This window comes from Nitrobacter winogradskyi Nb-255 (assembly GCF_000012725.1).
Classification (GTDB): domain Bacteria; phylum Pseudomonadota; class Alphaproteobacteria; order Rhizobiales; family Xanthobacteraceae; genus Nitrobacter; species Nitrobacter winogradskyi.
In genome coordinates, this window is record NC_007406.1 from 2,766,280 (window position 1) to 2,823,135 (window position 56,856).

A 56,856-nucleotide genomic window follows, 5' to 3' on the forward strand; every position below is an offset into this window, starting at 1 on the left:
AGGGGAGTGAGGACAGTTCGATTAATAATCCGTCGCTCAGCCCTTCCCAGCTCGGCTTCGTCGGCAAGCTCAGCAACCTGTTCGGCGGCAAGAAGACAGAGACTGCCCCGTTCAAGGGCGAGCCTGAACGTGAAAAACTGACGCAGCCGCCGGTGGGCTATCAGACCCCCTCGCCGAACTATGCTTACGGCACCGGACCGAAGGAAGCTCTCGGCAACACCTATATTGATGTCAACAGCGGCAAGGAACGCACCTACTAGTGTGGTGGTTCAGAAGTTCGCTTCATTTTCCCTGCGAGTCCTTCAAGCGAACTTCTGAACCTAAGCCACACTAGATTCATAGAGTTGCTAGTGTCCTTTCGAATCCGAAGTTCGCTAAGGCGGATGCTGAAAAATGAGACGAACTTCGAATTCAGGGACACTATAGCGTTTTCGAGCGAAGCGGATACCGGTTCGCGTGAAGAAAACGCGTCAAAACAAGATCATAGAGCCTCGCTTCTGATTCCATCAGAAGCGAAAAGGCTCTAGCCTGATCGCGTTTTCTTGCGACGAACAGGAATCCTTCGCCTGAAAATGCTCTAATAGACGATCGCGGGCAGCCATCGGATCGCGCGACCGGATGCGGAGTCCTGATTTTCGGCTTTGCGGGTCAGGAACGCGCCGCCGGACGGGTACGAACGGTCAAATTCAATCCGGCCGGAACGTTCTTTTGAATGGAATCTGAAGGTATACCTTCGTTTTCGGTTTGACGTATCCACGTCAACCCTGTCCACTTCACGAAAGCGCTCCAGCAAAGGATTGACGGTAACGTGCCCCCTCAGACAAATTGCCTCCGGTGCGCGCCATGATGGCGGCGCGACGAGTGGCCCTCTCCGGCTTCGCGGCGCTGGCCGTGTATCTTGCGGCCCTGTTCACCTCACCGCCGGCGCCGGCGCAGACCGTCACCTCCCCGCCTCCTGTCACGTTCACGCTGGCCAACGGGCTCGCGGTCGTGGTCATTCCCGATCACCGGACGCCGGTGGTCACCCAGATGATCTGGTACAAGGTCGGCTCGGCGGACGAAACGCCCGGCAAATCGGGACTCGCGCATTTCCTCGAGCACCTGATGTTCAAGGGCACCGCCAGGTATCCGGCCGGCGAGTTCTCCCAGACCGTGCTGCGCGTCGGCGGCGAGGAGAACGCCTTCACCAACTTCGATTACACTGGTTACTATCAGCGCGTGCCGCGCGATCAACTCGCATCCATGATGGCGTTCGAGGCCGACCGCATGACCGGCCTGGTGCTGAAGGACGAAAACGTGCTGCCCGAGCGCGACGTCGTGCTCGAGGAGTACAACATGCGCGTCGCCAACAATCCGGATGCGCGGCTCATCGAACAGATCATGGCCGCGCTGTATCTCAACCATCCCTACGGCCGCCCCGTGATCGGCTGGCGTCAGGAGATCGAAAAGCTCACCCGCGAAGATGCGCTGGCCTTCTACAAGCGATTCTACGCGCCGAACAATGCAACGCTGGTGATCGCAGGCGACGTGGACGCGCAGAAGATCCGTCCTGAAATCGAGAAGACGTTCGGACAGGTGCCGTCGCAGCCAGCCATTCCGAGCGCCCGTATCCGTCCGCAGGAGCCGCTCCCGGCCGCGCCGCGGACAGTCACGCTCGCGGACGCCCGCGTCGAGCAGCCGATGCTGCGGCGCTATTACCTCGCGCCCTCCGCGACCACCGCCGCCGCGGGCGAAAGTCCCGCGCTGGACGTGCTCGCGCAATTGATCGGCGACGGCAGCAACGCCTATCTCTACCGCGCGCTCGTCGTCGACAAGCAACTCGCCGTCAGCACCAACGCGACCTATCAGGGCACCGCTGTCGATGCGAGCTATTTCGCGATCGCGGTCGCGCCGAAGCCTGGCGCGAACTTTACTGAGATCGAGCAGGCCATCGACGCCGTGATCGAAAATCTCGTCAAGAACCCGATCCCCGCGGAGGACCTCGAACGCGTCAAGACCCAGTTGATCGCGCAGGCGGTCTACGCTCAGGACAGTCAAACGACACTGGCACGCTGGTACGGCGCGGGCGTCACGGTCGGATTGAGCGTCGATGAAATCAGGAATTGGCCGGACCGCATCCGTGCGGTGACCGCCGCGCAGGTTCAGGACGTCGCGCGGAAGTGGCTGGTCAAAACGCGCTCGGTCACCGGATATCTCATCAAGGACACGACGCCGACGCGCGAGGAGAAACGATCGTGAAACGCCCTGGGACCGGTGCGGCGCGCGGCCTGCTCGCCGCCGTATGTTTCGCGGTGATCAGCTTCGCCGCCGCCCCCTCTTTCGCCGCGACGAAAATCCAGCATCTGGTGACGCCGGGAGGTATCGAGGCCTGGCTCGTTCAGGACGCCACCGTGCCGCTGGTGGCCATGGAATACGCGTTCGCGGGCGGCGCGGCGCAGGACCCGCCGGACAAACCGGGCGTCGGCCACCTGGTCGCCAGCCTGCTGGACGAGGGCGCCGGCGATCTCTCTTCCAAGACCTTTCGCGAACGGATGGAGCGCCGGGCCATCGAGCTCAGCTTCACAATCCAGCGCGACCGGCTCCGCGGCTCGTTGCGAATGCTCAGGGAACACAGCGGCGAAGCGTTCGGCCTGCTGCGGCTCGCTCTGACCTCGCCGCGCTTCGACGCCGATGATGTCGAGCGCATCCGTTCGCAGATCCTGGCCCATCTGCGCCGCAACTCGACCAATCCGAACGCACTCGCCGGCCGCGAATTCCTCAAGCTCGCATTCGGCGATCATCCCTACGGTCATCCCTCGCACGGCACGCTCGAAAGCGTTCCGACGATCAGGATCGACGACCTCAAGGATTACGTGCGGCGGGTGGTGGCGCGAGACAAGCTGAAGATCACGGTCGTGGGCGATATCGAGCCGGCGGCGCTCGCGAAGATGCTGGATCAGACCTTCGGCAGCCTGCCGGCGAAGGGCGGTCTCACGCCCGTGCCCGACATCATCGCCGCGAAGCCGCCGCAAAAAGCGTTCGTTCCGCTCGACGTGCCGCAGACCGTGGTGATGTTCGGAGGCCCCGGCGTCAAGCGTCACGACCCGGATTTCATGGCGGCCTACATCAACAACCACATTCTCGGCGGCGGGTCGCTGTCATCGCGGCTGTATCGCGAGGTGCGCGAAAAACGTGGCCTCGCTTATTCCGTCTCGCAATCTCTGCTGTGGATGGATCATTCGGCGCTGTTCGCCGGCACCACCGGAACCCGCGCCAACCGGGCCGGCGAGAGCATTGACGCCATCAACAGCGAGATCCGGCGCTTTGCCGAGAACGGGCCGACCCAGAAAGAACTCGACGAAGCCAAATCCTATGTGAAGGGATCGCAGATGCTGGAGCTCGACACCTCATCGAAGCTCGCCACCGGCCTGTTGCAGTATCAGACGGACAATCTGCCGATCGACTACATCGAGAAGCGCAATGCCATCGTCGATGCCGTCACCCTCGACCAGGCGAAAGCCGTCGCGAAGCGGTTATGGGGACAGGGGCTTCTCACCGTGATCGTGGGTCGCTCGCCTCAGGCGGTGGCGCAACCCGCGGAGGCGCAGCCGACCGCGACTCCACCCGCACCTCAACCCGCCGCGCATTAGAGCATTTTCCGGCGAAGCATGTCCTCGGGCTTGACCCGAGGATGGATACCGGTTCGCCGCAAGAAAATGCGACCAGACAACCATTTCTAGAGCATGGTCCGATTCAACTTGATCGGATCATGCTCTAGCTAGATTTTTTGTTCAACCCGTTTTCTTCACGCGAACCGATATCCATCCTCGGGTCATCGCTAGAAAACGCTACAGACTCTGCACTTCCGCAAACCGGATGAGCCCTGGTGAGTGCCATGCTGTGGATCACCCGCACGATCGTCATCGATGAAAACGACATCGAGATCAGTTTCATCCGCGCCTCCGGTCCGGGCGGCCAGAACGTCAACAAGCTCTCGACCGCCGCGCAGCTGCGCTACGATACGCGCCGCCTGACGCTCGCCCCTGATATCGCCGCGCGGCTCGCCCAACTCGCGGGGCAGCGGATGACCAGGGACGGCGTGATCGTCATCCACGCCCAGCGCTTTCGCACCCAGGAGCGCAACCGCGCGGACGCCACCGACCGCCTGATCGAATTGCTGCGCCAGGCAGCGATCCGGCCGATCCCGCGCCGCGCCACCAAGCCGACCCTCGGATCGAAGCAACGCCGGCTTGAGAGCAAGAAGCGCCGCGGCGATGTGAAGGCAAGACGTGGACGGGCGGGCGAGGAGGATTAGCTAGGTATCGGCCAGTGTTGGAAATCTCTTCAGGCACGCCCCTCCCAATTCTTGTCATGGCCGCGACAAGCGCGGGCATGACGACGGCAAGGGTTTGGCCTGCACGGACAAAAGTATCAGTTCGGGACATCCGGTTTTGCCCCCATGCAATCGGCGCGGCGAACGCCTGGAGCCTTTTCGCTTCTGACGGAATCAGAAGCGAGGCTCTATAACCTTGATTTAACGCGTTTTCTTCACGCGAACCGGTATCCACTTCGCTCGAAAACGCTCTAAACTCGGCCGCAGCCAGAATCGAGCCGCGCCATGCCCGTCCGCCAGCTTCCCGAAACCGTCGTCAACCGCATCGCCGCGGGCGAAGTGGTCGAGCGTCCGGCAAGCGTCGTCAAGGAGCTGGTGGAAAACGCGATCGACGCCGGCGCGACCCGCATCGATGTCTTCACCGACGGCGGGGGACGGCGGCGGATCGGCGTCACCGACGACGGGGCCGGCATGGCGAAGGGCGACCTCGCGCTGGCGGTGGATCGCCATGCCACCTCGAAACTGGACGACGAGGATTTGCTGGGCATCCGCACGCTGGGCTTTCGCGGCGAGGCGCTGCCCTCGATCGGAGCGGTGGCCAGGCTCTGCATCACCACACGCGAGGCCCGCGAGCCGCATGCGTGGTCGCTCACGGTGGAAGGCGGGCGAAAATCCGAGATCATTCCGGCCGCGCTGACCAACGGCACGCGCGTGGAAGTCGGCGATCTTTTTTACGCAACGCCCGCGCGGCTGAAATTCCTCAAGACCGATCGCACCGAGGCCGAGGCGATCCGCGAGGTGGTGCGGCGGCTTGCGATGGCGCGGCCGGATATCGGCTTCACCCTCGCGGGCGAAGAGCGTGCGCCGGTGACATGGACGGCGGCGCTGCCCGGAGCGGCCGGACGTTTGACGCGACTGGGCGACATTCTCGGCGGAGATTTCCGCGCCGCCGCCATCCCGGTACGCGCCGAACGCGAGGGCGTGATCGTCGAGGGGTTCGCCGCCGCACCTTCGCTGACCCGCGCGAACGCGCTCGGCCAGTATCTGTTCGTCAACGGCCGTCCGGTGCGCGACAAGCTGATCCTCGGCGCGGTGCGCGCGGCCTATTCCGATTACCTGCCGCGCGACCGTCACCCGGTGGCGGCGTTGTTCGTCACAGCCGATCCACGGGAGGTCGACGCCAATGTCCATCCCGCGAAGACGGAAGTGCGGTTCCGGAACGCCGGGCTGGTGCGCGCGCTGATCGTGCATGCGCTGAAGGAGGGTCTCGCGCGCGAGGGACGACGCACCGCCGCGAACAGGGACGGCGCGGTGCTCACGGCTTTCCGCCCCGCGCCGTCCCCGCGTCCCGCCAACTGGGATTGGCGGGAATCGCCCGCCGCGCCTGCCGACGCGCGGCCATGGATCGGCGGACCGCCCGCGGCCGCCTTCGCCGAAGCCGGCCAGGCCGCGCTTGATGTTGGCGCGCCCAGCGCCGACGTGCGCTTTGACGCACATCCCCCTCTTGATCTGGTCGATCGGCCGCTCGGCGCGGCGCGTACCCAGATCCACGAAACCTACATCGTATCGCAAACCCGCGACGGCCTGATCGTCGTGGACCAACATGCCGCGCACGAACGCATCGTTTACGAGCGGTTGAAGACGGCGCTGGCGCGGGACGGCGTGCAACGGCAGATCCTGCTGATCCCCGATATCGTCGAACTGGATGAGGCAACCGTCGAAAAGCTGATCGACCGCGCGACGGAGCTGGAAAAATTCGGCCTCGCCATCGAGTCCTTCGGGCCCGGCGCGGTCGCCGTGCGCGAGACGCCGTCGCTGCTCGGCAAGATCAACGCGGCCGCGCTGCTGCGCGACCTCGCCGAACACATGACGGAATGGGAGGAGACGCTTCCGCTCGAACGACGGCTGATGCATGTCGCGGCCACGATGGCTTGTCATGGTTCGGTGCGCGCGGGACGAATTCTCAAGCCGGAAGAAATGAACGCGCTGCTACGCGAGATGGAAGCCACGCCCAATTCAGGTCAGTGCAATCACGGCCGCCCGACCTACGTGGAATTGAAGCTCGACGATATCGAAAAGCTTTTCGGGCGGCGGTGAAACCAGAGCCTTTCCGCTTCTGATTGAATCAGAAGCGGGCTCTATTATTTTGATTGGAGCGTTTTCTTCACGCGAACCGGTGTCCACTTCGCTCGAGAACGCTCTAACCCGCCCGCAGGAACACGAATTCGGTATCGTCATAGGCGCGTCGTTCGAGTTCGCGAAATCCATCCGGCGCGGCGAAGCCCGCAACCTTGGCTTCCTCGACAACGAGCAGCGCCCCGTCGGCCAGCCAGCCGCCGTCGCGCAGCGAGGCGAGCGCCTTGTCGGCGAGTTGCATCCGGTACGGAGGATCGAGAAACACCAGCGAGAACGGCGCGAGCGGATGCGCGGCCCCGAGATTAGTCGCATCGCGACGATAGACCTTCGTCACGCCACCGAGTCCCAATGCCTCAACGTTGTTGCGCAGCAGCGCGCGCGCCTCGGCGCCGTTATCGACGAACAGCGTGAACTTCGCCCCGCGCGACACCGCCTCGATGCCGAGCGCTCCGGTGCCCGCAAACAGGTCCAGCACGCGCGCATCCGCGACCGGATCGTCGTAGGCATGAACAAGGATGTTGAACAGCGACTCGCGCAGCCGATCGGCGGTCGGCCGAATCTGTTGCGTTGATGGCGACGCGAGATTGCGGCCTTTCAGCCGTCCGCCGACCACACGCATCGTCAATCCCGTGGCGTCAGGTCGCGCTTGCCGTGATAGCCGCGCTTCGGCCGGCGCGGCGGTCCATAGCCATTGGCCTCGGCTTCGTTGCGCGCCCGCGCCTCATCGCTACCGGTCCGCTGCACCACGACGCTGCGGCCCTGGCGATCCTCGATCAGCGCGCGCTTCGTTCTCGCCTTGTTGTCTTTCTTGGAGCGTAGCGGCGTGCCGTCACGGCCGAGGTTGGCGGCCCCGGCTTCGGCCGCGGCGCCCGATGGATCCATGTTGGCGAGCGTGGCGATTCTGTCGCCGAGTTGCTCCCGCAGCACGCGCGTCTTCACCTCCTCGACCTCGCCTTCCGCGATCTCGGCAAGCTGGAAGGGTCCATAGGAGATACGGATCAGCCGGTTCACCTCGAGCCCGAGATGCGCCATCACATTGCGCACCTCGCGGTTCTTGCCCTCGCGGATCGCAAAGGTCAGCCACACATTCGCACCTTGATCGCGCTCCAGCGTGGCGTCGATCGAGCCATACTTGACGCCGTCGACCTCGACGCCGTTCTTCAAGGCATCGAGTTGCGCCTGCGTCACCTCGCCATGGGCGCGGACCCGATAGCGCCGCAGCCAGCCGGTGTCGGGCAGTTCCAGCGCGCGGGCCAGCCCGCCGTCGTTGGTCAGGAGCAGCAGTCCTTCGGTGTTGAAGTCGAGCCGGCCGACGCTGATCACGCGCGGCAGACCTTCGGGCAGATGATCGAATACCGTCGGCCGCCCTTCGGGATCAGCGTGGGTCGTCATCAGTCCGCGCGGCTTGTGATACAGGAACAGCCGCGTGCGTTCCCGCTCGGGCAACGGCTGGCCATCAACCGTGACGACGTCGCGCGAGGTGACATCGAGCGCCGGCGAGTTGATGACGCGGCCGTTGACGGCGACGCGGCCTTGCGTGACCATTTCCTCCGCGTCGCGGCGCGAGGCGAGACCGGCGCGCGAGATCATTTTCGCGACGCGTTCACCGGCTTTCTTTGGTTTCGGCTCGGCCCGCGCGCCACGCCGCTCGCCGTCAGGCGCGCGTTCGCGATAGGCGCCGCGTCCCCCGAACGCCGGACGTTTTGCGAAAACCTTGCTGTCGTCCTCATTGTCACGACGCGGACGATCGTCACGATCATGGCGACGGGGACGATCATCACGATCAAACCGGCGCGGGCGCTCCTGCCAGGCATTGCTGGCACCACGAGAACGGTCGCCATCGGGACGATCCTGTCGCGGGCGATCGAAGCGAGGGCGATCATCGGAGCGACGGTCATAACGCGGACGATCGCCTTGCGGACGATCAAACTTGCGGGGACCGCGATCGGCGCCCGCAGCTCGCTCAACGCGATCCTCGCGTGACTTCGAAAATCGTGGACGCCCCGCACCGTCACGAGACGGTCGCGACCCGCGGCGATCATCGCGCGGGCCGGCGTCGCGCTTCTGCCACGGCTTTTCGTCGCCCCTGTTACGCCCCTCGCGGTCGCCGAACTCCTTGCGCGGTCCGCGCGAGCCACGCTCGGGTCCACCGCGTGAAAACGTTTTCTTGTCACCGAAGGGACGATCCCCGCGCGGCGTATACGGACGCTTCTCGCCACCACCCTCGCGCGGCGGACGCGCGCCATAAGGCCGGTCACCTTGCGGCCGCGCACGCTGCGGACGGTCGCCGTCTTTCCGAAAACCCTCGCCGCGTGGCGTGTAGGGACGCTTCTCGCCGCCGTCGTCGCGATTGAACCGAGGCCGCGCGGTCCCGCCATCTCGCTTGCCCGCGTAAGGTTTGCCCGCGCCAGCATGGGGCTTTCTGGCATAGGGCTTCTTGCCGGAAGGCTTCGCGCCATCGGACTTGCCGGCATAGGGCCGCTTATCACCATCACCTCTTTCGGACGTTCCGGTATCGGACTTGCCAGCCAAGCCGCGCCTGGCAAGCTTCTTTTCCGGACCGCGCGGCGCGCCCGACCTGCCCCTGGGTTTACCCTTGCCGCCGGAAGGCCGATCACGCCGCCCACGCGGGCGCGCATTGTCATCGTCATTATCGCGGGGCATGAATGATCTCGCTACGGGCACAAGGGCCGACTAGAGTCTTTGATGTTTTGACGCGTTTTTTTGACGCGAACCGGATTCCGTCCTCGGGTCAAGCCCGAGGACATGCTTCGCTCGAAAACGCTAGAGCGCGCCTCTTAACAGGGTTCGCGCCGGAGCGCGATCAGGAAAAGCGGATACCGCCTTTTCGCCCGATCGCGCTCCAGGATATTGATATCGCGCATGATCCGATCGCCGAACCGCTTCCATTCTGGCGGATCATGCGCCGGGATACGAGACATGACCACACCCTCTTTCATGGACATGGCGCTCGAAGCCGCCGAAAAGGCCGGTCAGGCGGGCGAAGTGCCGATCGGCTGCGTGATCGTGCGCGACGGAGAGATCATCGCCGCCGCGGGAAACCGCACCCTGACCGATCGCGATCCGACCGCTCATGCCGAGGTTCTGGCGCTCCGGGCAGCCGCGCACGTCCTCGGCAGCGAGCGGCTGACCGGCTGCGATCTTTATGTGACGCTCGAACCCTGCACGATGTGCGCGGCCGCGATCTCGTTCGCGCGGATCCGCAGGCTCTACTATGGAGCGAGCGACCCCAAAGGCGGCGCGGTGGAGTACGGCGTGCGATTCTTCGCCGCGCCGACCTGCCATCACCGGCCGGAGGTGTACTCGTCCGTCGGCGAAAGCCAGGCGGCGACGCTGCTGCGGGATTTCTTCAAGGCGCGACGATGAAATCCGCTTCTATTCGCCCTTCTCCCGCGCCACCGCGCGCAGGCCGATGTCACGACGGCAGAAGCCCTCGGGCCATGTGATGCGATCGACGGCCTCATACGCGCGGGCCTGCGCCTCCGCGACGGTATTGCCGAGCGCGCAGACGTTCAGGACGCGACCGCCACTCGCGAGAATGCGCCCGTCCTCCTCTTTCGTGCCAGCATGAAAAATCTCCACGCCCCCGGCCTTGGCGGCTTCGTCTATTCCGTCGATGCGCGTTCCCTTCGCGTAGCTGCCGGGATAGCCCTTCGCCGCCATCACCACGGTCAGCGCAGGATCGGGAAACCAGCGCATGCTGAAATGATTCAGCTGCCCGTCGCAGGCGGCGAACAGCGCCGGCACGATGTCGCCCCTCATCCGCAGCATCAGCACCTGGCATTCCGGATCGCCGAAGCGGACGTTGTATTCGATCAGCTTCGGCCCCTGTTCCGTGATCATCAGCCCGGCGAACAGCACGCCCTTGAAAGGCGCGCCCTTCTCACGCATGGCGCGCAATGTCGGAACGATGATCTCATCCATGGTGCGGCGGCACATTTCGTCAGTCATCACGGGCGCGGGCGAATAGGCGCCCATGCCGCCGGTGTTCGGGCCCTCGTCGCCGTCGAACGCCCGTTTATGGTCCTGCGCGGTCGCCAGCGGCATCGCGTGTTCGCCGTCGCATAGCGCGAAGAACGACGCTTCCTCGCCGCGAAGAAATTCCTCGACCACGACCTCAGCGCCCGCGGCACCGAAGCCGCCCTCGAACATCATGTCGACCGCCGCCAGCGCCTCGTCCAGCGTCATGGCCACCACGACGCCCTTGCCGGCCGCAAGCCCGTCGGCCTTGATGACGATCGGCGCGCCGTGCGCGTGGATATAGTCCTTCGCCGCTCCGGCGTCCCTGAAGCGTTCATATTCCGCTGTCGGAACGCCGTTGTCGCGGCACAGGTCCTTGGTGAAGCCTTTCGAGCTTTCGAGCTGCGCGGCGGCCTTGCCCGGCCCGAACGCCTTGATGCCCGCGGCCGCGAGATCATCGACAATGCCCGCGGCGAGCGGCGCTTCCGGACCGACCACCACCAGATCGACCTTGCTGGCTTTGCAGAACCCGATCACCGCGGCATGATCCGCGATGTCGAGCGCCACGCATTCGGCCTCGCGCGCGATCCCGGCATTGCCCGGCGCGCACCAGAGTTTCGTCACCAGCGGCGAGCCGGCGATTTTCCACGCCAGCGCATGTTCGCGGCCGCCGGAACCAAGCAAAAGAATGTTCATGTACGAGCGCCGATCCAGCCTTTCCGGTGGTTTCGGAGCGGTTTAGCATGGTAATGCGGACGAGCAACAGAAGTGAGGCTGATGCCCGCAAACCCAGCACAGCTTTTGGCGAACGCGCCGGAATATACCGTCTCCGAGTTGTCCTCGGCGTTGAAACGCACCGTGGAGAACGCCTACGGCCATGTGCGGGTGCGCGGCGAGATCTCCGGCTTTCGCGGGCCACACGCCTCGGGCCATTGCTATTTCGCGCTGAAGGACGAGAGCGCCAAGATCGAGGCGGTGATCTGGAAAGGCGTCCACGGCCGGATGCGGTTCAAGCCGCAGGAGGGCCTGGAGGTCATCGCCACCGGCAAGCTGACCACCTATCCGGGCTCGTCGAAATACCAGATCGTGATCGAGGCGATCGAGCCAGCCGGAATCGGCGCGCTGATGGCGCTGATGGAGGAACGCAAGAAGAAGCTCGCGGCACAGGGGCTGTTCGATGAAGCCCGCAAGCAGTTGCTTCCCTGGCTGCCCGAGGTCATCGGGGTGGTGACCTCCCCGACCGGCGCGGTGATCCGCGACATCCTGCACCGGCTGGAGGACCGGTTTCCTCGCCGCGTGCTGGTATGGCCGGTGCGGGTGCAAGGCGAAGGCTCGGCGGAACAGATTGCCGCAGCCATCGACGGATTCAATGCACTCCCGGACGGCGGCCCCATTCCGCGTCCCGACCTGCTGATCGTCGCACGTGGCGGCGGCTCGCTCGAAGACCTGTGGTCTTTCAACGAGGAAATCGTGGTCCGCGCCGCGGCCGGCAGCATGATCCCGCTGATCTCGGCGGTGGGGCACGAGACCGACGTAACGCTGATCGATTTCGCCGCCGATCAGCGGGCCCCGACACCGACCGCCGCCGCCGAAATGGCCGTGCCGGTCCGGTCTGATCTGGCGATCGAAATCTCAGACCTCGCCGCCCGCGCCCTGGTGGCGTGGAAGCGAGGTCATGACGACCGGCGCACCGAATTACGCTCCGCCGCCCGCGCGCTGCCGGGAGCCGGTGAACTGCTCGCGATCCCCCGCCAGAAGCTCGACAACGCCGCCGCCGCGTTGCCGCGCGCCTTGCGCGCAAGCACGCACCTTCATCACCGCCGTTTCACGCGGATTTCCGGCGGGCTCACGTTGCGCGTGCTGCACGCGCAGATTACGCATGCAAAACAGTCGGTCGCCGCCACCGGTGCAAGGCTCGCACACTGCACGCAGGTCATGCTGCGTCACCGCCGCGACCGCTTCGCGGGACTGGCCGTCAGGCTCAGGGCGTCGAGGGTAGCCAACGTACAGGCGCAGCGCGATCGAATCGCGCGTGACAACGAACGGACAAGGCGACTGGCCGAGCGCGCGCGACGGGCGCTCGTTACTTTGTTGCGGCGTCATGAGGCGCGCATCACCCATTCGGGCCAGTTGCTGGCGGCGCTTTCCTATCGCGGCGTGCTTGCGCGCGGCTTCGCACTGGTTCGCGACGACGCCGGACAGGCGGTGCGAAGCGCGACGGCGGCCGGTTCCGGCGCGCGCCTCACGCTGGAATTCGCCGACGGAAAGGTGAACGTCACCTCCGACACCGATCAAACCGCAGCGACATCATCAAACCCGCCGAGGTCAGGTCCCACGAGCGAGCCCAAACCGGTCTCCCGCAAGCGCGCCGCCAAGCCCGCCGGCCAGGGAAGTCTGTTCTGAATAAACCGGGTCCGGTATGCTATGATGAGGTCAAGATCCGAAAGGCGGCCGGATGGCGTTTCGTCAAGCCGATGGTTTAACCATAGCGTTTTCGAGCGAAGCGGGATCCGGTCCGCGTCGAGAAAACGCGTCGAGCAGCCCTGGAGAAAAGCAGTGCTGAATAAATTTCGTCAATCCGGACAGGGCGAGGCGAGCGCACAGTATCTCGATGGCGACTTCCGGGTGATCTCGCCGGGAACCTATGTCCGTTGCGCCGTCACCGACGCCCGCATTCCGCTCGATGAGCTGAAATACTGGAGCGTCGACTTGCAGGAGGCTTACGCTCTCCCGAGCGCGGTGTTGCAGCGCCATTACCCGGGTGCGTTCAAAAGCTCAGACTGAAATCGAGCGATTTTCGATCAGTCCAGCCGCCGTACCTTCGCGATCCCATCCATCAGGAACGACCGCAGCGCCGTTTCATCGTCGAACGCAAGGGTGACCGCGAAAGGCGCGACGGCCTGCGCGAATGCGGCAATGTTTTCATTGTTGCGCAGCCGCGCCAGATCTTTTTCCGTCGTCACCAACGTTAAACCATCCTTCTCGGCGGCGGACTGCAGCGCGGCCACGTCGCGTTGCGAAAACGGATGATGATCGGCGAACGCCCGCTCCGCCGCCACATCGACGCCGCAGGCGCGAAGACCGCGGAAGAATCGCGAGGGATCGCCGATTCCGGCAAAGGCCAGGACGCGCCTGCCGCGAAGAGCCGCAACCGAAGCCTCATCCGGGACAACCCGCGCCCGCAAGACAGGCCCTCCCCGCGCCTCGATGCTCGCCGCAATGTCGTCCGCGGCGGAACCAGGACCGACGATCACCAGCGCATCGGTGCGAGCGAGTTGCGGCGGCAGCGGCGCCCGCAACGGTCCCGCCGGAAAAATCCGCCGGTTGCCCAGGCCGCGATCTCCATCGATCACGATCAGCGAGATATCCCTCGCGAGCGTCGGATTCTGGAAGCCGTCATCCATCAGGATCACGCTGGCGCCCAGCGCGCGCGCCGGCGCGACGCCCGCCGCCCGTTGTCGCGACACGATCACGGGGAGCGTCCGCGCCATCATCAAGGGCTCGTCTCCGACATCGGCAGCCGCATGCCGGTCCGGATCGACGCGCACCGGGCCGCGCAGCCGTCCGCCGTAGCCGCGGCTGATCACGACCGGCGTTTCGCCGAGCGAACGGAGAATGCCGGCGAGCGCCAACACGGTCGGCGTCTTGCCCGCGCCGCCGAGATGATAGTTTCCGACGCAGATCACCGGCACCCCGGCGCGCAGACCCGTCCGTGACAGCCGCCGCGCGGCGATCGCGCCGTAAAGCGCGCCAACGGGTATCAGCAACCGCGAAAGCAACGATGATGGCCTGCGCCAGAAGGCCGGTTCACGCATCGGCCGCCCGTCGTTCAAGCCGCAACTGCAGAAGATACGGTTCGAGCGCGGCCAGCGTGCGATCGAGCGCACCGGCAAGTTTTTCCACCACCTGAGACGCCGCCGTCGCAGTGGCGTCGCGCGCGGCGGAATCGTTGAGAAGGTAGCCAAGCTGCTTCGTCAGCGCATCGCCGTCGTCGACCCGGCACGCGCCGCCCGCGCTGTCGAGCGCGCCATAGACATCCGGAAAATTGAAGACATGCGGTCCATGCACGATCGACGCTTTGAGCTTGACCGCCTCGATCGGATTCTGGCCGCCATGCGGCACCAGGGAGCCGCCCATGAAAACGATCGGCGCCAAACGGTAGAACAATCCCATTTCGCCGATGGTGTCGGCGATATAGATGTTTGTCCTCGCCGTCGGCAGTTGCTCCAGCGAGCGCCGCGCCGCCTGCGCGCCGGAAGCGATGACCATCCGGGCGATCGCCTCGCCCCGATCGGGGTGGCGCGGAACGATCACGGTCAGCAGCGACGGAAAATCACGCACGAGCGTTTGATGGGCGTTGAGCAGTATTTCTTCCTCGCCCGGATGGGTCGAGGCCGCCACCACGACCGGACGGCCGCGGGTCACGAACAACAATCGTTCCAGCCTGGTCTCGTCGGCCGGCGGCGGCTGGACGTCGAGCTTGAGGTTGCCGGTGATGACGACGTTGCGCCCCCCGAGCGCCGTGAAGCGCTCCGCGTCGATTTCCGACTGGACAAGGCAGATATCGAACCGGCTCAACAACGCCCCGATCGTTCGGGAAGCCCGCCGCCAGCGCGGGAATGAACGACGCGACATCCGCCCGTTGATCAGCACGATCGGTACACGGCGGCTCGCGCCAGCCAGAATCAGGTTCGGCCACAGGTCCGACTCGATAAAGAGCGCAAGACCGGGTTGCCAGTGATCGAGAAAACGCTCCACGAAGCGGGGCGAGTCGTAGGGGATATACTGGTGAATGATATCCGGCGGGAACCGCTTCGCGGCGACGGCTGCCGACGTGACCGTACCCGACGTGACCAAAACGCCGATATCAAGCGCGCGCAGCCGCTCGATCAGCGCGGCGGCTGCCAGCACCTCGCCAACGCTGGCCCCATGGATCCAGACCAGCGGGCCCGCGGGTCGGGGCTGCCGGGCGACGCCCCGGCGCTCATTGATACGCGCCGGGTCTTCCTTGCCCTGTTTCAAACGCCGTTTCAGAAGCAGGGGCGCCAGTGGCCCGGCAGCGACAGCCAGCCTGCGGTAGAGGCGCAGCGTCGCCGGCATCCGGTTAGGCACGGCCCGCCTCGTATTCGGGACCGGCCTCGAATTGGGGCCGGCCGACTTTCGCGTAAGCGCGGCGCGTCGCATCGTTCAATGTCGCCTCCAGCCGTGCCCTCAGCATCTCCATCATCTGCGCATCTGCGTCCGAAGGAACCGAGATCGGCTCACCGCCAACCAGAACGCCGCGCCCGAACGGCAGGTTGATCGTCGTGCGATCCCAGTTGTTCAGGCGGATGAAGCGGCTCGTCGCCATTGCAAACGGCATGATGGTCCGCCCGGATTCACGCGCCAGCATGATAATGCCGAGACCGGCGATCCGCGAGCGCTTCGGCACATCGGCGGTCAGGGCCACGTTGTAGCCCTCCTCCAGCGCGCGGACCATTTCCTTGAAGGCGCCGACGCCCCCCTTGCGATTGAACGCCGAGCCGTGATCGCCGGAGCCGCGAATGGTCTCGATCCCCAGCCGCTCCGCGGCGAGCGCGTTGAACTCGCCGTCGCGGTGCCGCGAGATCAGCACCTTGCCGCGATGGTGCGCCCGCCTGATGAACGGCGTCATGAAATGCTGCCCGTGCCAGAACCCGAGGATCACCGGCATCTGCGGCTCGACGATGTCGTATACATCCTCGGGATCGTAGCTGAACCTGTTGGTTCGCCAGACCAGCCATAAAAAGCCCGCGGCCAGAAGGCCCGCGGACTGCTGAAACCAGCGTGAGCGCAGCAGATTGCGAAGCAGTTTTCTCAAAGGTCGGTCTTCGTGTCTTGACCAGGATCAAGCAGCCGGTGGAGATGGACGATGAAATACCGCGTGTGGGCGTTATCGACCGTCCGCTGCGCCTTCGCTTTCCAGGCGGCATAGGCTGACGCGTAATTCGGATAGAGGCCGACGATCTCGACCTCATCGAGGTTTTTGAAGGCCGTATGCGCGAGATCGGTCAGTTCGCCTCCGATCACGAGATGGAGCAATTGCTGGGGCGGACTGTCTGACGGCATCACGCGTTGTCCTACTATGCCGCCGGCCGTCAGGCAAACACCATCCAGGCACCATCCAAAGTCAGCAGCCGGCCCTACGGCCGCGAACGTCCCGGACATGCGCGAGAATGCGCGCGTGGCGAGGATGGCCGGCCGCGACCAGCACGCCGTGGGTCACTTCGGCACGATTATAAAGCACCGGCTCGCCGGCGAGAGAGGTCATTTTACCATTCGCCTCATGCACGATCAAATCGGCCGCGGCGATATCCCAATCGTGGCTCTGGCCACCTGCAAAAGCGGCATCGATTCCGCCCCCCGCCACGCGGCACAGCCGCAGCGCCAGCGAACTGATCCTCGGATGAAGGGCGGCATCACCCGGACGCAGGTCGAGTTTTTCCAGAAGCGGTTTCGGTCCTGCGATCTTCGAAAAATCCAGATCATCACCACCGGTCGCCTGGACCGGCAGGTCGTTGCAGGTCGTCCCCTGCCCGCGCGCGGCAATGAAAAACTCGTCGGTGGCGGGCGCGAACACGGCGGCGAGCAGCGGCGAGGCATCCTCCACCAGAGCGACGCTGACGCACCATTCGTCATGGCCGGCAAGATAGCCGCGCGTGCCGTCGATCGGATCGACGATCCACACCCTCTTCTTGCCGAGCCGCGAAAGATCGTCGGCGCTTTCCTCGGACAACCAGCCGTAATCCGGAACCGCGCCCAGCCTGCTCGCAATGAGATCGTTGACCGCGATGTCCGCCTCCGACACCGGGGACGACACTCCCTTGGTCCAGGTCCACAGTTTGGTGCGGCGCATCGCCAGCGCCAGCAATCCGGCCTCACGCACCGTATCGATCAACAGAGCGCGGTCGCGCGCCAAAAGGTCGGCTCGGCTGTCTGCATCGTCAGCGCCCGCCAACCGTCAGCCCTTCGATGCGGACGGTTGGCGCGTTGGTCCCGTAGCGGAACGTAAGATCGTTGGCCGGCGTCAGCGATTTGAACATCTCGATCAAATGACCCGCGATGGTGATCTCGCTGACCGGATAGGTGATCTCGCCGTTCTCAATCCAGAATCCCGAAGCGCCGCGGCTATAATCGCCGGTCACCCCATTGACGCCGGAGCCGATCAGGTCGGTGACGTAGAAACCCTGCTCCACCTCCGCGATCAATTGGCGCGGCGTCATTTCTCCCGCCTCAAGGTGCAAGTTATACGGTCCCGGCGACGGCGACGATGAGACGCCACGGTGGGCATGGCCGGTCGTGGTCAGCCCGAGCTCGCGCGCGGTCGCTGAATCCAGGAGCCATGACGTCAGGACGCCGTCGTCGATCACCGCGAGCTTCTTCGTCGCGACCCCTTCGGCGTCGAAGGATTGCGAGCGCAGTCCGCGCACCCGCAACGGATCGTCGATAATCCGGATTCCCTTGGCAAAGAGCTGCTGGCCGAGCCGATCCTTCAGGAAGCTGGTCTTGCGCGCGACCGCCGCGCCGTTGGCGGCGCTCACGACATGGCTGACCAGCGAGCCCGCTACGCGAGGATCAAACACCACCGGCACCTTGCAGGTCGCAACCTTGCGCGGACCTGCGCGCGCGACTGCCCGTTCGCCCGCGCTGCGGCCGATGCTAGCCGCGGGCATGAGATCGGATCCATGAAGCGCCGAGCTGAAATCGTAATCGCGCTCCATGCCGGTGCCGTCACCGACGATCGCCATCATCGAGACGCCCTGGCTCGAACGCAGATAGCGTCCGTGGAAGCCGGTGCTCGTCACCAGTACCATGCCGCTGATGCCGGTAGAGGCCGACGCGCCGCCGGATTTGGTCACGCCCTTGACGGCCAGACCCGCCGCCTCGGCTTCGACCGCGCGGCGCTCGAGTTCCGCCGTCGACGGCATCACGCGATCGAGCAGATCGAGGTCGGGGAAATTTTGCGCCAGCAATGACGGGTCGGCCAGCCCGACATACTGATCGTCGGGCGCGACACGCGCCATCGCGACCGCGCGCTCGGCAAGCTTTGCGACATTGTCGCCGCCGATATCGTTGGTCGAGACGGTGGCCTGCCGCCGTCCGACCAGCACGCGCAGTCCGACGTCATCGCCCTCCGACCGCTCCGATTCCTCGACGCGGCCGTCGCGAACCTCGACACCTTGCGAAATGCCCCGCACGGCGATTGCATCCGCGGCATCCGCGCCCGCGCGCTTCGCGGCCTCGACCAGCCGCCCGGCGAGTTCACTGAGCGCGGATTGATCGAAGAGGTCGGATGCGACGGATTCCGGCGACGAATTTGGTGAAGAGTTCACGAACAAAATCCAGGGTCTTCGACAGGACCCGCCAAAAGGCTGGTCCGTCATGAGAGGTGCTTATTTTACGCGGACTTCAAGCATTCCATGAAGCGGTATTAAAGATTATCCGCGCCCCGGCAAGGACCCGTCAAGCATGTCGGCCAAGGGTCTGTCAATCATGTGCGCGAATCGCAGGCGGAATACCTTCGATTAACCAGCCTTTTTAAGCAGATCCGGACCGCGCTCTGGCAAGCTCTCACCCATCGACCGGGAACATAATTCCGGCGGGGGAGACTAAAGCCGTGAGGCGTCAAACAGCAATCAGCGGGATCAATCCCGCCGGGTCGAGCCGCAGTCTGCGGCTCGACCCCCTTTCACTGCCAGTCAGTTTTGCCGCGAACGACAGCCGCGCCGACGGCGGCATCCGGCAGATCGAACTTCATCGCGAGCGCGTGACGCTGCATCGCGCGGTGCGCGGCATGAAAATGACGATCAGCGTACGCGTCAGCGAATTCATCGGCGTCACCGTGCGCGACACCTCCCATGGCCGGGCGCTGGTGCTGCTTCACCGCGATCCGTCGCTCGCCATTCCTCTTCTCGTGACCGAGGACGCCGGCGAATGCGCCGCAGCGTGGCAAACCTGGAGCGAGGTCCTCGCGCTTCCGCAACTCGCCGACGACACGCGCGAACCCGCGCCGCGCCGCCGACGCAGAAATGCGATCAGCGACCGACGCCCCGCCTTCCTGGTGCGGCGGCGCTGCGGTCATTCGCTCAACCCCGCGGCGATCCATCGGGGCGAACGCGAGATCATCGCGCGAGACTGAGGCGTCAAACGCTGACAAAAAATTCTCGGCTATTCCGTTCCTTGCGATTGAAGAAGAAGCCGACCGCTACACCAACGCGCCGATGAGCAATCCCGCGAACAACAGCACCCCGGCGTCGCGGTTGGATTTGAACAGCCGCAGGCAGAGGCGGGCATCACTGATCTCGATGCGAGCGATCTGCCAGACGAGATGCGCCGCAAAGACCGCAAGGCCGATCCACGCCGGCCATAGCGCTTCGGCCAGATGCAAGGCAACGCTGATCAGCACGACAGCCAGCCCGTAGAAGATCGCGAGCGCCAAACGTGTGCGCTCACCAAACAGCAGCGCGGTGGACTTGATGCCGATGAGCGCGTCGTCATCCGCATCCTGATGCGCATAGATCGTGTCATAACCGATCACCCATGCCACCGTCCCCGCATACAGCGCCAGCGCAGCCGCATCGATGCGGCCCAGCACCACCGCAAATCCCATCAGAGCGCCCCATGAAAAGGCGAGGCCGAGCACGACCTGGGGCCAATAGGTGATCCGCTTCATGAAAGGATAGGCCGCGACGATGAGGAGCGAGGCAATTCCCGTCGCGATGGCAAAGCGGTTGAACTGAAGCAGCACGATCAGCCCCGCCAGCGCCTGCGCCACGAGAAACACCAGCGCCTGCGTCACCGTAACCTGTCCCGCCGGAATGGGCCGCGACCGGGTCCGCTCCACGCGCGCGTCGAGATCGCGGTCGGTGATATCGTTCCAGGTGCAGCCGGCGCCGCGCATCGCAAACGCGCCGATGAGAAACAGCACGATGGTGAAAGGAAGCTGGCTCACGTCACCGGCGAGGTGCGACGCCAGCGCCGTCGACCATAAGCAGGGCATCAACAGCAGCCACGACCCGATCGGACGGTCCAGCCGCGACAGCCTGAGATAGGGGCGCGACCATAGCGGCGCGCGGCTATCGACCCAATTGCCGACCGAGTCCGCGACGCGGGCAGCCGCATCGCTCATCAATGGCTCGTCATCGTGTGAGAACGTTGCCGCTCAGGGTATCGAAGGTGCTGCCACCCCTCTTCGGCGTGGTGACCTCGGGCAATCCGCCGGATGCCGATCCCAAAGCCTCGCTGAGGCTCGGGCCGGCCGGGCCGCGCATCTTAGCCTGCTTCGCCACGTCGCAAACCTTCTGCTGCATGGACTCGGTCGACTTGTGGTTGGCGTGCATCTGCTTGCCGACATTGTCGGGAATTCCACACCTGTTGGAATTCGCATCGATGAATTTGATCATCCTGGCTTCGGCCTGCGCATATTGCCCGATCAGCTTGCAGGCCTCGTCGGGCGGCGCCTGACGGGCGCTGGCGGCCTGGATCAGCTTGCCGCGTTTCTCAGCCGCGTCACGCAGCGGCAGGAAATCCTTCATGCAGTCCGCGCCCCCAGGCGGGCCGGCCTGCTGCTGCGGCGCCCCGAAACCACCGAGCGGCGTTGCACCGCCGGACGGAAACGCAGAAGGCGCGCTCATCGTAGCGGAAGCGCCGTTGACGGGAGGGAACGGTGAAGCCTGAGACGTGGCGGCCCTTTGCGCAGGCGCCCCGTTGACGGGCGGAAATGGCGAATCCTGAGGCGAGGCGGTCTTCTGCGCAGGCGCTCCGTTGACCGGCGGAAACGGCGAATCGCTGGCCGTCCCGGTTCCGCCATTAGGCAATGGCGCCGGAAATGGCGTCTGACCAAGTACGCCCGTGGTGCCGATAACGAACACCGCAAGCGTCAGCGGAACGATCATGCGCGGGACGATCACAGCATTCCTCCGGCAGGGCCAGGCGACCTTTAGCGACAAACGGCCTTCCATGATGTCCGATTTGTACGATCGCAGTTGATTCCTAACAACCCGACGAATTGGGCAAGAGCGCGACGCTTGGCCGCGCCGGAACCATCGAGGCCCCCAATATCACGCATTTCCATCGGAATGATCCCCTCAAGCCGCGCTGTTCAAGGCAAATCGTATGCGCGGGTTTGATATGAGCCGAAATCGCTACGCAACCTTCCTCATCCTGCTCTACTAAAGTGCGCGCGCGGGATTCAATCATGCCTGATCTTGATATCGACTTTCGCAGTCCCCGGCTCTATGTCGACGCACCGCTTGCCGCGGGCAACAGGGTGCCGCTCAACCGCAATCAGGGCAACTATCTCGGCAACGTCCTGCGCCTGGGGACGGGGACGAATGTCCTGGTCTTCAACGGCCGCGACGGCGAATGGCGCGCGGCGATTTCGGGCCGCAAGCGTCCGGAACATCTTGAAATCGTCGCCGCGACGCGGAAACAGGACCACCTGCGGGACGTACACTACGCGTTCGCGCCGCTGAAACATGCGCGGCTCGACTACATGGTCCAGAAGGCGGTGGAAATGGGGGCCAGCGCGCTTCAGCCTGTCCTGACCCGTTTCACCCAGGTCGGGCGCGTTAACGGCGAGCGGATGCGCGCCAATGTCATCGAGGCCGCCGAGCAATGCGGCATCCTCAGCCTTGCCGCGGTCGAGGAGCCGGCGCAGCTGGATCGCTGGCTCGGCCGGCGCGCGGGCGAACGTCTGCTGGTATTCTGCGACGAGGCCGCCTCGACGGCAAATCCGGTGCGGGCGCTGGAGACTGTGCGCAGCGTCGCGCGAGGCATCGACGTTCTGGTCGGTCCCGAAGGCGGCTTCGCCGACAACGAGCGGGAAAATCTGCTCAACCAGCCCAATATCCTGCGGCTATCGCTCGGACCGCGCATCCTGCGGGCGGATACCGCCGCGGTCGCCGTCCTCGCCCTTGTCCAGACCGTGCTGGGGGACTGGACCGAGCCTGAAAAGCCCGCAACCCGTTAAGCCACTTCGCGGATGGTGGGTCGAAACCGCCAAACAGCCGTGCTAGAGCATAGTCCCGCCTTATAGCGTTTTCGAACGAAGCGGAGACCGGTTCGCGTCAGGCTGCCCGGAAAACACCTTTGAATCCATGGGCTTTGATATTATGAGCCGTCGCGCGGAAAATCCTGCAACCGTTTCGCCCTCCCGGGCGGACCGACTGCTGTCGTCATTCATTCAGGCGGGCTATATCAAGGCCGAGCCCGCGATCCTTCAACCGGCCGAGCCGTTTCTGGACCTGTCGGGTGAAGACATCCGCAAGAGCCTTTACCTGACATCCGACCCGGGAGGCGAGGAACTATGCCTGCGCCCCGACCTCACCATCCCCGTCGCGCGCGACTATCTCGCCTCCGTTAGGGCCGGCAAGCCGGCCGGCTTCTGCTATCTCGGACCGGTGTTTCGCTATCGCGGCGGCCGATCCAGCGAATTCCCGCAGGCCGGCATCGAATCGTTCGGCCGCGAGGATCGCGCCGCCGCCGACGCCGAAATGCTCGCGCTCGGTCTGGAAGCGGTTGCAGCTTTCGGTATCGCCGACGTCGACATCCGGACCGGCGACGTGGCGCTGTTCACCGCATTGATCGACGCGCTCGACCTTTATCCGGTATGGCGGCGCAGGCTGATGAAGGATTTCAACCGCAAGGTCAGCCTCGCGCAGGATATCGAGCGGCTGACGCTGGCGTCCGGCCCGGGACGCAATGAATACGAAGGCGTGCTGGCGGCGCTCGCGGGCTCCGACCGCAAGGCGGCCCTGGCGCTGGTGACCGACATGATGTCGATCGCGGGCGCGACCATTGTCGGCGGCCGCTCGCTGGATGAGATCGCCGACCGCTTTCTCGAACAATCCACCCTGAAAAGCGGCGCGCTGCCGCACGAGGCGCTGACGATCATCAAACGCTTTCTTTCGATATCGGGCGACCCCGATGAAGCGCTCGGCCAGTTGCGCGCGCTGGCCTCCGACGCCGGGCTCGATATCCACCAGGCGATCGATCAGGTCGAAAGCCGCACCGGTTTCATGGCCGCGCGGGGCGTAGAAACCAACAAAATCAGCTTCGCGACCTCCTTCGGCCGCGGCGTCGACTACTACACAGGCTTCGAGTTCGAGTTGCACCTCAAGGACAACGGCGGCGAACCGCTGGTCGCGGGCGGACGCTATGATGACCTGATGACGCGACTGGGTGCCGCCGCTCCGATCCCAGCGGTCGGCTTCTCGGTCTGGATCGAGGCGTTGACAGACGCGTCTCCCTTGAGCGGGAGCGCGCCATGACCACCTCACTCGTTCTGGCCGTGCCTTCGAAGGGCCGCCTGCAGGAGAATGCCGAAGCGTTTTTCGCCCGCGCCGGGCTGACGCTCGCGAAACCGCGTGGCGTTCGAGACTATCGCGGCACCATCGCCGAACTTGATAACGTCGAGATCGCCTATCTCTCGGCAAGCGAGATCGCGTCGCAACTCGCGCGCGGCACGGTGCATCTCGGCGTCACCGGCGAAGACCTGATCCGCGAAAGCATCGTCGACGCCGACAAGCGCGTGGCGCTGATCACCAGCCTCGGATTCGGCAACGCCAACGTGGTCGTCGCCGTGCCGCAGTCCTGGATCGATGTCCGCACCATGGCGGATCTCGACGACGTGGCAACCGGGTTTCGCGCCCAGCACAACCGGCGGATGCGGGTCGCGACCAAATACATCAACCTGACCCGCGCCTTCTTCGCTTCGCATGGCGTGGTCGATTACCGCATCGTCGAGAGCGCGGGCGCAACCGAGGGCGCGCCCGCCGTCGGCACCGCCGAAATGATCGTCGACATCACGACCACCGGAGCAACGCTTACCGCCAACGGCCTCAGGGTGCTGGATGACGGCGTGATCCTGCGCAGCCAGGCCAACCTGGTCGCCTCCCGCGAGGCGGACTGGTCCAACGGCGCGCGCGAAACGGCGCGGGTCATTCTCGACCATATCGCCGCGCGCGCCCGGGCCAGCAAATATCGCGAGGTCCGGACCCGCTTCCCCGGCTGCGATGCCGCGCTGCTCAAGGAAGCGCATGATCGCTTCGGCGTGGTCTCGCCGTTCGGCGGTCCGACCTCTTCCGGCATGGTCACGCTGCACTGCCCGCCGGACCGGCTCTATGCGCTGGCCAGTTTTCTGCGGCTGCACGGCGCGGACACGGTGTCGATCGCCTCGCTCGACTATGTATTCGATCGCGACAACCCGCTCTTTGAAAAGCTGGAAGTGTTCCTGCGGACGTAGAATCCTGCGTCCCGGCCGTTGAACCGCGCGGTGGCGCTCACCATACAAGCGGGAATGAGTTTGACCCCGTCGGAACCGACCGATGACGCCACCCTCCAGCCTTCCAGGTCTTCCCGCGGACGAGGCCACCGCGATCGCGCAGGGCCTGTCGATCATCGTTCCCGTTTACAATGAGGCCGCCGGTCTTGAGCAGTTGCACGAACGCCTCAGTGCGCTCGCGGCGAAGCTGAGGCAGCGCTTCAGCCTCGCCTGCGAGGTCGTCTATGTCGACGACGGCTCGACCGACGACACGTTGAAACTGGCCCGCGCGCTTTCCGCCACCGTCCTGGACGTGCAGGTGGTGTCGCTGTCGCGCAACTTCGGCAAGGAAGCCGCTTTGATGGCGGGCCTGGATCACGCGCGGCGCGGCGCGCTGCTGTTCATGGACGGTGACGGCCAGCATTCGCCCGATCTCGTGGAACGGCTGGTGGATCACTGGATCAACGACGGCTTCGACGTCATCTACACGGCGAAGTCGCACCGGACCAACGAGTCGTTGCTGCGGCGGATCGGCGTGCACAGTTTCTACGCCATCATCAACTGGGGCGCGCGCCAGCGGATTCCCGAAGACGCCGGCGATTTTCGCCTGTTATCGCCCCGCGCCGCCGCAGCGCTGCGCCGGATGCCGGAGCGAAACCGCTTCTTCAAGGGCCTCGCGAGCTGGATCGGCTTCCGCCAGTTTCGCGTCGACTACGAGCCCGACGTTCGCGCCCACGGCATGACCACCTTCAACGCCGCGCGGCTGCTTGGCCTGTCGATCGAGGGGTTGACGTCGTTCTCGGTCGCGCCGCTGCGGCTGGCCAGCCTGCTCGGCCTTTTGCTGGCGCTCGCGGCCTTCCTGTTCGGCCTGTCGATCCTGTGGGAAACCCTGGTCGATGGCGAGTCGGTTCCGGGCTATCCCTCGCTGGTGGTCGGCATCATGACCCTTGGCGGCGTTCAACTCCTGATGATCGGCATCATGGGCGAGTATATCGGAAAGATACTTTCGGAACTGAAAGCGCGGCCGATCTATTTCGTAGCCGAGCACAGCGTGAAGCAGGCAGAGAGCGAACCGTCCGCCGGCGACCCGCCCAGGACCGCCGCCGAATGAGCGGCGATGACATAATTTTGGATCGAGCCGATCCAAAACCATTGCAACGCCGGATCCGGTTGTGCGCTGACGATTACGGCATCAGTCCGGGAGTCAACCGCGCGATCCGCGATCTGATCGAGCGGGAGCGCATCAACGCGACGTCGGTGATGGTGGTCGGCCCGGCCGCGGGACGCGATGAGGTGGAGGCGCTGAAGACCGCGGCCTCTCGCCATCCGCATTGCGCGATCGGTCTGCACCTGACCCTGACCGCGCCTTTTCATCCGCTCACTTTGCATTACCGGCCGCTGGATGGTGGACTGTTCCCGCCGCTCTCGAAGATGCTGCGCGCCAGCCTGTCGCGCCGGCTCGAGCCCGATATGATATTCGACGAGGTGACGGCGCAGATCGCGGCGTTTGGGGAAAGATTCGGCCGCGCGCCAGAATATGTCGACGGGCATCAGCATGTGCAGATCTTCCCTCAGGTTCGCGACGCCTTCCTGAACGCGGTCAAGACCGCCGCGCCCGGCGCATGGGTGCGCCAGTGCGGCCGCAGCCGACATTCGATGACGACACTATTCACCACCCCGAAGGCGTTGCTGCTGGATATCCTCAGCGCGGGATTTCGCCGCGAGGCTGCGCGCACCGGAATAGGTTTCAATCCGGCATTCGCCGGCGCCTATGATTTCAACAAGCCCGATTTCGCCGCGCAGATGCAGCAGTTTCTGAACGGCTCGCCGGACGACGGCCTGATCATGTGTCACCCCGGCTTCGTCGATGACACGCTGGTTGCGTTCGATCCCCTCACCGACCAGCGCGAGCGGGAATACGAATTCCTCGCCGGGGATCACTTCGCCGACATGCTGGCGGCCAACCGTGTGACGCTGGGCTGATCGATCGACAAGCCTGCCTCCCCCCGTCATGCCTGAAGAAATTTTAATCCGGCCGGCACTACTGGCGACACGGAAGACGACTACATCCCAACAGCCATCTTTATGGGAGAGCGCCATGACGCCGGAAGAACGACAGTTGGTTGACGATCTCTTCACCCGCCTCGCCGGCGTCGAGAATGCGCCACGAGATCCCGCTGCCGCCGCCGCGATCGCCGAGGGCCTCCGGCGCGCGCCCAACGCCCTTTACACGCTGGTGCAAACGGTTCTGGTGCAGGACGAAGCGTTGCGACGCGCCAACGACCGCATTCAGGAACTGGAGAGCGGCGGTACCGCCGATCAGGCCGCCCCAGGCGGATTCCTCGACCAGATGCGCGACACCATTTTCGGCAAACCCGCCCCGCGCGGCTCGGTCCCGAATGTCCAGCCTCCCCCGATTCCATCGGAACGACCGGCCTGGAATACCGGCGAGGCGCTGCAGCAGACCGGTCAAGCCGGTCGCGTCGATCAGGGACGTTTCGATCAGGGATCTGGCCGCCAGCCTTATGGCGCCCCGCAACCGCAAGCAGGCGGCGGCTCGTTTCTCGGAACGGCTGCGGCCGCCGCCGCGGGAGCCGTAGGGGGCAGCCTGCTTCTGAACAGCATCCGCTCCATCATGGGCGGCGGCGAAGCACATGCCGCGGGTTCCGGCCTCACAGGTTCATCGTCCAATCCGTGGAGCGGCGCGGGCGATCAGTCAGGCAGCGACCTGGCACGCGATGCGGGCGTGAAAGACCTCGGATCGCACAAGCAGGACGATCCGTCGCAAGCCGGCCCGTTCGACCACGCCCATGGCGACGACTACCACGATCAGGACGATATCGATTCCGACGACTTCGATGATTTCGACGACCTTGACGACGGAGACTACGCCTGACGCCTGCGGTTTTTCCCCCGCACAACGGCCGTCCTTATAGCGTTTTCGAGCGAAGCATGTCCCCGGGCTTGACCCGGGGATGGTTGCCGGTTCGCATGAAGAAAACGCGTCAGATCACGACGACCGTCGCGCCAACGCGAACCCGATCATAGAGATCGATGACATCCCGGTTGCGCATCCGGATGCAGCCGGATGATACGTTGGTGCCGATCGTCCACGGCTCGTTCGAACCGTGGATGCGGTAGAGTGAAGAGCCGAGGTACATCGCGCGCGCGCCGAGCGGATTCTGGGGCCCGCCCACCATGTGGCGCGGCAGATCGGGGCGGCGCTTCAGCATCTCCGCGGGTGGAGTCCAGGCGGGCCATTCCCTCTTTGCCGAGATCGTCTTGGTGCCGGCCCACAGAAAGCCGGGCTTGCCGACGCCGACGCCATAGCGAAGCGCCTTGCCGCCGCCCTGCACGAGATAGAGAAACTTGTTCGACGTATCGATGACGATGGTGCCGGCGGCTTCCTTGCCGTGATACTCGACGAGTTGCCGCTCGAATTTCGGATCGAATGCGGGATGCGCGGCCTCGCTCGCGTCCTGCTCCGGCATGGTCTGCTGCGGTTGCGGCGCATAAAGCGGACGCGAATCATAAGGCTCCTGCTGATAATGCGATCCCTGCCGCTGGTTATCTCCAAACAGCAACTCGATGAAGCCGCCGCCCATGTCGCGCCGTCCCGCATATGCAAGATGTTGCCCGGTCGGCTGCGGCGCGGATTGACCGGCGTAAACGACGGTCGGCTCGGTGAAGAACCTGGCTTGCAAGTCTCTTGCAGACGCCTGCTGGATTCCGAGGTCGGCAAGCGACACGCCCGCCAGAAGCGCGAAGGGTATGTGTCTGAACATCGACGTACTCTGCACTGTTTCGCCGTGGATGGTCGCCGGGAAGCCGCGTCGATCGTGGCGCCCTTCCCGCACAGTGAATAAGAATCCAAACCCGCGTCGGTTTGGTAAACAGAACGATCGTTGGATTCATCACACCGTCGGATGTGACGGGGTTCTTTCCCGTAGCGTTTATTTTCCATGAACGAACGAGCATCGCTCCCCGCGAGGAAACGCTCCGCGAGAAAGCAAGTGGATTCACGGCAAGCGATTTCCACATGAACCGGGCGTTAAAACACGCCGGTGTAAAACCGGACGAATCCAGAAGCCGGAGAGTCCGATGGCCGTTCAACGCAAGCGCTTCCGCGTCGAGGAAATCCTGAGCGGCGGCACGCCGGCTATCGCAACCCTCGACGAGGCGCCAATGCCGGTGCATCGCGAGATCATGGCGGAGCTGCGGGCGATCCGCCAGCAGATGGGAGCGCCGCACCGCAGCGATCCGAAGCAGAGCGACGCGGACAACGAGCCAGACGCCGGTCGCGAGGCCACCGATGCTCAGGCGCTGCTGCAAACCTACCGCACACAGATCGAACAGTGTGAAAAGCTCAAGACCGAGCTCGATTTGATCTATGAAGCCATCAACCGCACCAAGCAGGAGATTGCGGTTCTGCATGGAAAGAGCTTCGACGGCAACGAGATGGCGAAGGTCACCGACGAGCTTGACGCCGTGGTGGGAGGTACCGAGCAGGCGACCCAACGGATCCTGGAGGCGGCCGAGGCGATCGATCAGTCAGCCGGCGCGCTGTCCGGCGCGGCTTCCCCGGAGCAGGCCCGGCTGCTGAGCGAGGACATCCAGGAGCGCGTGATCTCTATTTTCGAGGCGTGCAACTTCCAGGATCTCACCGGCCAGCGCATCGCCAAGGTGATGAGCACGATGACGTTCATCGAACATCACATCAATGTCATGATGGATATCTGGGGCGGCGTCGACGCCATCCGCGCCCATGCTCCGCCGGTCATCGACAACCGCGTCGGCGATGCGAAACTGCTCAACGGCCCGAAGCTCGAAGGCGACGAGGGGCACGCCTCCCAGGACGATATCGACGCGCTGTTCGGTTAGATCCTGCCGAGCCAGGTTCGACCATACACTAACCCGACGCTCAGCGCTTCGGCGCGCAGCGGATATAAACCATGTTGCCATAGCGGGTCGCCGCGTCCGGATCGATGAAGCGCGTGACCAGCACGCGGCCATCGAAGGAGACGATCTCGCGGTCTTTCGGGCCGCCGGGCGGACCTTCCGGCCCGATGTAGTTCTTGCCGCTCTGGCTGCCCTTGAGCCGCAGCTCCTGCGGCGTCGCCTCATCGGCAAGATGCATGATGACGCCGCCATTGCCGCCCGCGCTGATCACATAGGGATTGCGGCACTGCGACTTTGCCGCCGCCTCGGTCCGCGCCCGGTCGTTCGGGTTCTGATAGGATGCAAGGCCCCACCGTCCGACCAGTTCCTCGGCGCGGATCGAGGCCGGAAGCTCAGGCTCGACGGGCGGCTGGGGCGGCTGCGCCGGCTGCGGCGACAGTCCGATCGAGCCGATCGATCCGCATCCGCCGAGAAAAACCGCCAGGGCCGCGGCCGCCCCAAGGTTCAAAGCCGCGCGTCCGCCGTCTGATCTGACCATTGTCAAGTTCCCCGATCGAATTCCCGGCCGCTGCGCCCCAGGCGACCGAGCCTATAGTAAGTGAGGTCGCGGCACCCGCTTTCGCCGACACGGAGAAGCCACGACATGATTGCGTCTATCCTACACCCCTCACTAACAGCTTAAGGGGCTTGCTTGACAGCATGGCTGCCAAGCCATATTCCCGCCAATGAGTGGCACTCTCGCAATACGATTGCCAAAAGGTACGAATCGCTCGGCCGCCGCGGATCAGAGCGCATGCATCCCGTCGATGGCAATTCAGAGTCCTGCGAACCCCCTGGAGGAGCGTTATGGCTAAGACCAAATTTCGTCCGCTGCATGACCGTGTCGTGGTCAAACGGATCGACGCCGAGGAAAAGACCAAAGGCGGCATCATCATTCCCGACTCGGCAAAGGAGAAGCCCTCGCAGGGCGAGGTCGTGGCGGTCGGTCCCGGCGGACGCGACGAAACCGGCAAGCTCACGCCTGTCGATATCAAGGTCGGCGACAAGGTGCTGTTCGGCAAATGGTCGGGCACCGAGATCAAGCTCGACGGCCAGGAACTCCTTATCATGAAGGAGTCCGACATCATGGGCGTGGTCGGCTAGCCGTATCACATCTTCCCCTCGTCATGGCCGGGCTTGTCCCGGCCATCCACGTCTTATCCGTTTCGGCGCGACAAAGACGTGGATGCCCGGACGAACGCGGGCATGACGAAAGCAAAACGATCGTATCATCAGGAGCACTGTAAATGGCCGCCAAAGACGTCAAGTTTTCCGGCGACGCGCGTCAACGCATGCTGCGCGGCGTCGATATTCTCGCCGATGCGGTGAAGGTGACGCTCGGCCCGAAAGGCCGCAACGTCGTGATCGAGAGGAGCTTCGGCGCGCCCCGCATCACCAAGGACGGCGTCACCGTCGCCAAGGAGATCGAGCTCGAGGACAGGTTCGAGAACATGGGCGCCCAGATGGTGCGCGAGGTCGCCTCCAAGACCAACGATCTCGCCGGCGACGGCACCACCACCGCCACGGTGCTGGCGCAGGCCATCGTCCGCGAGGGCGCGAAGGCGGTTGCCGCCGGCATGAACCCCATGGACCTCAAGCGCGGCATCGACATCGCCGTCGCAGCGGTTGTGAAGGACATCGGCAAGCGCGCGAAGGCGGTCGCCTCCTCGGCCGAAGTCGCTCAGGTCGGCACCATCTCGTCCAATGGCGACGCCTCGATCGGCAAGATGATCGCGCAGGCGATGCAGAAGGTCGGCAATGACGGCGTCATCACCGTCGAGGAGAACAAGTCGCTCGAAACCGACGTCGACATCGTGGAGGGCATGAAGTTCGATCGCGGCTATCTGAGCCCCTACTTCGTGACCAACGCGGAGAAAATGGCTGCTGAACTCGACGACGCCTACATCCTGCTGCACGAGAAGAAGCTGACCGGCCTTCAGGCCTTGCTGCCGGTGCTCGAAGCGGTCGTGAAATCCGGCAAGCCGCTGCTGATCGTCGCGGAAGACGTCGAAGGCGAGGCGCTGGCAGCCCTGGTGGTCAATCGGCTTCGGGGCGGCCTGAAGGTGGCCGCGGTGAAGGCGCCCGGCTTCGGCGATCGCCGCAAGGCCATGCTGGAGGACATCGCCATCCTGACCAGCGGCCAGCTCATCTCCGACGAACTCGGCATGAAGCTCGAAAACGTCACCCTGAACATGCTTGGCCGCGCCAAGAAGGTGCTGATCGACAAGGAGAACACCACCATCGTCAACGGCGCGGGCAAGAAAAAGGACATCGAGGCACGCGTCGGACAGATCAGGGCGCGGATCGAGGAGACCACCTCCGACTATGACCGCGAGAAGCTGCAGGAACGCCTGGCCAAGCTCGCAGGCGGCGTCGCGGTCATCCGTGTCGGAGGCGCGACCGAGATCGAGGTCAAGGAAAAGAAGGATCGTGTCGAGGACGCCCTCAACGCCACGCGCGCCGCGGTCGAGGAAGGCATCGTGCCCGGCGGCGGCACCGCGCTGCTGCGGGCCAGGAAGGCGGTCGGCCGCATCAACAACGACAACTCCGATGTGCAGGCCGGCATCAACATCGTGCTGAAGGCGCTGGAAGCCCCGATCCGCCAGATCGCGGAAAACGCCGGCGTCGAGGGCTCCATCGTGGTGGGCAAAATCCTCGAAAACAAGACCGAGACCTTCGGCTTCGACGCCCAGAAGGAAGAGTATGTCGACATGGTCGCCAAGGGCATCATCGATCCGGCCAAGGTCGTGCGCACCGCCTTGCAGGACGCCTCGTCGATCGCGGGCCTGCTCGTGACCACCGAGGCCATGGTCGCCGAACTTCCGAAGGACGAGCCTCCGGCCATGCCTGCTGGCGGCGGCGGCATGGGTGGAATGGGCGGCATGGGTTTCTGAGCCCTTCCACGGCACGACTTCGTCAGAAGGCCGCCTCTGCGCGGCCTTCTTTTTTCGCAAAGCAGGTTCTAGGCTAGAGGTCGATTCGACAAGCGGGGATTTTCCATGCGCGCGCTGGGGCTATGCCTGATCAGCCTGATGATCGTTTTGCCGGCGACTCCGCGGGCGCAGGACAGGCCGCTTCCCAGGACGACGCCCGGCGGCGCGGAGGTCAGATACTTCACCTCCATCGACGGACTGATGGAAGGCAACGCGGATGTCATCCTCAAGGAAACCCGCCACGGCAAGACCGTCACGAGCGCCGTTCTCGACGTCTGCTACCCCGCGGAAAAAGGCTCCGACCGCAAGGATCGCTTCGTCGCCAACCTCGCGGTAAACGGTTCGACCCTGACCGGCAGCACCCAAAGCATCGGCGACAAGCTGCCGGTCACGGTGAAGCTCACACGCAAGCCGACCGGCGATACTTTCGAGTTCGACGGCAGGATCAGCGTCGGCGAGCGCGTGACCGAGGTGACCTCAACGGACAATTCCGACCTCAGCGAGGCCGAGTTCAACGATGTCCGGACCACCGATGACGGCATCATCGCATCGCCGAGGGATTTCACCGAGGTCTCTCCCGAAGCCATCGCCGTGAAAGTGAAGATCGACGCCGCAACCGATCTGCTCAAGGGGTTGAGAGGACAAAATCTGCGGGTGCTGCTGAACAGCCTCGAGGTAACCTGCGAGGCGCTGCGGGCCGGTGCGCAGGTCATCGACATCAACATCGATCCGGAGCGCGCGCCCGCTCTGGTCGCCCGGATGAAGGCGACGCCCGGCGTGATCGCCGCGGGCTGGAGCGCCGGGATGTTCGACATGGAGCGCACCATCCGGTTTCCCGCCGCGGAATGGCGTGACAAGGGCAAGCTCAATCGCGACAAGCTCGCGGCCGCGATTTCCGGCGTGCTGGAAAAATCCCTGGACGCAAAGCCGGTGTCTGCAAAATGGAGCGAGGACACCGGCAAGTTGACGCTGACCTTCAAACGTCCCAGCACGCTGGCTCCGGCGCTCGGGTTGACCGACACCATCGAGGTGACGGCGTTGCCAGGTCCTGACAGGCCCGAGGGATCCGACCACATCATGCTCTGGGTCGGCGCTCCCTCGACCACCACGGCGGACGAAAGCGATGGACCGAGGCTCGGCCTCGCCGACGATCTGTCAACCGGCGACGGCGAAAGTATCGAGGCCAATGACCGCGGCGCGATGGATGCGCTGGCGAAACAGTTCAAGGCCCAGCGCTGGGACGTCGACGCATCGGCCTGGAAGTAGCGTTGGTGGATTTCGATGTCATCGAAAGATGTCGAAAGAGCACAAGCAAGGGATGAATGTCGACGCGAGGCATGGACCGGTCATTGTATGATCGTCGCACCATAGCGAGGGGTTTCGCTGGATGAGGGGCGAGTGAAAATCACGCTGGACATTTCCAGGCTTGTCGAGGAAGGCAAGCTGACGAGCGAGGAAGCCGACAGGCTCACGAAGCTCGCCGCGCACGATACAGCCTCGCTCGGCATCAACATCCTCGTCGGGTTTGCCGTCGTCGCCATTGCTGCCGGCGCGGTGGCGCTGGCGCCTGCGCCATTGACGGCGATCGGCTTCGGACTGGCGCTTTTCGCCGCGGGTTTCGCGATCGCACTTAATCGCGTGCAGCACTGGATGCTTCTCGGGCAGATTTTCCTTGTCATCGGTGCGCTGATGTTTGGCGGTGGCGCTATCGCCTATCGCGCCGATCTGCTTGCCACCATGCTGATCATCACAGGTGTTTTCGGCCTCGCAGCAATCATCGCCCGCTCCAGCCTGCTGATGGCGTTGGCGGTGCTGGCGGCTTCGGCTTGCCTCGGCGCGCGCACGGGTTATAGCCACGCCAGCTATTCGCTAGCCATTTACGAACCGACGCTGACCGTGGTCGTGTTTTCAATGGTAGCGCTGATCGCCTATCAAGCCTCGCAGCGGCTGCCAGCCGAGTATGCGCGGCTCGCGATCACAGCCGCGCGGACTTCGCTGTTGCTGATCAATTTCGGCTTCTGGATCGGCTCGATGTGGGGCGATCCGCTGATGCTGATGCGGTCGCTCGCCGCCAGGGACTTATCCTCGACGCTCATGACCAAGCCCGTCATTCCGAGCCTGGTATTCAGCGTGCTCTGGGCGGTGGCGTTGCTCGGCGCCGGGATCTGGGCAGTTCGGGCAAATCGACGCTGGCTGGTCAACCTCGTCGCCGTCTTCAGCGGCATCCATTTCTATACTCAATGGTTTGAGAAACTCGGCGCTACTCCCTTTTCGGTGCTGCTGGGCGGGCTGGTGATGCTGGCAAGCGCGATCGCGCTTTGGATGTTTAACCGACGGGTCGCGGATCGCGACAGAGCATGATCCGATCAAGTTGAAGCGGACCATGCTCCAGATATTATTGTGGGCCGCATTTTCTTGCGGCGAACAGGACATCCACGTCGCCGGAAACGCTTTAGTTCGTATTGAGATGGAAGCGCAGCCGGGTCGGTCCGACGAACGTGATCTCATCGCCCTGTCGCTCCCAGGTGTCCGCCGCGGAAAGCGCCGCCACCAGTTCGTCATCGGCCTCGGCCTTCTCCGGGGGACACGAGCGATCCTCAAGCGGGCCAGCCGCGAAGATGACAGTCTCACCGGCAACCGAGAACTGACCCTTCCCGCCCTTGCACCACAATTCGAGCTTGACCCCGCCGCTGTCGCCGATGTCCAGCGACGGCACCCGCTTTGATCCAGGCCGCGGCGGCGCATCGAGCGTCATCTCGAGACCGAACGGAAATCCACCCTGCGCGAAAGCCGGCCACGCGCAGGCCGCTCCGAGAGCGAGCGTGACCACACCCGACAAGAACCCGATCCCCGCCGCCATCTGCCCTCCCTGAACGACAATAGAGCCCACCCGCTTCCGATCAATCAGAACAGGAGCTCCACGGTTTTGGTTTGACGCGTTCTCTTCATGCGGGACCGTATCCCATCCCCGGGGGGTCAAGCCCGGGGACATGCTTCGCTCGGACACGCGGTAGAGCGCGCTGAGGCCCGATCAACATCATCGCGAGCGGACGCGATGCGCGGCGCCGTCCCGACGCCGAGAAAGCCACCCGCTCCTTCTTCGACCTCTGGATTGTTTCGCTTCGCGCACAGAGCCGGCGCGAACCGATGAATTGATCTCCACCTCGCAAATCGCGAAACGGCGTGTTCAACCCTGCCCTATACGGCTTTTAGTTGCCGTCCTCTCCCGCGCCCGACGTGGCCTGATCAGCATCGCCATAGGATGAAGCCGCGGGCTCCGGCATCGCCCAGCTGGTTTCCGGCACAACCGTCGCCTTGGGTTTTGGCGCAGCCCGCTTGGCGACCGCCTTCTTCGTCGACGCCCTGCGCTTGGCCGCCGGCTTCTTCGCGGCTTTTCCAGGGGATCGCTTCACCGACTTCTTGGCCGACTTCTTGACTGACTTCTTGGCCGATTTTTTAGCGGGTTTCCCCGGAGACTTTCTGGCGGACTTCTTCACGGATTTCTTTGCAGGCCTCTTGGCCGCCTTCTTCTTCACCGCCTTCTTTTTCGAAGCTGTTTTCGCCGACTTCTTGACTGACTTCTTCGTGGACTTCTTGTTCGCCGCTACAGCCTTCTTCTTGCTCTTCTTGGCCTTAACGCCCTTCGCCTTGCTGGACTTCTTAGCCATCGTGATCCTCCTGTGGCCGCTGATCATTCGTCAGATCAATTCAGCCCTGGCCGGGGGCCGCCCGTCGCCCAATCGAGAAGCTCAATCGTGTGAACAACAGGGACCGACGTTCCGCCGGCAATCTGTATCATGCACCCGATGTTTCCGGCGGCAATCATGTCCGGCTTGACGCTTGCGATGTTGGCGACCTTCCGGTCGCGCAGTCGATCCGCAATGTCAGGCTGGAGAATGTTGTAGGTCCCCGCCGAACCGCAACACAAATGACTCTCCGGTATATCTTTCACCACGAATCCGTTCTTGAAAAGCAAATCTTTCGGAAGCTGCGTGATTTTCTGGCCATGCTGAAGTGAACAGGCGGAGTGATAGGCGATGACGAGTTCGCTGCGACTTCCCGAAGCCGGCAGATCGAGGCTGGCGATATACTCCGTGATATCCTTGGCCAGGCTTGAGACTCTCGCGGCCGGTCCGGCAAAGTCGCGGTCTTCCCGTAACAGATAACCGTAGTCTTTGATGACGGTGCCGCAGCCGGAGGTCGTGATCAGGATGGCGTCGAGACCACCCCGCTCCGCTTCGCGGGTCCAGGCCTTGATATTGGCCCGCGCCCGCGCCAGAGCATCCCGGTCGTCGCCCATGTGATAGGCCAGCGCGCCACAACACTGTTCGTCCGCCACCAGCACCACCTCGACGCCGTGACGGGTCAGCAGGCGGATCGCGGCCTCGTTGATGCGCGGCGCCAGCACCTGCTGGGCGCAGCCTTGCAGCAGGGCCACGCGGCCCCGCCTCTTGCCCGTCGCTGGAAACACACGTCCCGCGGCCGCTCCGGGAGCGGGCAGCGACGCCGGCGCAAGCGCCAGCATCGCCTTGATCCTGCGCGGCAAGGTCGGCGTCACGCTCCCCTTCGCACCGGGCAGCAGCGCCGCGAATGGCCGCGCGAGACGCGCTAGGATCAGGCTGGCTCGAAAGACTTTCGGCCGCGGCAGCACGAAAGCGAGAACGGCTCGAAGCAGCCGTTCGGAAACCGGGCGCGCATAGTCCTTCTCGATCCTGACCCGCGCCTGATCCACCAGGTGCATGTAATTGACCCCGGACGGACAGGTCGTCATGCAGGCAAGGCACGACAGACAGCGATCGATGTGCTTGACGACCTCGGCCGTCGGCGGCTCGTCGTGTTCGAGCATCTGCTTGATCAGGTAAATCCGGCCGCGCGGGCTGTCGAGTTCGTCGCCGAGCAGCACATAGGTGGGGCACGTCGCCGTGCAGAATCCGCAATGGACGCACTTGCGCAGGATCTTGTCCGCCTCGGCGATATCAGGATCGCTCAGTTGAGCGGGCGTGAATTCGGTTCTCATGAGATCGGCGTCCGCGTCAGCCTGCCGCGATTGAGAATGCTTCCGGGGTCGAAGCTCCGCCGCACCCGCTCGGCCAGCGCCGCGACCCCCTTTGCCTGCGGATGAAATACGTCAACGGTCCGGCGCAATTCCTCGCCGGCGCGCAGCAGCGTGGCGTGGCCGCCGAGCGGAGCGAGCCGGCGACGCAACGATGCGGCATATGCATCGACGACATCGACCGACGACGGCAACGCCGCCCAGAGCAATCCGCCGGCCCAGTCGTAGATCACCTCGCCGCCGGTCTCACGCGCCAGCGCCTGTCCGAAGGCGCCCCCCGACGCCGGAGGACAGACAATCCTCCACACCGGCCAGCCGCCCAGCGGACCGTCGGCCGCGAAGGGCGCGACGTCGCGAACATCGCACCACAGCGCCGCCGATTCGGCACCTTCAACAAGTTCGCCCGCCCCGAAAGGCGCAAGATGCGCCGCGAGCGCCGCGCCGCGATGAGCAACCGAGGCTGCGATGCCTTCCAGCCGCAGCAATGTCGCGGCCTGCCCCGTTGATGCGAGAACGGCCAACGCCCCCCGCGCCGCCTCGAGCGCTGTGCGCGACATGTGCGCCGCTCCCGACACGTCGTAGGGCGATCCGAGCGCGGCCGTCATCGCCCGGTTGGCGGTGACATCATCAAGCCCGCGCAACACCAGCGTGCGCTCCGCCTCCGCCTTCGGCATCACCTTGAGCGTCACCTCGGTCATGACCGCGAGCGTGCCCCACGATCCGGCCAGCAGCTTGCAGAGATCGTAGCCGGTGACGTTCTTCACCACCCTGCCTCCGGCCTTGAAACCGTCGCCGAAGCCGGAGACCGCGTGAGCGCCGAGCAGATGGTCCCGCACGCCGCCCGCCTTGATCCGGCGCGGCCCCGCCAGCCCGGCGCCGATCATGCCGCCGATGGTGCCCCGCCCGGACCGGACGCCGAGCAACGCGGCGGTGTCCATCGGCTCGAACGCAAATTCCTGATTTCTGGAATCGAGCAGCGACACGACCTCGTCCAGCGGCGCGCCGGCCTGCACCGTAATGATGAGTTCATGCGGCTCGTAGCAGGTCACCGCGTTCAGCGCCGACACGTCGAGCACCGCGTCGGTCGTCATCGCATGGCCGATCGACCGCTTCGATCCGTGCCCGATGATCTCAAGCGGCTGGTCGCCCGCGACGGCGGCGCGCACCGCGTCTTCGACATCAGCGGCGTCGCCTGCTTTCAGGGTATCCACGTCATATGCCGATCATTGTGTGAAGCGCGTTGAACCATCATCCGATCAGAATCTCGGCAGGTCCGGAAACGGCAGCCTGCCGCCATGCACATGAACGCGGCCGAGTTCGGCGCAGCGGTGCAGCGTCGGAAACACCTTGCCCGGATTGAGAAGACCTTGGGCGTCGAACGCGCATTTCAGCCGCTGCTGCTGGCTGAGATCGGCCTCGCTGAACATGTGCGGCATGAGCTCCCGCTTCTCGATGCCGACACCGTGCTCGCCGGTGAGGACGCCGCCCAGTTCGACGCAGCACCGCAGAATATCCGCGCCGAACGCCTCCGCCTTGTCCATCTCGCCGGGCTTATTGGCGTCATACAGAATGAGCGGATGAAGATTGCCGTCTCCCGCATGAAAGACATTGGCGACGCCGAGACCGTATTTTTCACTCAACTCGCGAATGCGCGCCAGCGCCCTCGGCAGCGCGCCGCGCGGAATGGTGCCGTCCATGCAGATATAGTCGGGAGAGATACGGCCGACCGCCGGGAAAGCCGCCTTGCGGCCGGCCCAGAACAGGTCGCGCTCCGCTTCCGAACCGGAAATCCGGCAGGTGGTCGATCCGCAGCCGAGCGCGATGGCCTCGACGCGCTTGATGAGTTCGTCGACCTCGATGCTCGAACCGTCAAGCTCGATGATCAGCAGCGCCTCGACATCGAGCGGGTAGCCGGCGTTGACGAAGGCTTCGGCGGCATGGATCGCCGGCCGGTCCATCATCTCCATGCCGCCGGGAATGATGCCGGCGCCGATGACGCGCGCCACGCATTCGCCCGCCGCTTCGACCTGTGAGAATCCGACCATCAGCGCCCGCGCGGTTTCCGGCTTCCGCAGAATGCGGACCGTGACTTCGGTGACGACGCCGAGCAAACCTTCGGACCCGGTGATGATGCCCATCAGGTCATAGCCCGCCTGCTCGGGCGCCTTGCCGCCGATGCGCAGGACCTCGCCCGACATCAGCACAAGCTCGCAGCCGAGCACGTTGTTCGTCGTCATACCGTATTTCAGGCAGTGAACGCCGCCGGAATTCTCCGCGATGTTGCCGCCGATCGAGCAGGCGATCTGCGACGAGGGGTCCGGCGCGTAGTAGAACCCGGCGTGGGCCACCGCCTGGCTGATGGCGAGGTTGGTGACGCCGGGCTCGGTGACCACGACGCGGTTATCGAAATCGATCTCACGAATGCGCTTGAACTTGCCGAGACCGAGCAGCACCGCGTCGGCCAGCGGCAGCGCGCCGCCCGACAGCGAGGTGCCGGAGCCGCGCGGCACCACCTTGATGCCGTTATCGAAGCAGTATTTCAGAACGCGCGACACCTGCTCCGTGGTTTCCGGCAACACCACCACCATCGGCGGCTGCCGATAGGCGGTCAGGGCATCCGATTCATACGGCAACATTTCCGCCGCGCTGGCGATGACGCCCTCACCCGGCACGATCGCGCGCAAGTCCGCGACTATGGCGTCGCGGCGGTCGAGGACCGCTTGATCCGAGGCGGGCATCATGATGGTCATGGGCAGGCGCTCCGCGATCGCGACCGGACCTTGCCGATCGCCACAAAACCTTCCGGATCAACCATATTTCATCCGTTCTGTGTAGGCTCATCCGGACACCGCCACCGACGATGATAAAGGTACCATCGTAATGACATCTGCCGGAGACTGTGGCAATCCGAGCCTGTCCTGGAACGAAATCACACTCGAATCGTTCTAAGATCGGTGTTATCTTCCGATTCTGCGGCTCGTATCAGAGGTTATGATGACCTACGAGTCACAGAGGCATGAGCACCCTTCCCTCTCCGGGAAGGCGGCAATTTCCCCAGCTTCAGCCCGAAGCCACTCACAAAGACTTCAAGAGGTCTCCATGAAAACGTTCGCCATCTCCGCACTGACCGTCCTGGGCGTCACGCTCGCAAGCGTGGGCACTTCGTCCGCTGGGGACGTAGAGGCCGGAAAATCAGCCTTCAACAAGTGCAAGGCATGTCATGAAATCGGCGAAGGCGCCAAGAACAAGGTCGGGCCGGAACTAAACGGCCTGGACGGACGCCACTCCGGCGCCGTGGAAGGCTATGCTTATTCGCCCGCCAACAAGGCTTCCGGCATCACCTGGACCGAGGCCGAGTTCAAGGAATACATCAAGGATCCGAAGGCGAAGGTCCCGGGTACGAAGATGGTGTTCGCCGGCATCAAGAAGGACAGCGAACTCGACAACCTCTGGGCCTATGTTTCGCAGTTCGACAAGGACGGCAAAGTCAAGGCGAAGTAACGCCCGGCTTCAGTCCGTTTTATTCCCTGCCGGCGTCGTTGCCGGCAGGGCCGCCTGGACCACAAGACCGCGAGCGCGCGCATCCGTCACGCCGACCGCACGCAACGCCAGCAGGGTGGCGGCCTTCACCACATCGCGCAGCGACGCCTGATCCTCGAAGTCGGGCGCGAGCGGACCCACCAGCGCTTCATGCAGCGCGCCAAGCAGCGCGGTCGCGGCGAGCGACGTATCCTGCTGCGGCAGATGTCCAGCGCTGACGGCAGCTTTGATGCGCGTTTCAATCTCACCGACGATGTCGCGGCGGCTTGCCAGCCGGCTCGCCGCCACATCCACGTCGACCGGTTCAGCCAGAATGCCCCACGCCAATTTGCGGTGAGAGACCATATGCACGGCGACGGTGGCGATGGCGGCCGCAAGCGCCGAGGATGGACCGGGCGCGGCGTCAGCAGCGCCGCGTATGGCCGTCAGCTCATCCCGCACGACCTCCGCGATCAGTTCGGAAATCAGATCGGCTTTGGAAGGAAAGTAACGATAGACCGTACCGGCGGCGACCTCGGCACGAAGCGCGACCGGCGCGATCTGCACCGCCGCCATGCCCGCGTTGCCGGCTATATCCCGCGCGGCCGTCAGAATGGCGCGGCGGCGCGCCGCGAGGCGCTTCATCACCTGCTGGGTCCGCCGATACACCATGCGGGTTCCATGTCCCTCGCGCGCCCGCTCGAACAGGAGCAACGCGAGTCAGAACGTAGCGCTTTCGAACCGCCGCGAAAGTCCGCGAAATGCCGCCTGAAGGACTGAACACCTATTCAAAACGGAAGGCAAGCAACTTTGCGCGATAGCTCAGCCAGCCGGCCTCGACGCCGCTGACGTGTTGCGACGATTGCCTGCGCTGCCCGCCGCGCCCGCATCACCCATGCGCAGCCACCGCGCGCCACCACAGGCACCACGATGGCGTCAACATTCGACTTTAGAAATGCAGCATCTTGAATACGCCGAGGCCGGAAAGGCCGACGAAGATGAGATAGACGGCGACGAGCAGATTGAGAAAACGCGGCATCAGCAGGATCAGGACGCCTGCAATCAATGCGACGATAGGCTGGATGTGGGCTGCCGTGATGACCATAAGGAAACCTCCGCGGGATGCCGTTTGCGAATCGCAGAAAACTTTATCCGCCCCGCCGGCTTCTTAACAGGAGGCCCGCGACCCTGGCGGACTCCCCTTCATTTGCGGCTCCTTGCAGCGCCGCAAATCGCCCCCGGACTGCCGCCCCGCGCGGGAACGATGGCAGGCGGGATGAATTGGCATGACATTCAACTGACGGCGCGAAAAACGTCCGACCTCAAAATCCAAGACCAAACCAGGACCCAACGGAGGCTCACCATGCGGAATACCGCTCTGGCTTTTGCCGCGCTGGCAACCGCGACCGGCGCCGGGCTCAGCGTTCACGCGCAAGGCAACACGATCGGCACCGCGCCTTCAACCGGCATGGTCGTCACCCAGCCAGTGGAAGTGGAAGCCGGCGGCGGTATCACTCAAGAACAGCGCCGGGCGTTTCGCGACTATGTCGCGACCGAGCGCGTTCCCTCCTTCACCGTTTCGCAAAATATCGTTGTCGGCGCGGTGCTGGCCGACGAAGGCGTCAGCCTTTACGACGTGCCGCAGCGTTTCGGCGCGACGCCTTATCGCTACACCGTCGTGAACGGGGAAACCGTTCTGATCGATCCGCGCTCACGCCGCATCATGCAGGTGATCGATTGATCAAGTGATCGACTTCATCAATCCTGTATCTTCGAGAAATCGGCGACGGTGCGCGTGGCGGCGCGGATTTCATTGAGCAGCCTGAGGCGATTTTCGCGAATCTTCGGATCGGCGTCGTTGACCTTCACCTGCTCGAAGAAGGCATCGACGGCGGGACGCAGCTTCGCCATCGCGGACATCGCGGCGGCGAAGTCTTCGGTCGCAACGGCGGCGCTCGCCTCACGCTTCACCTGATCAATGGCAGCGCCGAGCGCCTTCTCTTCGCCCAGCGTATAAAGCGAGGCATCCGGCGCGCCGTCGAAGCTGCGCTTGTCCTTTTTCTCCTCGATGGCGAGGATGTTAGAAGCGCGCTTGGTGCCCGACAGCAGGTTCTTGCCGTCGTCGGTGTCGAGGAATTTTCCGAGCGCCTCGACGCGGCGGACGATCATGAGGAGATCGTCCTGTCCTTCCAAAGCAAACACCGCATCAACAAGATCGTGCCGCGCGCCCTGCTCGCGGAGCTGAACTTTGAGACGATCGGCGAAGAAGATGAGGAGGTCTTTCACAAAAACCGCTGCGACGGCACTTTCAAGTGCCGCTTCAATGGAATGAGAGCCGCCGTACTGATTCAGCCAACGCTGTCGCGCCTCACCGACGAGATCGGGTTTCTGTTCCTCAAGTAAATTGAGTGCTTCTGCCGTGATATGACGGAGCTTTAGCTGAAGACCGTTGTTTACCACCAGCCTGATCACCCCGAGCGCCGCCCTTCGCAGCGCATAGGGATCCTTGCTGCCGGTCGGCTTTTCATCAATCGCCCAGAAGCCGACCAGCGTGTCGATCTTGTCGGCGAGCGCGACCGCGATGCTCACGGGATCGCTTGGTACGCGGTCGTTCGGGCCCTGCGGCTTGTAGTGCTCCTCGCAGGCGGCGGCGACGGACGCATCCTCGCCCTGCGCAAGCGCATAATATTTCCCCATCAGCCCCTGCAACTCGGGGAATTCGCCGACGACTTCGGTCAACAAATCCGTCTTGCACAGCCGCGCGGCGCGCTTCGCCTTCTCCACGTCCGCACCGACCAATGGCGCGATCTCGGCCGCCAGCCGCTCGATGCGAGCGATGCGCTCCGCTTGCGTTCCGAGCTTTTCATGAAACACGATCTGCTCGAATTTCGGCAGCCGGGCTTCGAGCTTTGTCTTGAGGTCTGTCTCGTAGAAAAACTTCGCATCCGCCAGCCGGGCGCGAATGACGCGCTCGTTGCCCGCGATGATCGCCTCGCCGCCGTCCGACGCTTCGAGATTGGCGACGAGAAGGAATCGGTTGGCGAGTTTTCCCGATTTCGGATCGTTGACGACAAAACACTTCTGGTTGTTGCGAATGGTGGCGCGGATCACTTCGCCCGGAATCGACAAAAATTCTTTATCGAACGAACCCATCAGCACCACCGGCCATTCGACGAGACCGGACACCTCATCGAGCAGCGCCTGATCCTCGACCAGCTCATAGCCTTGCGCGAACGCCAGTTCTTTCGCGTCAGCCAGGATGATATCCTTGCGCCGCTGCGGATCGAGCACGACCTTCGCGTCATGCAGCTTCGCCTCGTAATCCTCGAAGCGGCGCACGCTGAATTCGCCCGGCGCCATGAAGCGATGCCCGCGCGTCGCCTGCCCGGCTGTGATGTCGGCGACGTCGAACGGCACCACCTCCGGCTCCTCCGTCTCCATGCCGAAAGTCGCGATGATGGAATGCAGCGGCCGCACCCAGGTCAGAGCGCCCGGCTTCGCCGAGCGCTCGCCCCAGCGCATCTGCTTCGGCCACGGAAAGGTGCGCACGATCACAGGCAACAATTCCGCCAGCACGTCGATCGCGGGCCGGCCCGGCCTTTCGATCAGCGCGACATAGAAATCGCCCTTCTTCGGATCGCGCTGGATCTTGGCCTCGTCCAGCGATGTCAGCCCTGCGGCTTTCAGAAAACCCTGCACCGCAGCGTCGGGCGCGCCGACCTTCGGCCCCTTGCGCTCGTCCTTGAGATCGGGCTGGCGCGCGGGAATGCCGTGCACGGTGAGCGCGAGGCGGCGCGGCGTGACGAAGGCTTTCGCACCCTCATAGACGAGCCCCTCGGCGACGAGCTTGTCGGTGACCATCCGGCGCAGATCGTCCGCCGCCTTCGCCTGCATGCGCGCGGGAATTTCCTCGGAGAACAGTTCCAGCAGAAGATCAGGCATCGCTTAGACGCCGCCCGCGTCAGTATGCAGCCATGCGTCGCCGCAAGCTTTCGCCAGCTCGCGCACGCGCAGGATGTAGCTTTGCCGTTCGGTCACGGAGATCACACCGCGCGCGTCGAGCAGGTTGAAGACGTGGCTCGCCTTGATGCACTGGTCATAGGCCGGCAGCGCCATCAGATGCGCCGCGCGCTGGCCGGGCTGTTTCGGATCGTCCCGCCAGCCGGCGTCGAGATATGTCTTGCAGGCATTCTCGGCCATCCTGAACTGCTCGAACAGCATCGCGGTGTCGGAATGCTCGAAATTGTGCCGCGAATATTCCTGCTCGGCCTGCAGGAAGACGTCGCCATAGGTCACTTTCTCCGCGCCCTCACGGCCGTTGAAATTGAGATCGTAGACGCGGTCGACGCCCTGCACGAACATCGCCAGACGCTCCAGCCCGTAGGTGAGTTCACCCGCCACCGGCGCGCATTCGACGCCCGCCACCTGCTGGAAATAAGTGAACTGGCTGACTTCCATGCCGTCGCACCAGCACTCCCACCCCAAACCCCACGCTCCCAGCGTCGGGCTTTCCCAGTCGTCCTCAACGAAGCGGATGTCGTGCAACGCGCTGTCGACGCCGATTGCGGCCAGCGATTTCAGATAAAGGTCCTGGATATCAGGCGGCGACGGCTTGAGGATGACCTGAAACTGGTAATAGTGCTGCAGGCGGTTGGGGTTCTCGCCGTAGCGCCCGTCCTTGGGCCGGCGCGAGGGCTGCACATAGGCCGCGTTCCAATGTTTCGGACCCAATGCGCGAAGCGTGGTCGCGGGATGAAAGGTGCCCGCCCCGACCTCCATGTCGTAGGGCTGCAGGATGACGCAGCCGTAATCCGCCCAATAGCGTTGCAGGGTCAGGATCAAACCCTGGAACGAGCGTTCCGGGCGCATATGCGGAGGCAAGGGGTCCATTCGTCTTTTTTGGGGATTAGCAGAAACAGGTCGGCGCTTCGCGACCGTATCGGCGCGCGTTCCTCAAATCAAGACGATGACGAAACCTTGGCTAACCGAAACCCCCTGGATACGGGAGAACCGCGGCGAAGTCGCGCGGCCATCCTGCGAGCATTGTCGCGGAAGCGGCGACCTGCGGACCAGCCGGGCTTATCAGTCAGGCCGGTAGGCGCCGGTGCGGGAATCCCGCCGCAGGGTCGGGATATCGCGGCGCGCCGGCTCGGCGACGCGGGCCATCCGCGCTTCCTCGAGTTCCTGATTAATCCGCCTGGCGGTGTTGTAGAGCCAGCGGACCGCGACCAGTCCACCCAGAGTAGCTGCGAGTGCAATCAGCGGCGGCATCGGTCGATCCCCTTCTTTCGTTACGGACCCCATACAACAATATTCTCGCCTAATCCGATCGTTCCTGCAATCGCCGTTTCGCGGCCAGATAAGCTTGGGAATGTCCCCGGAGCCGGCTCAAAGACCGAATCTGGCCCAGATTGCGCGCGTTTCGAGCGCGGAAATCAGCTCGTCCGGCATCCCCGCCATGCCACCTTGTAAGGTCAGGGTCCCGGCGCCTGCTTTACGACCCAACAGTCCCGACAACAGACCGGTCGAGGGCGCTATCAGCGGTGTGCTCACCTTATCTCCAAACCGGGCCCGCAGCGTCGAGCGAAGATCGCCGATCCCGTCCGCAAGACCGAGCGCGACCGAACGCTCGCCGGCCCAGTATTCGCCGGTGAACAAAAGATCGTCCGCTCCTTTCAGCCGTCCCCCGCGGCTCGCCTTCACCAGTTCGATGAAGGTGGCGTGGATCTCGCGCTGGATCGCTTTCAGCCGCGCCACATCGTCGGGATTCTCCGGAAGAAAGGGATCGAGCGTCGCCTTGTGTTCGCCTGCGGTATACAGCCTGCGCTCGACGCCGATTTTCCTGATCAGTTCGGTAAAGCCGAAACCGCCTCCGACCACGCCGATCGAACCGAGGATCGACGAGGGATCGCAGAAAATCTCGTCGCCCGCGCAGGCGATCATGTAACCGCCCGAAGCGGCGACATCCTCGACGAACACCAGAACCGGAATCTCTTTCTCCCGCGACAGTTGCCGGATGCGCAGATAGATCTGGCGGGACTGCACCGGCGATCCGCCCGGCGAATTGACCACCAGCGCCACCGCCTTGGCGTCAGCAACCGCGAACGCCCGCTCCAGCGTTCGGGCGACGCCCGCCAGCGTCATGCCCGGCCTGAGCGGCGTGACCGCGCCGATCACCCCGGACAATCGCACCACGGGCACCACGCTGGTCCCGCGCCGCCATCGCCTGGGAATGAGCTTCGTCAGCGCTGTTTTCACCCGGCTCATGGCGTTTTCCTGGGTTTCGGCCATTTCATCCACTATTCAATCGCCCGATTAACATGCACACGTATCTATCTACGAGGGACAACCATCGGTAGCCTTCATGCGACAATTCGTCAGAACCGCGCCGGACAGCGAGCGCGGCCTGCAAGGGACGTGAAGGCTTGCCGGGCTCAGGCACTCGGACTCACTGGAATCCACCCTTGCCGGCAGGAGCGAAGGCCAGCGCCTCGCCGCCCGCGAGAGATCCCTGAGCCTCCTTATCGGGCTGGCCCATCTCGTCGCTCAGCATCAGGCCCGGACAAAGCCTGAGCGGCGCCCGGCTCCCTTTGATTGCGCGAACCAGGATGCGGATCGCCGGCCTGCGCGGGTCCGGATGCACGGGCCGGATAGCGATGCCCCCAAAGCCGCGGCCAAGCGCGCCAAGCACCTCCGCCAGTCCGTCGCTGCGCCAGATCAGGCTGAGCGCGCCTCCGGATTTCAGCATCCGCCGGGCGGCGTGAGTCCAGATGTCCAGGGTCGAGGGGTCCGCGACATGGGCCGCGCGACGGCTCTGGTCCGGCGATGGCCGGTGCCGTGCCGCATCGTTGAAGGGAGGGTTCATCAGCACCCCGTCGGCGCTGTCGGGACCAAGACCGGCGGCGGCGAAAGCATCAGCCTCCGCCGCGATATCGAGGACGCAGACCCGCGCAGCGAGGCGATTGAGAAGCGCGTTGCGGCCCGCCAGACCGGCGAGGGTTTCGTCACGCTCGATCAGCACCAGATCGATGTTATCGATCCGCGTCGCCACCGCGAGCCCGGCGGCGCCGACGCCCGCGCCGAAATCGACGATGCGATCGCCGGGTCCGCCCGGCGTCGCGGCGGCGAGCAGCATGGCGTCGTGGCCGGCGCGATGACCCGACAGCGGTTGATACAGCCGCAACCGCCCACCGAGAAACGCATCCTCGCCAATGTCAGATTGCGCGCAGGTCATCAGCGTCGTCGGGGCGCAATTCATGAGCCAGCCCGGCTTCGGCGAGAAGCCGCCGCGCCGCGCGATTGTCGCCGTCATTCACCAGAACGCGGCGAGGCAGCACCCCGAGCGACCCTTCGAGCACGCTCATGTTCTGGTCCAGCACCAGATGAAAAATCCCCGCGCCGTCCAGCAGCGCGCCGACCGCCGACACCAGCACCATGTCGTTGGTTCGAACCAATTCCTGCAACGTCATGCTCCCGCGCACCAAGCGTCGCATCCCTGTGGCCCATGTCAACGACTCCCTGTCAACAATTACCTGCGCTTGCCGGGCCAACCAGCACTTTCTATGGTGCAACGGTTAGAATGAGACGAAATTCGAAAATCGGAGATCCTCAGCTTGGCGGTCATCGTCCCCTTCGAAAGCCAGCCGGCAGGCTCCATCGACCAGCTCGTCGAACTCGTCGCCGCCGACATGGAACGCGTCAACGCCACCATCCTGTCGCGGACCGGATCAGACGTCACGATGATCCCGGAAGTCGCCAACCACCTGATCTCGTCCGGCGGCAAGCGGCTGCGCCCGATGCTGACGCTGGCGATGGCCAATCTCGCCGGCTATGCCGGCGAAGGCCATGTCAAGCTCGCGGCCTCGGTGGAATTCATGCACACCGCGACGCTGCTGCACGACGACGTGGTCGACGAAAGCGAGCTGCGCCGCGGCAGGCTGTCGGCCCGCATGGTGTGGGGCAACGAGGCCAGCGTTCTCGTCGGCGACTTCCTGCTCGGACAGGCGTTCCGCATGATGGTCGAGGTCGGCTCGCTGCGGGCGCTCGACATCCTGTCTTCGGCAGCGGCGACCATCGCCGAGGGCGAAGTCATGCAGCTTGCGGCGGCGAAGAACACGGCTACGACCGAGGACGAATACCTCGCGGTCATTCGCGGCAAGACGGCCGAACTGTTCGCCGCGGCCTGCGAGGTCGGCCCGGTGCTCGGCGGCCGTCCGAAGGCCGAGCAGACGGCGGCCGCGAGTTTCGGCATGAATCTCGGCATCGCCTTCCAGCTTGTCGATGACGTGCTCGACTACGGGGGCAAGTCGGCGAAGCTCGGCAAGAACGTCGGCGACGACTTTCGCGAGGGCAAGATCACGCTGCCGGTGGTGCTGGCGTTTCGGCGCGGCAATGATGTCGAGCGCGAATTCTGGGTGCGGGCGCTCGAGCAAGGCAAGATCGGCGACAACGATCTCAATCACGCCATCGGGCTGATGACCAAGCATCGCGCGCTGGAGGATACCCTCAACCGCGCCCATCACTACGGCGCGATGGCGGTCGATGCGCTGGCGCTGTTTCCGCCGTCGCCGATGAAGGGCGCGCTGGAGCAGGTCGTGGCGTTCTGCCTGGCGCGGTCGCACTGACGATCCGGCGCGATGATCTCCGCCGGTGTCAGGGAATGACAACCCTGAAATGCCTCACGAACCTCCGCCCAGCGTCCCCACATGAACCCACCATTGCGGGCGATCGAGCCGGATCGTCTGCGCGGCATGATGCGCGGCCGCCTCGTCGTCGAAGATCGCAAAGCAGGTCGCGCCCGAGCCGGACATCCGTGACAGCCGCGCGCCGGTCGACCGCAACCGCGCGAGCACCTCGCCGATGACAGGCTGAACGCGGATCGCCGGTGCTTCGAGATCATTGGCGCCGTCCGACAGCATGGCGAGCCAATCGTCCACCGGCGCACCGGCCTCCGGCCACACGATGGCCTCGATCAGGTCATTGACGCCGACATTCAGTTGGCCTTTGCGAAGGCCGAGCGCGGCGAATACATCCTTTGTGGCGACGGGAACGCGCGGGTTGACCAGCACAGCGGGCATCGCCGGCACATCCAGCGGCAGCAGCGATTCGCCGACGCCGGTCATGACGCAGCTTTCCGAGCGGACACAGACCGGCACGTCGGCGCCGGTCAGTCGCGCGGTCTCGATCAAGCGCGGATCGTCGATCGAAAGACCGTTGGCCCTTGCCAGAAGCCGCAACGCCGCGGCCGCGTCCGCCGATCCGCCGCCGATGCCGGCGGCGACCGGCAAATACTTGTCCAGCGCGAAGGCCCCTGCTTTCAGGTCCGGGATCCGCTCGCCAAGCAGCCTTGCCGCCGTCAGAACGAGGTTATCGGCTGTCTGACCGCACTCCTGCGCCCGCGGACCAGCGGCGACAAGCGACAGCTCCGCACCCTGCGTCAGGGTGAGACGATCGACGCAATCGGCAAATGCCACCACGCTTTCGAGATCGTGAAAGCCATCGGCGCGCCGGCCAACGACCCGCAGGGTCAGATTGACCTTGGCGCGCGCCGTCTCGCTCAGCGCCGGTGCGGCCGTTTCCAGATCCGTGGCGCCGGTGACGATCATGACGGATGACAAATCCAAAAACGCGCGCAAAATCAAATGATTTCTGCGATCGCGTTCGGCGCGCGGCCCAAAAAAATTTCGGCGGAGACATCGTGACACTCTTCTCGACCACGCGTCTCAGCCGCCCTTGCCGGCGTCCTTTTTCTTGTCCGCCGAGGCGGCGGACGGCGTATCGTCCGCCGGCAGGCCGTTCTTGATCTTGGCCTCGATTTTCGGCAGTTCTTCCTGTTCCGGCTTCAGATCGCGCGCATGCGCCCACTGAAATTTCGCCTCCAGCGTCCGGCCGACGCGCCAGTAAGCGTCGCCGAGGTGATCGTTCACCGTCGGATCCTCGGGCTTGAGGTTGATGGCCCGCTCCAGCGTCTTGACCGCCTCCTCATAATTGCCGATGCGATAATAGGCCCAGCCGAGGCTGTCGACGATATAGCCGTCGTCCGGCCGCTGATCGACGGCGCGCTTGATCATCTTCATGGCTTCATCGAGATTGAGGCCACGGTCGATCCAGGAGTAGCCGAGGTAGTTCAGCACATGCGGCTGCTCGGGTTGAATCTCGAGCGCCTTCTTCATGTCGACTTCCGCCTTGGCCCAGTTCTTCGACCGTTCCAGGCAGATCCCGCGGAAATAGTAGTAGACCCAGTTCGGCTTGTCCTTGGCTTCGGCGATGACGTCGATGCCTTTACCGTAGGTCTTCGCACAATCGGCGAACTTCTTGCGGCCGCGCTCGACGTTGCCGAGCGCCATGATTGCCTCCAGGTCGTTCGGGTCCTGCTCCGTCACGCCCTTGAGAATCTTGATCGCCTCGTCGCTGCGATCGACGGCGTCGAGATTGGTGGCGAGTTGAATCTGGGCATTGCGCCGCAGCGGCGATCCGGCTGGCACACGCTCATAAACGCCGATCGCCATCTCCGGCTTCTTCACCGATTCATAGAGGTCGGCGAGCGACAACAGCGCCATCGGATGATCAGGCGAGAGATAAAGCGCGAGTTGCAGATAGACCAGCGCCAGATCCTCGCCGCCGCGCCGGGTCAGGGACGCGCCGATGCCGTAAAGAGCTTCGGCGGCGCCGGTCTGCGGCGAATTGACGAGCTGCGGCAGCTTCTTGCGAGCCTTGAGCTCCTTGATTCCTTCCTGAATCAGAGGATGCCGCGCCAGTTTCTTGTCGAACGACTCGTACACGGCGAGCGCCGCCGCGGCGTCCTTGTTGCGCGACAACCACCGCGCATAAGCATCCGACACGCGGAGCGCCGAATCGTCGAGCTTGTAAGCGCGCTCGAGACGAGCCCCAGCCTCTTCCTTCCGGCCCGCAAGATCGAGCAGCATCCCCGAATGCAGATCCTTGAAGATCGGGTACCATTCGGGACCTGTCAGCGCATCGATAAGAGCGACGGCCTGCCTGGTGTCGCCGGCGCCATAGTCGGCCCATCCCGACAGCAACGTCGCCACCAGGTCGGTGATCGGTCCGCGAATGGACAATTTGATGTTTTTCCGGGCGGCCGCGTATTTTTTCTGCTTGAGATTATCAACGCCGACGACGAGCCGCGCGACGCGGTTGGATTTGTCGATGGCGAGAATGCGATCGGCCAGCTTCACCGCGGCGGCGATATTGCCTTCGGCCAGCGACGAGATGAACGCGCGATCCAGAAGCTCGTTGTTTTTCGGATCGGTGCGTAACGCCGAACGATAGAACGTCGCCGCGGACCTGGCGTCGCGCTCGACGCTGGCATGACGCGCGGCGAGATAGCTGCCCGACGTCGTCATGCTGCGCAGATCCTTGGCGCTGGGAAATGGCGAGGTTTCGGTCGGATGGTCCGGCGTCTGAGCCGCCAGCGGACCAGACGGAACCAACAACGCCGCAGCGGCAACAGCCATCGCCAGGCGATTGAAACGAATGGACAACATCGGGATGCGCAGCTCCAGATTTCTTGGCACGAACATCAGGGTTTCTCGGTACGCAACCCGCGCCGGCACCATTGCATGATCCGCTTCCAGAGTCCTTGACCGCTTCACGGAAACGGTGGAGGATTCCAGTTCTTGATTGACGCGTTTCTTCAGGCGAACCGAATTCCACTTCGCTCGAAAACGCTATAACATTCGCGCCACGTTTCAGCCAGCCGCTTGCATCTTCGAGTGTGGCGTCATCATGGCCGCGTGCATGGCTCGCGGGGGCGGCAGATTCACATCGCCTCGTAGTTGGGTCCGCCGCCGCCCTCCGGCGGCACCCAGGTGATGTTGCCGTTCGGGTCTTTCACGTCGCAGGTCTTGCAGTGGACGCAGTTCTGCGCGTTGATCTGATAGCGTAGGTCCGAACCATCCTCGACCCATTCATAGACGCCGGCGGGACAGTAGCGGCTCGACGGCCCGGCATAGACGTCATGTTCCGAGGTTTTGTGCAGCACCGTGTCGGTGACCTTCAGATGAACCGGCTGATCCTCCTCATGATTGGTGTTGGAGAGAAACACCGACGAAAGTTTGTCGAAAGTCAGCTTGCCGTCCGGCTTCGGATAGGCGATCCGCACATGGGCTCTGGCCGGATCGAGCGTCTGACGATCGGGCTTTGTGTGCGGCCAGGTTCCCAGCAGCGAGAATCCGAACAGCGTGTTGGTCCACATGTCGAGGCCGCCCAGCGCCACGCCGGCGACGGTGCCGAACTTCGACCATAGCGGCTTGACGTTGCGGACCTTGAACAGGTCCGTGCCGATCGCGGAACCGCGCCAGGCATTCTCGTATTCGGCGATCTCGTCATTGGCGCGTCCGGCGCCGAGCGCCGCGGCGACGTGCTCCGCGGCAAGTATTCCGCTGCCCATGGCGTTGTGAACGCCCTTGATGCGCGGAACGTTGACGAATCCCGCCGCGCAGCCGACCAGCGCGCCGCCCGGAAAGCTCAGGCGCGGCACCGACTGGTAGCCGCCCTCGGTGATGGCCCGCGCGCCATAGGCCAGCCGCTTGCCGCCCTCGAACACCCCCCGGATCGCGGGATGGGTCTTGAACCGCTGGAACTCATCGAACGGCGACAGATATGGATCGTCATAGTTCAGGTGAACGACAAAGCCGACCGCGACGCGATGGTCGTCATAATGATAGAGAAACGAGCCGCCTCCGGTGGAATTGTTCAGCGGCCAGCCAAACGAATGCTGGATCAGCCCGTTGCGGTGCCGCGCGGGATCGACCTGCCAGACCTCCTTGAGGCCGATGCCGAATTTCGGCGGGTCGCTGGTCTTGTCGAGCTGGAATCTTGCGATCAACTGCTTCGACAGGCTGCCTCGGGCGCCTTCCGCGAACAGCGTGTACTTTCCGAGCAGTTCCATGCCGCGGGTGAAGGAACTTTTAAGCGAGCCGTCCCGCGCAATGCCCATGTCGCCGGTCGCGATGCCGCGCACCGCGCCGTCATCGTCATAAAGCACTTCCGCCGCCGCGAAGCCGGGATAGATGTCGACGCCGAGCGCTTCCGCCTTCCGCGCGAGCCAGCGGCAGACGTTGCCGAGCGAGCCTATGTAGCAGCGATGATTGTTCATCAGCGGCGGCATCAGGAAGCCCGGCAGCCGGATCGCGCCGCCACGCGTCATCCAGTAGAAGCGATCGTCCCTGACCTTCGTCTTGAGAGGACAATCGGCATCGTCGCGCCAGTCCGGCACAAGTTTGTCGAGCCCGGAGGGATCGATCACCGCCCCGGAGAGAATGTGGGCGCCGACTTCCGACCCTTTCTCAACGACGACGATGCTGAGACCGGAATCGAGCTGCTTGAGCCGGATCGCCGCCGACAGGCCCGATGGCCCGGCGCCGACGATAACGACATCGAAATCCATGGATTCGCGCGGCGGCAATTCGTCGCTGCTCATGATCTGCTTCCGCAACCGGCGGCCTTCGCGTTTGTAATGCTCCTGCGGCTTGTTGTTTCCGATTTTCTGCCCGAGAACAACCGGGGAAAGCACCCCTCCGGCGTTCCACGCAAACCTCTTCGCAGCTTACCCTTCGCGAGTTAGAGCATGGTCCCGACCCGAAGGGCCGCGCCAGCGCAAAGTGGGAACCGGTTTTCGCCAACATGACATCAGATCACTCGACCACTGTCCGGGAACTTCTGGCCTTCTATCTCGAAGCGGGGGTCGATTGCGCGCTGGGGGACGAACCGGTCGACCGCCTCTCCACGCCGGATCTTGCCCCCCCGGATCTCGCCCCGCCGAATATTGCCACACCCGCTCTGGCCCCCGGCCGGCCGATCGCCGCGAAAACCGGAGCCGCTCCCATTGCGGCGACACGGCAGCCGTCTCGCCAGACCGCCACGGCACCACCTCGCGCCGGGATCGCACCGCCACCGGACGTCGCAGCCGAACACGCGCGCGAGGCCGCCCGCACCGCTCCCTCGCTCGAGGCCCTGCGCGCCCTGCTCGAAGGCTTCGAGGGCTGCGCGTTGAAATTCACCGCTTCGCGGCTGGTGTTCGCCGACGGCAATCCGCAGGCGCGGCTAATGTTCGTCGGCGAGGCGCCGGGACGCGACGAGGACATCGAAGGCCTGCCGTTCGTCGGCCGATCAGGCCAGCTTCTCAACCGGATGATCGCCGCGATCGGCCTGAAGCGCGGCGACGTCTACATCGCCAACGTCATTCCATGGCGGCCGCCCGGCAACCGGACGCCGACGCCGCAGGAGACCCAGATCTGCCTGCCGTTCATCCGGCGCCAGATCGAACTGGTGAACCCCGACGTCCTGGTGACGCTCGGCAATCCCTCGACGCAGACGCTGCTGCAGACCCGCGAGGGTATCATGAAGACCCGAGGCAGATGGTTCGATTACGACACCGGCGCGCGAACGATCCGTGCGATGGCGACGTTCCATCCGGCCTACCTCCTGCGCTCGCCGTCCTACAAGCGGATGGCCTGGCACGACCTGCGCGCGATCGCCAAAGCTCTGGAGGATACTGAAATTAAAGCTGAGCAGCCGGCCTCCACCTGAGAGACAGCGTCACGGCGCTTTCGGGCGGACGATGGCCCAGCCGATCCGCAACAATGGCAGCCGGCCGTTGACGAGACGATCAAACGTGCGCGGAATCTCCGGAACGATGCCCGGAAACCGCTTCACAATGGCTTCGGGCGGCGTGCCCGCGGTGTCGGACGCTCGCCAGACCACGACCCCGCCGAGTTCGGTGAATTTCGCCGGCGTTATCCACGGCGTGCGCCTGGAATCTTTATGTTTTGACGCGTTTTCTTCACGCGAACCGGATTCCGCTTCGCTCGAAAACGCTATAGGCGCCGCGTCGAGCAGCAGATGCGGCCGAGACGGACCGAGCGCCACGAGGGCCGCCAATTGCGGATCGCCCGCGACAGCGTGCAGCGGACGGTTGGTGCGGCGCTCGAAACTCTCGCCGAAATAAGCGCCGATGGCGGACGCCGGGAGGGATGTCGCAACCTCGGTATTGGTAAACCACGGCTGACCCACGACCATCGCAACCACGGCCAGCGCCGGAGCCACGACGGCGGTGAGCCACGCCGCACGCAGCAGGCGCAGCCTATGCAGATGGATGAGATCGCCGGAGAGCAGCACGATCACCAGACCCGACATCGACAGCGCGATCGGCGCGCCGCCGATGACGTGATCGACGCCGGACAGCGCCGCAACCAGGCTTCCGCCGAGCGCCGGCGCGAGCGCGAAGACGTAGACGAATATCTGCGCCAACGGATCCACCGGCGGCCGCACGATGACCGGCGCGTCCTCGGAGGCCCGGTTGACGAAACGGGAATTCAGGACGACCAGCAGCACAAGGCCGGGAATCGCGAGCAGGAGCGAAAGAAGCAGGCCGCCCCAGCGCAACAGCTGATTCAGTTCGAGACCATCGATCCACGGCGGCGCGCCGAGTGCGTCCGCGCGCACCAGCCAGATCAGGTAGGGCAGCGCAAGCACGGCGATCACCAAGAGCGCGAACAGCGAATCGACCGAGCTCAGGGCATTTCGTCCTCGCTCCGTGGCCAGCGCAAACACGGCCAGCGCCAGCAACAAGCCGGCCGCGTCCGGCGTGGTCAGCAACAGCAGGCCGGCTTCGATCGACAGCGCGAACCAGGCATTGCGGCCCTGCCCGATGATCCGCCAGGCATGCAGCAGCAGCAAAGAC

At 64.3% G+C, this 56,856-nt stretch carries 54 protein-coding genes (2 of these 54 cut by a window edge); 24 read left to right on the plus strand and 30 right to left on the minus strand.

All coding sequences use genetic code 11. From position 1 onward, the window contains the following. From NWI_RS13230 to mutL, 5 genes are all read left to right on the plus strand, one after another. A protein-coding gene (locus tag NWI_RS13230; RefSeq protein WP_011315748.1) for a hypothetical protein crosses the window boundary here: on the plus strand, positions 1 to 260 show its 3' end. Its footprint begins 460 nt before the window's first position; only the last 260 of its 720 coding nucleotides appear in the window; the start codon falls outside the window, past its left edge; its stop codon occupies positions 258 to 260. Between the two features lie 583 nt (positions 261 to 843). Further along, positions 844 to 2,238 (plus strand): M16 family metallopeptidase, encoded by a 1,395-nt coding sequence (locus NWI_RS13240; RefSeq protein ID WP_011315749.1) that lies wholly within the window; start codon positions 844 to 846, stop codon positions 2,236 to 2,238. 29 nt (positions 2,239 to 2,267) lie between these two features. After that, positions 2,268 to 3,629: a M16 family metallopeptidase gene (locus NWI_RS13245; protein ID WP_041345643.1), complete on the plus strand. Its 1,362-nt coding sequence runs from the start codon at positions 2,268 to 2,270 to the stop codon at positions 3,627 to 3,629. A 245-nt stretch (positions 3,630 to 3,874) separates the two neighbouring features. Next, complete coding sequence (gene arfB / locus NWI_RS13250; RefSeq protein WP_011315751.1) at positions 3,875 to 4,294, plus strand: alternative ribosome rescue aminoacyl-tRNA hydrolase ArfB; 420 nt, start codon at positions 3,875 to 3,877, stop codon at positions 4,292 to 4,294. 303 nt (positions 4,295 to 4,597) lie between these two features. After that, positions 4,598 to 6,409 (plus strand): DNA mismatch repair endonuclease MutL, encoded by a 1,812-nt coding sequence (mutL, locus tag NWI_RS13255; RefSeq protein ID WP_011315752.1) that lies wholly within the window; start codon positions 4,598 to 4,600, stop codon positions 6,407 to 6,409. 103 nt (positions 6,410 to 6,512) lie between these two features. Here the strand turns inward: mutL and rsmD are convergent, their stop codons facing one another. Together rsmD and NWI_RS13265 are read right to left on the minus strand one after the other, a co-directional pair. Continuing rightward, a complete protein-coding gene (gene rsmD / locus NWI_RS13260; protein WP_011315753.1) occupies positions 6,513 to 7,067 on the minus strand; it encodes a 16S rRNA (guanine(966)-N(2))-methyltransferase RsmD in 555 nt (184 codons plus the stop codon). A gap of 2 nt (positions 7,068 to 7,069) precedes the next feature. After that, positions 7,070 to 9,112 (minus strand): pseudouridine synthase, encoded by a 2,043-nt coding sequence (locus NWI_RS13265; RefSeq protein ID WP_011315754.1) that lies wholly within the window; start codon positions 9,110 to 9,112, stop codon positions 7,070 to 7,072. 276 nt (positions 9,113 to 9,388) lie between these two features. On the opposite strand from NWI_RS13265, the gene NWI_RS13270 reads away from it, so the two are divergent. Beyond that, entirely contained in the window at positions 9,389 to 9,835 is a 447-nt protein-coding gene (locus tag NWI_RS13270; protein ID WP_011315755.1) for a nucleoside deaminase, read from the plus strand. A gap of 9 nt (positions 9,836 to 9,844) precedes the next feature. On the opposite strand, the gene purD is transcribed toward NWI_RS13270, so the two are convergent. Then, positions 9,845 to 11,125, minus strand: a complete 1,281-nt coding sequence (gene purD / locus NWI_RS13275) for a phosphoribosylamine--glycine ligase (protein ID WP_011315756.1) — start codon at positions 11,123 to 11,125, stop codon at positions 9,845 to 9,847. A gap of 81 nt (positions 11,126 to 11,206) precedes the next feature. Here purD and xseA point away from each other — a divergent pair, with 81 nt between their 5' ends. Beyond that, positions 11,207 to 12,832, plus strand: a complete 1,626-nt coding sequence (gene xseA, locus NWI_RS13280) for an exodeoxyribonuclease VII large subunit (protein WP_011315757.1) — start codon at positions 11,207 to 11,209, stop codon at positions 12,830 to 12,832. Between the two features lie 153 nt (positions 12,833 to 12,985). Beyond that, a complete protein-coding gene (locus tag NWI_RS13285; RefSeq protein WP_041345644.1) occupies positions 12,986 to 13,213 on the plus strand; it encodes a DUF2093 domain-containing protein in 228 nt (75 codons plus the stop codon). A 17-nt stretch (positions 13,214 to 13,230) separates the two neighbouring features. On the opposite strand, the gene lpxK is transcribed toward NWI_RS13285, so the two are convergent. From lpxK to NWI_RS13315, 6 genes are all read right to left on the minus strand, one after another. Then, positions 13,231 to 14,244 (minus strand): tetraacyldisaccharide 4'-kinase, encoded by a 1,014-nt coding sequence (gene lpxK, locus NWI_RS13290; RefSeq protein WP_011315759.1) that lies wholly within the window; start codon positions 14,242 to 14,244, stop codon positions 13,231 to 13,233. Continuing rightward, positions 14,237 to 15,529 carry a 3-deoxy-D-manno-octulosonic acid transferase gene (locus NWI_RS13295; RefSeq protein ID WP_011315760.1) on the minus strand — a complete coding sequence of 431 codons (1,293 nt, stop codon included), beginning with the start codon at positions 15,527 to 15,529 and terminating at the stop codon, positions 14,237 to 14,239. The genes lpxK and NWI_RS13295 overlap by 8 nt, the downstream gene beginning before the upstream one ends. 4 nt (positions 15,530 to 15,533) lie before the next feature. Next, positions 15,534 to 16,268 (minus strand): lysophospholipid acyltransferase family protein, encoded by a 735-nt coding sequence (locus NWI_RS13300; protein WP_011315761.1) that lies wholly within the window; start codon positions 16,266 to 16,268, stop codon positions 15,534 to 15,536. Next, positions 16,265 to 16,516: a DUF4170 domain-containing protein gene (locus tag NWI_RS13305; protein ID WP_011315762.1), complete on the minus strand. Its 252-nt coding sequence runs from the start codon at positions 16,514 to 16,516 to the stop codon at positions 16,265 to 16,267. Before NWI_RS13305 ends, NWI_RS13300 begins: the two co-directional genes overlap by 4 nt. A 61-nt stretch (positions 16,517 to 16,577) precedes the next feature. Then, positions 16,578 to 17,405 carry a 3'(2'),5'-bisphosphate nucleotidase CysQ gene (locus NWI_RS13310; RefSeq protein WP_011315763.1) on the minus strand — a complete coding sequence of 276 codons (828 nt, stop codon included), beginning with the start codon at positions 17,403 to 17,405 and terminating at the stop codon, positions 16,578 to 16,580. Beyond that, positions 17,392 to 18,780, minus strand: coding sequence for a TldD/PmbA family protein (locus tag NWI_RS13315; protein WP_041345114.1), 1,389 nt, complete (start codon positions 18,778 to 18,780; stop codon positions 17,392 to 17,394). Before NWI_RS13315 ends, NWI_RS13310 begins: the two co-directional genes overlap by 14 nt. 284 nt (positions 18,781 to 19,064) lie before the next feature. On the opposite strand from NWI_RS13315, the gene NWI_RS13320 reads away from it, so the two are divergent. Continuing rightward, positions 19,065 to 19,586, plus strand: a complete 522-nt coding sequence (locus NWI_RS13320) for a DUF6101 family protein (protein WP_011315765.1) — start codon at positions 19,065 to 19,067, stop codon at positions 19,584 to 19,586. A gap of 66 nt (positions 19,587 to 19,652) precedes the next feature. On the opposite strand, the gene ubiA is transcribed toward NWI_RS13320, so the two are convergent. Then, positions 19,653 to 20,576 carry a 4-hydroxybenzoate octaprenyltransferase gene (gene ubiA / locus NWI_RS13325; protein WP_011315766.1) on the minus strand — a complete coding sequence of 308 codons (924 nt, stop codon included), beginning with the start codon at positions 20,574 to 20,576 and terminating at the stop codon, positions 19,653 to 19,655. Between the two features lie 10 nt (positions 20,577 to 20,586). Next, a complete protein-coding gene (locus tag NWI_RS13330; protein ID WP_011315767.1) occupies positions 20,587 to 21,357 on the minus strand; it encodes a hypothetical protein in 771 nt (256 codons plus the stop codon). A 287-nt stretch (positions 21,358 to 21,644) separates the two neighbouring features. Here NWI_RS13330 and NWI_RS13335 point away from each other — a divergent pair, with 287 nt between their 5' ends. From NWI_RS13335 to NWI_RS13360, 6 genes are all read left to right on the plus strand, one after another. Beyond that, positions 21,645 to 22,418 carry a 16S rRNA (uracil(1498)-N(3))-methyltransferase gene (locus NWI_RS13335; protein WP_011315768.1) on the plus strand — a complete coding sequence of 258 codons (774 nt, stop codon included), beginning with the start codon at positions 21,645 to 21,647 and terminating at the stop codon, positions 22,416 to 22,418. Positions 22,419 to 22,560: 142 nt separating this feature from the next. Next, positions 22,561 to 23,718 carry an ATP phosphoribosyltransferase regulatory subunit gene (locus NWI_RS13340; RefSeq protein WP_041345646.1) on the plus strand — a complete coding sequence of 386 codons (1,158 nt, stop codon included), beginning with the start codon at positions 22,561 to 22,563 and terminating at the stop codon, positions 23,716 to 23,718. Next, positions 23,715 to 24,692 (plus strand): ATP phosphoribosyltransferase, encoded by a 978-nt coding sequence (gene hisG / locus NWI_RS13345; protein ID WP_011315770.1) that lies wholly within the window; start codon positions 23,715 to 23,717, stop codon positions 24,690 to 24,692. The genes NWI_RS13340 and hisG overlap by 4 nt, the downstream gene beginning before the upstream one ends. Positions 24,693 to 24,774: 82 nt before the next feature. Next, positions 24,775 to 25,821 (plus strand): glycosyltransferase family 2 protein, encoded by a 1,047-nt coding sequence (locus NWI_RS13350; RefSeq protein ID WP_011315771.1) that lies wholly within the window; start codon positions 24,775 to 24,777, stop codon positions 25,819 to 25,821. Further along, positions 25,818 to 26,693, plus strand: a complete 876-nt coding sequence (locus NWI_RS13355) for a ChbG/HpnK family deacetylase (RefSeq protein WP_011315772.1) — start codon at positions 25,818 to 25,820, stop codon at positions 26,691 to 26,693. Before NWI_RS13350 ends, NWI_RS13355 begins: the two co-directional genes overlap by 4 nt. A 115-nt stretch (positions 26,694 to 26,808) precedes the next feature. Beyond that, positions 26,809 to 27,606: a DUF2076 domain-containing protein gene (locus NWI_RS13360; RefSeq protein WP_011315773.1), complete on the plus strand. Its 798-nt coding sequence runs from the start codon at positions 26,809 to 26,811 to the stop codon at positions 27,604 to 27,606. A 109-nt stretch (positions 27,607 to 27,715) separates the two neighbouring features. On the opposite strand, the gene NWI_RS13365 is transcribed toward NWI_RS13360, so the two are convergent. Next, the gene (locus NWI_RS13365; protein ID WP_041345648.1) at positions 27,716 to 28,495 is read right to left on the minus strand and encodes a L,D-transpeptidase; all 780 of its coding nucleotides are present in this window, start codon (positions 28,493 to 28,495) and stop codon (positions 27,716 to 27,718) included. Positions 28,496 to 28,811: 316 nt separating this feature from the next. Between NWI_RS13365 and NWI_RS13370 the strand changes: the two genes are divergently transcribed. Then, positions 28,812 to 29,591, plus strand: a complete 780-nt coding sequence (locus tag NWI_RS13370; protein ID WP_011315775.1) for a protein phosphatase CheZ — start codon at positions 28,812 to 28,814, stop codon at positions 29,589 to 29,591. Positions 29,592 to 29,631: 40 nt separating this feature from the next. Here NWI_RS13370 and NWI_RS13375 read toward each other — a convergent pair whose 3' ends face one another. Continuing rightward, positions 29,632 to 30,147, minus strand: a complete 516-nt coding sequence (locus NWI_RS13375; RefSeq protein ID WP_011315776.1) for a hypothetical protein — start codon at positions 30,145 to 30,147, stop codon at positions 29,632 to 29,634. A 308-nt stretch (positions 30,148 to 30,455) separates the two neighbouring features. Between NWI_RS13375 and NWI_RS13380 the strand changes: the two genes are divergently transcribed. The 4 genes from NWI_RS13380 (at position 30,456) to NWI_RS13395 (ending at position 34,942) form a co-directional block, all read left to right on the plus strand. Further along, complete coding sequence (locus NWI_RS13380; protein ID WP_011315777.1) at positions 30,456 to 30,752, plus strand: co-chaperone GroES; 297 nt, start codon at positions 30,456 to 30,458, stop codon at positions 30,750 to 30,752. 143 nt (positions 30,753 to 30,895) lie between these two features. Beyond that, positions 30,896 to 32,542, plus strand: coding sequence for a chaperonin GroEL (gene groL / locus NWI_RS13385; protein ID WP_011315778.1), 1,647 nt, complete (start codon positions 30,896 to 30,898; stop codon positions 32,540 to 32,542). A gap of 105 nt (positions 32,543 to 32,647) precedes the next feature. After that, the gene (locus NWI_RS13390; protein WP_011315779.1) at positions 32,648 to 33,847 is read left to right on the plus strand and encodes a hypothetical protein; all 1,200 of its coding nucleotides are present in this window, start codon (positions 32,648 to 32,650) and stop codon (positions 33,845 to 33,847) included. 132 nt (positions 33,848 to 33,979) lie between these two features. Further along, complete coding sequence (locus NWI_RS13395; RefSeq protein WP_011315780.1) at positions 33,980 to 34,942, plus strand: hypothetical protein; 963 nt, start codon at positions 33,980 to 33,982, stop codon at positions 34,940 to 34,942. Positions 34,943 to 35,033: 91 nt separating this feature from the next. Here the strand turns inward: NWI_RS13395 and NWI_RS13400 are convergent, their stop codons facing one another. From NWI_RS13400 to NWI_RS13420, 5 genes are all read right to left on the minus strand, one after another. After that, positions 35,034 to 35,441, minus strand: a complete 408-nt coding sequence (locus tag NWI_RS13400; RefSeq protein ID WP_011315781.1) for an META domain-containing protein — start codon at positions 35,439 to 35,441, stop codon at positions 35,034 to 35,036. 349 nt (positions 35,442 to 35,790) lie between these two features. Further along, a complete protein-coding gene (locus tag NWI_RS13405; protein ID WP_011315782.1) occupies positions 35,791 to 36,249 on the minus strand; it encodes a hypothetical protein in 459 nt (152 codons plus the stop codon). Between the two features lie 35 nt (positions 36,250 to 36,284). Continuing rightward, entirely contained in the window at positions 36,285 to 37,598 is a 1,314-nt protein-coding gene (gene glcF, locus NWI_RS13410) for a glycolate oxidase subunit GlcF (protein ID WP_011315783.1), read from the minus strand. Further along, positions 37,595 to 38,845, minus strand: a complete 1,251-nt coding sequence (locus NWI_RS13415) for an FAD-binding protein (protein WP_011315784.1) — start codon at positions 38,843 to 38,845, stop codon at positions 37,595 to 37,597. The genes glcF and NWI_RS13415 overlap by 4 nt, the downstream gene beginning before the upstream one ends. Positions 38,846 to 38,890: 45 nt before the next feature. After that, a complete protein-coding gene (locus tag NWI_RS13420) occupies positions 38,891 to 40,384 on the minus strand; it encodes an FAD-linked oxidase C-terminal domain-containing protein (protein WP_011315785.1) in 1,494 nt (497 codons plus the stop codon). A gap of 349 nt (positions 40,385 to 40,733) precedes the next feature. On the opposite strand from NWI_RS13420, the gene NWI_RS13425 reads away from it, so the two are divergent. After that, positions 40,734 to 41,135, plus strand: a complete 402-nt coding sequence (locus tag NWI_RS13425; RefSeq protein ID WP_011315786.1) for a c-type cytochrome — start codon at positions 40,734 to 40,736, stop codon at positions 41,133 to 41,135. Between the two features lie 9 nt (positions 41,136 to 41,144). Here the strand turns inward: NWI_RS13425 and NWI_RS13430 are convergent, their stop codons facing one another. Together NWI_RS13430 and NWI_RS17135 are read right to left on the minus strand one after the other, a co-directional pair. Then, on the minus strand, positions 41,145 to 41,825 hold the full coding sequence (locus NWI_RS13430) for a TetR/AcrR family transcriptional regulator (RefSeq protein ID WP_011315787.1): 681 nt from the start codon (positions 41,823 to 41,825) through the stop codon (positions 41,145 to 41,147). A 277-nt stretch (positions 41,826 to 42,102) separates the two neighbouring features. After that, positions 42,103 to 42,258 (minus strand): DUF3096 domain-containing protein, encoded by a 156-nt coding sequence (locus tag NWI_RS17135; RefSeq protein ID WP_009798840.1) that lies wholly within the window; start codon positions 42,256 to 42,258, stop codon positions 42,103 to 42,105. Positions 42,259 to 42,516: 258 nt separating this feature from the next. Here NWI_RS17135 and NWI_RS13435 point away from each other — a divergent pair, with 258 nt between their 5' ends. Continuing rightward, the gene (locus NWI_RS13435; protein ID WP_011315788.1) at positions 42,517 to 42,894 is read left to right on the plus strand and encodes a DUF1236 domain-containing protein; all 378 of its coding nucleotides are present in this window, start codon (positions 42,517 to 42,519) and stop codon (positions 42,892 to 42,894) included. Between the two features lie 17 nt (positions 42,895 to 42,911). On the opposite strand, the gene glyS is transcribed toward NWI_RS13435, so the two are convergent. From glyS to NWI_RS13465, 6 genes are all read right to left on the minus strand, one after another. Beyond that, positions 42,912 to 45,095 (minus strand): glycine--tRNA ligase subunit beta, encoded by a 2,184-nt coding sequence (gene glyS, locus NWI_RS13440; protein WP_011315789.1) that lies wholly within the window; start codon positions 45,093 to 45,095, stop codon positions 42,912 to 42,914. Between the two features lie 3 nt (positions 45,096 to 45,098). Beyond that, positions 45,099 to 46,043 (minus strand): glycine--tRNA ligase subunit alpha, encoded by a 945-nt coding sequence (locus NWI_RS13445; RefSeq protein WP_011315790.1) that lies wholly within the window; start codon positions 46,041 to 46,043, stop codon positions 45,099 to 45,101. Between the two features lie 192 nt (positions 46,044 to 46,235). Further along, complete coding sequence (locus NWI_RS13450; protein ID WP_011315791.1) at positions 46,236 to 46,424, minus strand: hypothetical protein; 189 nt, start codon at positions 46,422 to 46,424, stop codon at positions 46,236 to 46,238. 117 nt (positions 46,425 to 46,541) lie between these two features. Further along, on the minus strand, positions 46,542 to 47,420 hold the full coding sequence (locus NWI_RS13455; protein ID WP_011315792.1) for a S49 family peptidase: 879 nt from the start codon (positions 47,418 to 47,420) through the stop codon (positions 46,542 to 46,544). A gap of 181 nt (positions 47,421 to 47,601) precedes the next feature. Then, the gene (locus tag NWI_RS13460) at positions 47,602 to 48,411 is read right to left on the minus strand and encodes a tRNA1(Val) (adenine(37)-N6)-methyltransferase (protein ID WP_244374915.1); all 810 of its coding nucleotides are present in this window, start codon (positions 48,409 to 48,411) and stop codon (positions 47,602 to 47,604) included. Then, entirely contained in the window at positions 48,368 to 48,616 is a 249-nt protein-coding gene (locus NWI_RS13465; RefSeq protein ID WP_041345650.1) for a DUF2007 domain-containing protein, read from the minus strand. Before NWI_RS13465 ends, NWI_RS13460 begins: the two co-directional genes overlap by 44 nt. 150 nt (positions 48,617 to 48,766) lie before the next feature. Between NWI_RS13465 and NWI_RS13470 the strand changes: the two genes are divergently transcribed. Next, entirely contained in the window at positions 48,767 to 49,777 is a 1,011-nt protein-coding gene (locus NWI_RS13470) for a polyprenyl synthetase family protein (RefSeq protein ID WP_011315795.1), read from the plus strand. A gap of 54 nt (positions 49,778 to 49,831) precedes the next feature. Here NWI_RS13470 and NWI_RS13475 read toward each other — a convergent pair whose 3' ends face one another. From NWI_RS13475 to NWI_RS13485, 3 genes are all read right to left on the minus strand, one after another. Next, on the minus strand, positions 49,832 to 50,758 hold the full coding sequence (locus NWI_RS13475; protein WP_011315796.1) for a 4-(cytidine 5'-diphospho)-2-C-methyl-D-erythritol kinase: 927 nt from the start codon (positions 50,756 to 50,758) through the stop codon (positions 49,832 to 49,834). A gap of 117 nt (positions 50,759 to 50,875) precedes the next feature. Beyond that, entirely contained in the window at positions 50,876 to 52,657 is a 1,782-nt protein-coding gene (locus tag NWI_RS13480; protein ID WP_041345651.1) for a tetratricopeptide repeat protein, read from the minus strand. Between the two features lie 275 nt (positions 52,658 to 52,932). Continuing rightward, positions 52,933 to 54,594, minus strand: a complete 1,662-nt coding sequence (locus tag NWI_RS13485) for an electron transfer flavoprotein-ubiquinone oxidoreductase (protein WP_011315798.1) — start codon at positions 54,592 to 54,594, stop codon at positions 52,933 to 52,935. A 203-nt stretch (positions 54,595 to 54,797) separates the two neighbouring features. Here NWI_RS13485 and NWI_RS13490 point away from each other — a divergent pair, with 203 nt between their 5' ends. After that, positions 54,798 to 55,703, plus strand: a complete 906-nt coding sequence (locus NWI_RS13490) for a uracil-DNA glycosylase (RefSeq protein WP_011315799.1) — start codon at positions 54,798 to 54,800, stop codon at positions 55,701 to 55,703. A gap of 9 nt (positions 55,704 to 55,712) precedes the next feature. Here NWI_RS13490 and NWI_RS13495 read toward each other — a convergent pair whose 3' ends face one another. Further along, positions 55,713 to 56,856, minus strand: partial view of a glycosyltransferase family 39 protein gene (locus NWI_RS13495; RefSeq protein WP_011315800.1) — the 3' portion only. It continues 425 nt past the right edge of the window; the window shows 1,144 of its 1,569 coding nt (coding positions 426-1,569); its start codon lies off the right edge, out of view; the stop codon is at positions 55,713 to 55,715.

Coding starts and splice junctions, on each gene's coding strand:
- NWI_RS13335 (WP_011315768.1), top strand. CDS start 21,645: ATGCCTGATCTTGATATCGACTTTCGCAGTCCCCGGCTCTATGTCGAC.
- NWI_RS13305 (WP_011315762.1), bottom strand. CDS start 16,516: ATGCCGTCAGACAGTCCGCCCCAGCAATTGCTCCATCTCGTGATCGGA.
- NWI_RS13480 (WP_041345651.1), bottom strand. CDS start 52,657: ATGTTGTCCATTCGTTTCAATCGCCTGGCGATGGCTGTTGCCGCTGCG.
- rsmD (WP_011315753.1), bottom strand. CDS start 7,067: ATGCGTGTGGTCGGCGGACGGCTGAAAGGCCGCAATCTCGCGTCGCCA.
- NWI_RS13240 (WP_011315749.1), top strand. CDS start 844: ATGATGGCGGCGCGACGAGTGGCCCTCTCCGGCTTCGCGGCGCTGGCC.
- NWI_RS13390 (WP_011315779.1), top strand. CDS start 32,648: ATGCGCGCGCTGGGGCTATGCCTGATCAGCCTGATGATCGTTTTGCCG.
- mutL (WP_011315752.1), top strand. CDS start 4,598: ATGCCCGTCCGCCAGCTTCCCGAAACCGTCGTCAACCGCATCGCCGCG.
- NWI_RS13360 (WP_011315773.1), top strand. CDS start 26,809: ATGACGCCGGAAGAACGACAGTTGGTTGACGATCTCTTCACCCGCCTC.
- NWI_RS13425 (WP_011315786.1), top strand. CDS start 40,734: ATGAAAACGTTCGCCATCTCCGCACTGACCGTCCTGGGCGTCACGCTC.
- NWI_RS13475 (WP_011315796.1), bottom strand. CDS start 50,758: ATGATCGTCACCGGCGCCACGGATCTGGAAACGGCCGCACCGGCGCTG.
- NWI_RS13375 (WP_011315776.1), bottom strand. CDS start 30,147: ATGGTCAGATCAGACGGCGGACGCGCGGCTTTGAACCTTGGGGCGGCC.
- NWI_RS13365 (WP_041345648.1), bottom strand. CDS start 28,495: ATGTTCAGACACATACCCTTCGCGCTTCTGGCGGGCGTGTCGCTTGCC.
- xseA (WP_011315757.1), top strand. CDS start 11,207: ATGCCCGCAAACCCAGCACAGCTTTTGGCGAACGCGCCGGAATATACC.
- NWI_RS13430 (WP_011315787.1), bottom strand. CDS start 41,825: ATGGTGTATCGGCGGACCCAGCAGGTGATGAAGCGCCTCGCGGCGCGC.
- NWI_RS13355 (WP_011315772.1), top strand. CDS start 25,818: ATGAGCGGCGATGACATAATTTTGGATCGAGCCGATCCAAAACCATTG.
- NWI_RS13405 (WP_011315782.1), bottom strand. CDS start 36,249: ATGGCTAAGAAGTCCAGCAAGGCGAAGGGCGTTAAGGCCAAGAAGAGC.
- NWI_RS13460 (WP_244374915.1), bottom strand. CDS start 48,411: ATGAATTGCGCCCCGACGACGCTGATGACCTGCGCGCAATCTGACATT.
- purD (WP_011315756.1), bottom strand. CDS start 11,125: ATGAACATTCTTTTGCTTGGTTCCGGCGGCCGCGAACATGCGCTGGCG.
- NWI_RS13380 (WP_011315777.1), top strand. CDS start 30,456: ATGGCTAAGACCAAATTTCGTCCGCTGCATGACCGTGTCGTGGTCAAA.
- NWI_RS13490 (WP_011315799.1), top strand. CDS start 54,798: ATGACATCAGATCACTCGACCACTGTCCGGGAACTTCTGGCCTTCTAT.
- NWI_RS13455 (WP_011315792.1), bottom strand. CDS start 47,420: ATGAGCCGGGTGAAAACAGCGCTGACGAAGCTCATTCCCAGGCGATGG.
- NWI_RS13370 (WP_011315775.1), top strand. CDS start 28,812: ATGGCCGTTCAACGCAAGCGCTTCCGCGTCGAGGAAATCCTGAGCGGC.
- NWI_RS13435 (WP_011315788.1), top strand. CDS start 42,517: ATGCGGAATACCGCTCTGGCTTTTGCCGCGCTGGCAACCGCGACCGGC.
- glyS (WP_011315789.1), bottom strand. CDS start 45,095: ATGCCTGATCTTCTGCTGGAACTGTTCTCCGAGGAAATTCCCGCGCGC.
- NWI_RS13485 (WP_011315798.1), bottom strand. CDS start 54,594: ATGAGCAGCGACGAATTGCCGCCGCGCGAATCCATGGATTTCGATGTC.
- hisG (WP_011315770.1), top strand. CDS start 23,715: ATGACCACCTCACTCGTTCTGGCCGTGCCTTCGAAGGGCCGCCTGCAG.
- NWI_RS13265 (WP_011315754.1), bottom strand. CDS start 9,112: ATGCCCCGCGATAATGACGATGACAATGCGCGCCCGCGTGGGCGGCGT.
- NWI_RS13450 (WP_011315791.1), bottom strand. CDS start 46,424: ATGCCGCCGCTGATTGCACTCGCAGCTACTCTGGGTGGACTGGTCGCG.
- NWI_RS13340 (WP_041345646.1), top strand. CDS start 22,561: ATGAGCCGTCGCGCGGAAAATCCTGCAACCGTTTCGCCCTCCCGGGCG.
- NWI_RS13350 (WP_011315771.1), top strand. CDS start 24,775: ATGACGCCACCCTCCAGCCTTCCAGGTCTTCCCGCGGACGAGGCCACC.
- NWI_RS13420 (WP_011315785.1), bottom strand. CDS start 40,384: ATGACCATCATGATGCCCGCCTCGGATCAAGCGGTCCTCGACCGCCGC.
- NWI_RS13270 (WP_011315755.1), top strand. CDS start 9,389: ATGACCACACCCTCTTTCATGGACATGGCGCTCGAAGCCGCCGAAAAG.
- NWI_RS13445 (WP_011315790.1), bottom strand. CDS start 46,043: ATGGACCCCTTGCCTCCGCATATGCGCCCGGAACGCTCGTTCCAGGGT.
- groL (WP_011315778.1), top strand. CDS start 30,896: ATGGCCGCCAAAGACGTCAAGTTTTCCGGCGACGCGCGTCAACGCATG.
- NWI_RS17135 (WP_009798840.1), bottom strand. CDS start 42,258: ATGGTCATCACGGCAGCCCACATCCAGCCTATCGTCGCATTGATTGCA.
- glcF (WP_011315783.1), bottom strand. CDS start 37,598: ATGAGAACCGAATTCACGCCCGCTCAACTGAGCGATCCTGATATCGCC.
- ubiA (WP_011315766.1), bottom strand. CDS start 20,576: ATGAGCGATGCGGCTGCCCGCGTCGCGGACTCGGTCGGCAATTGGGTC.
- lpxK (WP_011315759.1), bottom strand. CDS start 14,244: ATGCGTGAACCGGCCTTCTGGCGCAGGCCATCATCGTTGCTTTCGCGG.
- NWI_RS13295 (WP_011315760.1), bottom strand. CDS start 15,529: ATGCCGGCGACGCTGCGCCTCTACCGCAGGCTGGCTGTCGCTGCCGGG.
- arfB (WP_011315751.1), top strand. CDS start 3,875: ATGCTGTGGATCACCCGCACGATCGTCATCGATGAAAACGACATCGAG.
- NWI_RS13400 (WP_011315781.1), bottom strand. CDS start 35,441: ATGGCGGCGGGGATCGGGTTCTTGTCGGGTGTGGTCACGCTCGCTCTC.